59 protein-coding genes and 1 tRNA gene (2 of these 60 only partly in view) are annotated in these 55093 nt (G+C 67.6%); 31 read left to right on the top strand and 29 right to left on the bottom strand.

From position 1 onward, the window contains the following. Positions 1 to 887 carry the 3' portion of an aminoacyl--tRNA ligase-related protein gene (locus tag D1409_RS19500; RefSeq protein ID WP_123538666.1) on the top strand. It extends 415 nt beyond the left edge of the window, so only the last 887 of its 1302 coding nucleotides appear in the window; its start codon lies beyond the left edge, outside the window; it ends in the stop codon at positions 885 to 887. Positions 888 to 931: 44 nt separating this feature from the next. Here D1409_RS19500 and D1409_RS19505 read toward each other — a convergent pair whose 3' ends face one another. Genes D1409_RS19505 through D1409_RS19515 form a run of 3 tightly spaced genes read right to left on the bottom strand, consistent with a single transcriptional unit; the run spans position 932 to position 2545 of the window. Continuing rightward, on the bottom strand, positions 932 to 1111 hold the full coding sequence (locus D1409_RS19505; RefSeq protein ID WP_123538667.1) for a hypothetical protein: 180 nt from the start codon (positions 1109 to 1111) through the stop codon (positions 932 to 934). Then, positions 1108 to 2082, bottom strand: a complete 975-nt coding sequence (locus D1409_RS19510; RefSeq protein ID WP_123538668.1) for a glutathione S-transferase family protein — start codon at positions 2080 to 2082, stop codon at positions 1108 to 1110. Before D1409_RS19510 ends, D1409_RS19505 begins: the two co-directional genes overlap by 4 nt. Before the next feature lie 43 nt (positions 2083 to 2125). Then, the gene (locus tag D1409_RS19515; protein WP_123538669.1) at positions 2126 to 2545 is read right to left on the bottom strand and encodes a DoxX family protein; all 420 of its coding nucleotides are present in this window, start codon (positions 2543 to 2545) and stop codon (positions 2126 to 2128) included. A 247-nt stretch (positions 2546 to 2792) separates the two neighbouring features. Here D1409_RS19515 and D1409_RS19520 point away from each other — a divergent pair, with 247 nt between their 5' ends. From D1409_RS19520 to D1409_RS19525, 3 genes are all read left to right on the top strand, one after another. Continuing rightward, positions 2793 to 3152 carry a winged helix-turn-helix transcriptional regulator gene (locus D1409_RS19520; protein WP_123538670.1) on the top strand — a complete coding sequence of 120 codons (360 nt, stop codon included), beginning with the start codon at positions 2793 to 2795 and terminating at the stop codon, positions 3150 to 3152. A gap of 42 nt (positions 3153 to 3194) precedes the next feature. Next, positions 3195 to 3368 carry a hypothetical protein gene (locus D1409_RS24785; protein ID WP_164471796.1) on the top strand — a complete coding sequence of 58 codons (174 nt, stop codon included), beginning with the start codon at positions 3195 to 3197 and terminating at the stop codon, positions 3366 to 3368. A gap of 76 nt (positions 3369 to 3444) precedes the next feature. Next, on the top strand, positions 3445 to 4452 hold the full coding sequence (locus tag D1409_RS19525; protein WP_123538671.1) for a WD40/YVTN/BNR-like repeat-containing protein: 1008 nt from the start codon (positions 3445 to 3447) through the stop codon (positions 4450 to 4452). 26 nt (positions 4453 to 4478) lie between these two features. Here D1409_RS19525 and D1409_RS19530 read toward each other — a convergent pair whose 3' ends face one another. Further along, positions 4479 to 4865 (bottom strand): hypothetical protein, encoded by a 387-nt coding sequence (locus tag D1409_RS19530; RefSeq protein WP_123538672.1) that lies wholly within the window; start codon positions 4863 to 4865, stop codon positions 4479 to 4481. Between the two features lie 137 nt (positions 4866 to 5002). Between D1409_RS19530 and D1409_RS19535 the strand changes: the two genes are divergently transcribed. The 6 genes from D1409_RS19535 to D1409_RS19560 all read left to right on the top strand — a co-directional run bounded on the left by D1409_RS19535 (position 5003) and on the right by D1409_RS19560 (position 9840). Continuing rightward, positions 5003 to 6232, top strand: coding sequence for an FAD-dependent monooxygenase (locus D1409_RS19535; RefSeq protein ID WP_123538673.1), 1230 nt, complete (start codon positions 5003 to 5005; stop codon positions 6230 to 6232). 135 nt (positions 6233 to 6367) lie between these two features. Next, complete coding sequence (locus tag D1409_RS19540; protein WP_206425139.1) at positions 6368 to 7039, top strand: helix-turn-helix domain-containing protein; 672 nt, start codon at positions 6368 to 6370, stop codon at positions 7037 to 7039. A 69-nt stretch (positions 7040 to 7108) separates the two neighbouring features. Continuing rightward, the gene (locus D1409_RS19545) at positions 7109 to 7381 is read left to right on the top strand and encodes a HalOD1 output domain-containing protein (RefSeq protein WP_123538674.1); all 273 of its coding nucleotides are present in this window, start codon (positions 7109 to 7111) and stop codon (positions 7379 to 7381) included. Between the two features lie 50 nt (positions 7382 to 7431). Next, the gene (locus D1409_RS19550; RefSeq protein WP_123538675.1) at positions 7432 to 7629 is read left to right on the top strand and encodes a DUF7333 family protein; all 198 of its coding nucleotides are present in this window, start codon (positions 7432 to 7434) and stop codon (positions 7627 to 7629) included. Between the two features lie 93 nt (positions 7630 to 7722). Next, positions 7723 to 8859, top strand: coding sequence for a CAF17-like 4Fe-4S cluster assembly/insertion protein YgfZ (gene ygfZ / locus D1409_RS19555; protein WP_123538676.1), 1137 nt, complete (start codon positions 7723 to 7725; stop codon positions 8857 to 8859). 111 nt (positions 8860 to 8970) lie between these two features. Further along, positions 8971 to 9840: a CheF family chemotaxis protein gene (locus D1409_RS19560; protein ID WP_123538677.1), complete on the top strand. Its 870-nt coding sequence runs from the start codon at positions 8971 to 8973 to the stop codon at positions 9838 to 9840. A 22-nt stretch (positions 9841 to 9862) separates the two neighbouring features. Here the strand turns inward: D1409_RS19560 and nth are convergent, their stop codons facing one another. Continuing rightward, positions 9863 to 10552: an endonuclease III gene (gene nth / locus D1409_RS19565; RefSeq protein WP_123538678.1), complete on the bottom strand. Its 690-nt coding sequence runs from the start codon at positions 10550 to 10552 to the stop codon at positions 9863 to 9865. 156 nt (positions 10553 to 10708) lie between these two features. Between nth and D1409_RS19570 the strand changes: the two genes are divergently transcribed. Then, on the top strand, positions 10709 to 11119 hold the full coding sequence (locus D1409_RS19570; RefSeq protein ID WP_123538679.1) for a hypothetical protein: 411 nt from the start codon (positions 10709 to 10711) through the stop codon (positions 11117 to 11119). Between the two features lie 579 nt (positions 11120 to 11698). On the opposite strand, the gene D1409_RS19575 is transcribed toward D1409_RS19570, so the two are convergent. The 6 genes from D1409_RS19575 to D1409_RS19600 form a co-directional block, all read right to left on the bottom strand. Then, complete coding sequence (locus D1409_RS19575; protein ID WP_206425140.1) at positions 11699 to 12466, bottom strand: DUF7504 family protein; 768 nt, start codon at positions 12464 to 12466, stop codon at positions 11699 to 11701. Between the two features lie 340 nt (positions 12467 to 12806). Beyond that, positions 12807 to 14153: a hydroxymethylglutaryl-CoA synthase gene (gene hmgB, locus D1409_RS19580; protein ID WP_123538680.1), complete on the bottom strand. Its 1347-nt coding sequence runs from the start codon at positions 14151 to 14153 to the stop codon at positions 12807 to 12809. 109 nt (positions 14154 to 14262) lie between these two features. Next, the gene (locus D1409_RS19585) at positions 14263 to 16311 is read right to left on the bottom strand and encodes an Ig-like domain-containing protein (protein ID WP_123538681.1); all 2049 of its coding nucleotides are present in this window, start codon (positions 16309 to 16311) and stop codon (positions 14263 to 14265) included. A 126-nt stretch (positions 16312 to 16437) separates the two neighbouring features. Beyond that, entirely contained in the window at positions 16438 to 17019 is a 582-nt protein-coding gene (locus D1409_RS19590; protein WP_123538682.1) for a DUF2150 family protein, read from the bottom strand. Positions 17020 to 17395: 376 nt separating this feature from the next. Beyond that, on the bottom strand, positions 17396 to 17611 hold the full coding sequence (locus tag D1409_RS19595) for a hypothetical protein (RefSeq protein ID WP_123538683.1): 216 nt from the start codon (positions 17609 to 17611) through the stop codon (positions 17396 to 17398). A 68-nt stretch (positions 17612 to 17679) separates the two neighbouring features. Next, positions 17680 to 17913 (bottom strand): hypothetical protein, encoded by a 234-nt coding sequence (locus tag D1409_RS19600; protein WP_123538684.1) that lies wholly within the window; start codon positions 17911 to 17913, stop codon positions 17680 to 17682. Between the two features lie 144 nt (positions 17914 to 18057). Here D1409_RS19600 and D1409_RS19605 point away from each other — a divergent pair, with 144 nt between their 5' ends. Then, positions 18058 to 18417, top strand: a complete 360-nt coding sequence (locus D1409_RS19605; RefSeq protein ID WP_123538685.1) for a winged helix-turn-helix transcriptional regulator — start codon at positions 18058 to 18060, stop codon at positions 18415 to 18417. Positions 18418 to 18458: 41 nt separating this feature from the next. Here D1409_RS19605 and D1409_RS19610 read toward each other — a convergent pair whose 3' ends face one another. The 3 genes from D1409_RS19610 to D1409_RS19620 all read right to left on the bottom strand — a co-directional run bounded on the left by D1409_RS19610 (position 18459) and on the right by D1409_RS19620 (position 21040). Further along, a complete protein-coding gene (locus D1409_RS19610) occupies positions 18459 to 19307 on the bottom strand; it encodes a TatD family hydrolase (RefSeq protein ID WP_123538686.1) in 849 nt (282 codons plus the stop codon). Between the two features lie 82 nt (positions 19308 to 19389). Further along, a complete protein-coding gene (locus D1409_RS19615) occupies positions 19390 to 20280 on the bottom strand; it encodes an RAD23 family protein (protein WP_123538687.1) in 891 nt (296 codons plus the stop codon). Between the two features lie 268 nt (positions 20281 to 20548). Continuing rightward, complete coding sequence (locus D1409_RS19620) at positions 20549 to 21040, bottom strand: NYN domain-containing protein (protein ID WP_235853632.1); 492 nt, start codon at positions 21038 to 21040, stop codon at positions 20549 to 20551. A gap of 147 nt (positions 21041 to 21187) precedes the next feature. Between D1409_RS19620 and D1409_RS19625 the strand changes: the two genes are divergently transcribed. Together D1409_RS19625 and D1409_RS19630 are read left to right on the top strand one after the other, a co-directional pair. Further along, a complete protein-coding gene (locus tag D1409_RS19625) occupies positions 21188 to 21985 on the top strand; it encodes an ATP-binding cassette domain-containing protein (protein ID WP_123538688.1) in 798 nt (265 codons plus the stop codon). 85 nt (positions 21986 to 22070) lie between these two features. After that, a complete protein-coding gene (locus D1409_RS19630; RefSeq protein WP_123538689.1) occupies positions 22071 to 23528 on the top strand; it encodes an aryl-sulfate sulfotransferase in 1458 nt (485 codons plus the stop codon). 32 nt (positions 23529 to 23560) lie between these two features. Here the strand turns inward: D1409_RS19630 and D1409_RS19635 are convergent, their stop codons facing one another. From D1409_RS19635 to D1409_RS19650, 4 genes are all read right to left on the bottom strand, one after another. Then, on the bottom strand, positions 23561 to 26071 hold the full coding sequence (locus D1409_RS19635; protein WP_123538730.1) for an efflux RND transporter permease subunit: 2511 nt from the start codon (positions 26069 to 26071) through the stop codon (positions 23561 to 23563). 176 nt (positions 26072 to 26247) lie between these two features. Then, complete coding sequence (locus D1409_RS19640; RefSeq protein WP_123538690.1) at positions 26248 to 27354, bottom strand: metal ABC transporter permease; 1107 nt, start codon at positions 27352 to 27354, stop codon at positions 26248 to 26250. Then, the gene (locus D1409_RS19645; protein ID WP_123538691.1) at positions 27351 to 28166 is read right to left on the bottom strand and encodes a metal ABC transporter ATP-binding protein; all 816 of its coding nucleotides are present in this window, start codon (positions 28164 to 28166) and stop codon (positions 27351 to 27353) included. Before D1409_RS19645 ends, D1409_RS19640 begins: the two co-directional genes overlap by 4 nt. Further along, positions 28163 to 29239 (bottom strand): metal ABC transporter substrate-binding protein, encoded by a 1077-nt coding sequence (locus D1409_RS19650; RefSeq protein ID WP_123538692.1) that lies wholly within the window; start codon positions 29237 to 29239, stop codon positions 28163 to 28165. Before D1409_RS19650 ends, D1409_RS19645 begins: the two co-directional genes overlap by 4 nt. Before the next feature lie 287 nt (positions 29240 to 29526). Here D1409_RS19650 and gcvT point away from each other — a divergent pair, with 287 nt between their 5' ends. From gcvT to D1409_RS19670, 5 genes are all read left to right on the top strand, one after another. After that, on the top strand, positions 29527 to 30624 hold the full coding sequence (gene gcvT, locus D1409_RS19655) for a glycine cleavage system aminomethyltransferase GcvT (RefSeq protein WP_123538693.1): 1098 nt from the start codon (positions 29527 to 29529) through the stop codon (positions 30622 to 30624). Next, positions 30621 to 31004, top strand: coding sequence for a glycine cleavage system protein GcvH (gene gcvH, locus D1409_RS19660; protein WP_123538694.1), 384 nt, complete (start codon positions 30621 to 30623; stop codon positions 31002 to 31004). The genes gcvT and gcvH overlap by 4 nt, the downstream gene beginning before the upstream one ends. A 276-nt stretch (positions 31005 to 31280) precedes the next feature. Then, complete coding sequence (locus D1409_RS19665; RefSeq protein WP_123538695.1) at positions 31281 to 33794, top strand: DUF5059 domain-containing protein; 2514 nt, start codon at positions 31281 to 31283, stop codon at positions 33792 to 33794. 773 nt (positions 33795 to 34567) lie between these two features. Then, positions 34568 to 35089, top strand: coding sequence for a hypothetical protein (locus D1409_RS24790; protein ID WP_164471797.1), 522 nt, complete (start codon positions 34568 to 34570; stop codon positions 35087 to 35089). Between the two features lie 231 nt (positions 35090 to 35320). Beyond that, a complete protein-coding gene (locus D1409_RS19670) occupies positions 35321 to 36568 on the top strand; it encodes a serine hydrolase domain-containing protein (RefSeq protein ID WP_123538696.1) in 1248 nt (415 codons plus the stop codon). A gap of 301 nt (positions 36569 to 36869) precedes the next feature. Here the strand turns inward: D1409_RS19670 and D1409_RS24795 are convergent, their stop codons facing one another. Beyond that, on the bottom strand, positions 36870 to 37127 hold the full coding sequence (locus D1409_RS24795) for a hypothetical protein (protein WP_164471798.1): 258 nt from the start codon (positions 37125 to 37127) through the stop codon (positions 36870 to 36872). Between the two features lie 178 nt (positions 37128 to 37305). Further along, on the bottom strand, positions 37306 to 37680 hold the full coding sequence (locus D1409_RS24800; RefSeq protein ID WP_164471799.1) for a hypothetical protein: 375 nt from the start codon (positions 37678 to 37680) through the stop codon (positions 37306 to 37308). 212 nt (positions 37681 to 37892) lie between these two features. Here D1409_RS24800 and D1409_RS24805 point away from each other — a divergent pair, with 212 nt between their 5' ends. After that, on the top strand, positions 37893 to 38723 hold the full coding sequence (locus D1409_RS24805) for a hypothetical protein (RefSeq protein ID WP_164471800.1): 831 nt from the start codon (positions 37893 to 37895) through the stop codon (positions 38721 to 38723). A gap of 130 nt (positions 38724 to 38853) precedes the next feature. Here the strand turns inward: D1409_RS24805 and D1409_RS19675 are convergent, their stop codons facing one another. Together D1409_RS19675 and D1409_RS19680 are read right to left on the bottom strand one after the other, a co-directional pair. Beyond that, positions 38854 to 39174, bottom strand: a complete 321-nt coding sequence (locus tag D1409_RS19675) for a hypothetical protein (RefSeq protein WP_123538697.1) — start codon at positions 39172 to 39174, stop codon at positions 38854 to 38856. 361 nt (positions 39175 to 39535) lie between these two features. Further along, a tRNA-Ile gene (locus D1409_RS19680) sits at positions 39536 to 39610 on the bottom strand. Between the two features lie 102 nt (positions 39611 to 39712). Between D1409_RS19680 and D1409_RS19685 the strand changes: the two genes are divergently transcribed. Then, positions 39713 to 40219, top strand: a complete 507-nt coding sequence (locus D1409_RS19685) for a macro domain-containing protein (RefSeq protein WP_123538698.1) — start codon at positions 39713 to 39715, stop codon at positions 40217 to 40219. A gap of 14 nt (positions 40220 to 40233) precedes the next feature. Here D1409_RS19685 and D1409_RS19690 read toward each other — a convergent pair whose 3' ends face one another. From D1409_RS19690 to D1409_RS19700, 3 genes are all read right to left on the bottom strand, one after another. Next, positions 40234 to 41097 carry an ATP-grasp domain-containing protein gene (locus D1409_RS19690; RefSeq protein ID WP_123538699.1) on the bottom strand — a complete coding sequence of 288 codons (864 nt, stop codon included), beginning with the start codon at positions 41095 to 41097 and terminating at the stop codon, positions 40234 to 40236. Positions 41098 to 41189: 92 nt separating this feature from the next. Further along, positions 41190 to 41720, bottom strand: coding sequence for a 50S ribosomal protein L16 (locus D1409_RS19695; RefSeq protein WP_123538700.1), 531 nt, complete (start codon positions 41718 to 41720; stop codon positions 41190 to 41192). Positions 41721 to 41847: 127 nt separating this feature from the next. After that, positions 41848 to 43950: a restriction endonuclease gene (locus D1409_RS19700; RefSeq protein WP_123538701.1), complete on the bottom strand. Its 2103-nt coding sequence runs from the start codon at positions 43948 to 43950 to the stop codon at positions 41848 to 41850. Between the two features lie 139 nt (positions 43951 to 44089). Between D1409_RS19700 and D1409_RS19705 the strand changes: the two genes are divergently transcribed. Then, positions 44090 to 45088, top strand: a complete 999-nt coding sequence (locus D1409_RS19705; RefSeq protein WP_123538702.1) for a glutathione S-transferase family protein — start codon at positions 44090 to 44092, stop codon at positions 45086 to 45088. 18 nt (positions 45089 to 45106) lie between these two features. Here the strand turns inward: D1409_RS19705 and D1409_RS19710 are convergent, their stop codons facing one another. Then, positions 45107 to 46222 (bottom strand): hypothetical protein, encoded by a 1116-nt coding sequence (locus D1409_RS19710; protein WP_123538703.1) that lies wholly within the window; start codon positions 46220 to 46222, stop codon positions 45107 to 45109. A gap of 173 nt (positions 46223 to 46395) precedes the next feature. Here D1409_RS19710 and D1409_RS19715 point away from each other — a divergent pair, with 173 nt between their 5' ends. The 7 genes from D1409_RS19715 to D1409_RS19745 all read left to right on the top strand — a co-directional run bounded on the left by D1409_RS19715 (position 46396) and on the right by D1409_RS19745 (position 51127). Next, positions 46396 to 47406 carry a beta-ribofuranosylaminobenzene 5'-phosphate synthase family protein gene (locus D1409_RS19715; RefSeq protein ID WP_123538704.1) on the top strand — a complete coding sequence of 337 codons (1011 nt, stop codon included), beginning with the start codon at positions 46396 to 46398 and terminating at the stop codon, positions 47404 to 47406. Between the two features lie 60 nt (positions 47407 to 47466). Beyond that, the gene (locus D1409_RS19720) at positions 47467 to 48309 is read left to right on the top strand and encodes an RAD55 family ATPase (protein ID WP_123538705.1); all 843 of its coding nucleotides are present in this window, start codon (positions 47467 to 47469) and stop codon (positions 48307 to 48309) included. A gap of 124 nt (positions 48310 to 48433) precedes the next feature. Next, entirely contained in the window at positions 48434 to 49360 is a 927-nt protein-coding gene (locus D1409_RS19725) for a hypothetical protein (RefSeq protein WP_123538706.1), read from the top strand. Positions 49361 to 49365: 5 nt separating this feature from the next. After that, positions 49366 to 50007, top strand: coding sequence for a hypothetical protein (locus D1409_RS19730; protein ID WP_164471787.1), 642 nt, complete (start codon positions 49366 to 49368; stop codon positions 50005 to 50007). Between the two features lie 80 nt (positions 50008 to 50087). After that, positions 50088 to 50411 (top strand): transcription factor S, encoded by a 324-nt coding sequence (locus D1409_RS19735; RefSeq protein ID WP_123538708.1) that lies wholly within the window; start codon positions 50088 to 50090, stop codon positions 50409 to 50411. A gap of 150 nt (positions 50412 to 50561) precedes the next feature. Beyond that, positions 50562 to 50786, top strand: a complete 225-nt coding sequence (locus D1409_RS19740) for a hypothetical protein (protein ID WP_123538709.1) — start codon at positions 50562 to 50564, stop codon at positions 50784 to 50786. Further along, positions 50783 to 51127 (top strand): hypothetical protein, encoded by a 345-nt coding sequence (locus tag D1409_RS19745; protein WP_123538710.1) that lies wholly within the window; start codon positions 50783 to 50785, stop codon positions 51125 to 51127. The genes D1409_RS19740 and D1409_RS19745 overlap by 4 nt, the downstream gene beginning before the upstream one ends. Before the next feature lie 119 nt (positions 51128 to 51246). Here D1409_RS19745 and D1409_RS19750 read toward each other — a convergent pair whose 3' ends face one another. Continuing rightward, positions 51247 to 51519 (bottom strand): helix-turn-helix transcriptional regulator, encoded by a 273-nt coding sequence (locus D1409_RS19750; protein ID WP_123538711.1) that lies wholly within the window; start codon positions 51517 to 51519, stop codon positions 51247 to 51249. 104 nt (positions 51520 to 51623) lie between these two features. Between D1409_RS19750 and D1409_RS19755 the strand changes: the two genes are divergently transcribed. After that, positions 51624 to 52052 carry an SHOCT domain-containing protein gene (locus D1409_RS19755; RefSeq protein WP_164471801.1) on the top strand — a complete coding sequence of 143 codons (429 nt, stop codon included), beginning with the start codon at positions 51624 to 51626 and terminating at the stop codon, positions 52050 to 52052. A gap of 162 nt (positions 52053 to 52214) precedes the next feature. On the opposite strand, the gene D1409_RS19760 is transcribed toward D1409_RS19755, so the two are convergent. Both D1409_RS19760 and D1409_RS19765 read right to left on the bottom strand, forming a co-directional pair. After that, positions 52215 to 53090 carry a ZIP family metal transporter gene (locus D1409_RS19760; RefSeq protein WP_123538713.1) on the bottom strand — a complete coding sequence of 292 codons (876 nt, stop codon included), beginning with the start codon at positions 53088 to 53090 and terminating at the stop codon, positions 52215 to 52217. Between the two features lie 113 nt (positions 53091 to 53203). Then, positions 53204 to 53890: an SDR family NAD(P)-dependent oxidoreductase gene (locus D1409_RS19765; RefSeq protein WP_123538714.1), complete on the bottom strand. Its 687-nt coding sequence runs from the start codon at positions 53888 to 53890 to the stop codon at positions 53204 to 53206. A gap of 116 nt (positions 53891 to 54006) precedes the next feature. On the opposite strand from D1409_RS19765, the gene D1409_RS19770 reads away from it, so the two are divergent. Further along, positions 54007 to 55093, top strand: partial view of a phytoene desaturase family protein gene (locus tag D1409_RS19770; protein WP_123538715.1) — the 5' portion only. Its footprint extends 518 nt past the window's final position; the window shows 1087 of its 1605 coding nt (coding positions 1–1087); its start codon is at positions 54007 to 54009; the stop codon falls past the right edge of the window.

Below are 55093 nucleotides of genomic sequence, written 5' to 3' on the forward strand. Positions count from 1 at the left end.
GCGACGACCACGCGCGTAACGGCCTCGTCCGGTGCAAGGCGTTCACGATGAAAGACGCCTACAGCCTGCACGCGAGCGAGGAAAGCCTCCGCGAGACCTACGAGACGGTCCGGGCGGCGTACCTGCGGGTCTTCGAGGACATCGGCCTCGACGTGGCGGTCGTCGACGCGGAGAACAGCGTCATGGGCGGCCCCGACTCCGAGGAGTTCGTCGCGCCCGTCGAGCGCGGGAGCGACGCGCTGGTCCACTGCTCGGTCGCGAACTGCCGATTCGGCGTGACGGACGAAGGCGAGCGGTTCGGCGAGTTCGCCGGGGGCGACACCTGCCCCGACTGCGGTGGTCGACTCGTCGCGGACGAGGGCATCGAAGTCGGTCACGTGTTCGAACTCGGGACGCGTTACGCCGAGGCGATGGACCTGACCGTCGACGGACCCGTCGGTGAGACGCCCGTCGTGATGGGCAGTTACGGGCTGGGCGTGACCAGAGTCGTCCAGACGCTCGTCCAGCAGGCGGGCGGCACCGTCGAGGACGGGTGTCGCTGGCCCGTCACCGACTGGGGGACGGTCGCGCCCTACCGCGCTGCCGTCGTCCCCCTGGACTACGAGAGCGGACACGGCGCCGTCGCCGACGACCTCCACGAGGCGCTCGGTCCCGACGGCGCGCTCCTGTTCGACGACCCCGGCCAGTCCATCGGCGAGCGCTTCGCCGAGGCGGGACTGCTGGGCGTCCCCGCGACGGTCGTCGTCGGGAACCACTACGACGAGACCGGCGAGGTCGAGGTGGAGGACGCCGACGGGCGGACGGAGTCGGTCGCGCCCGGAGACGTCCCCGCGCTCGTCGACGCGTCCGTCGGGAGCCGCTCGGTCCGGGACGGGAGCGGGACGTGATCCGAACCCACTTATCGACCTCCGGCTAGGCGTAGTCAATGGTCTCACGACACGCGAGCGAAACCGCGCTGCTCGTCGCCGTCGGCGTCGTCGGATTCGTCACCGCTCAGTCGCTCCAGTTGCCCGAAGTACTCGCTGGTCTCGTCCTGGTCGCGTTCGCCGTGGTCGGGCCGACGGTCCGTCGCGAGCAGCGTCGTCGCGGCGAGGCCTGACCGACACCTCATCGACCCGCGACGAGGTCCGGCGGGCTTCCGGGCAGTTCGTTCCGGTCGTGGGGCGCCTCGAAGTCGATTTCGGGACCCACCGGGACGAACCCGGTCGGGTTGATATGGTCGTGGCTGCGGTAGTAGTGTTCCTCGATGTGGTCCAGATTCACCGTCTCGGCGACGGAACCGGTCTGGTAGACGTCCCGCGTGAACCCCCAGAGATTGTCGTAGTCGGTCAGGCGGCGGACGTTGCACTTGAAGTGCGTGTGGTAGACGGCGTCGAACCGGACCAGCGTCGGGAACAGCCGCAGGTCCGCCAGCGTCAGGCGGTCGCCGAGCAGGTACCGCCGGTCGGAGAGGTGGGCCTCCCAGCGGTCGAGCGCGTCGAAGACCGTCTCGACGGCGTCCTCGTACTCGCGCTGGGACTCCGCGAACCCGGCGTGGTAGACGCCGCGGTTGAGCGGACGGTAGAGTTCGCCGATGTAGTGGTCGATCTCGTCGCGGTGGGCCTCGGGGTAGAGGTCCACGCCACGGTAGTCGGCGAAGGCGTCGGCGAGCGTCCGCATGATCTCGTCGGACTCCTCGTTGACGATGGTCCCCGCCTGCTCGTCCCAGAGGACCGGCACGGACACCCGCCCAGTGTAGTCGGGGTCGGCCTCGGTGTACACCTCGCGGAGGTAGTCGCTGCCGTGGAGGCGGTCGGGCGTACAGCCGTCTTTCCCGGGCGTGAACTCCCAGCCGTCGTCGCGCCGGTGCGGGTCGACGACGCTGACGCCGATGGCGTCGTCGAGTCCGAGGAGCGCTCGGGTCAGGAGCGTCCCGTGGGCCCACGGACAGGCCCAGGAGACGTAGAGGTGATACCGCTCCGGGTCGGCGGGGTGTCGGTCGGTTCCGATCTCGCCCCGGAACGCGGTCTCCTCGTAGTCGAAGTCCGCGCGGTCGTCGTTCGTCACGTCGCTCAGCCAGTCGCCGTCGATGAGTCGTCCCATTGGTGTGGTCTGTGTGGTAGCTGTAGTTCGTACTGTGAGCGATTCAGGCGACCGAGGCGCCGACCGCGTACGGCCACGGCGTCGTCGAGAGCGCGAGGAAGACCAGCGCCGCGCCGGCCAGTCCCGCGTTCTTCAGGAAGTGTATCTGCTCGTTCTGCCGGTCCGTCCCCTTCTCGGTCCAGAAGTCGTGCATCACCGGCGTGACGCCGACGAGGAAGCCGACCACGAGAAGTGCCCCCACGAGCGGGAACGCGCCCAGCAGGATCGACGCTGCGCCGGCGACCAGCGCGACGCTCGACAGCGGCACGAGAATCCGCGGCGCCGGCGCGCCCTTCTGTTCGGCGTAGGCGACGGTGTTCTCCAGATCGAGCAGGTTACCGAGCGCCAGGAAGCCCAGCACGGCCGCGAACAGCCCGCGACCGGCCAACAGCGCGACCCCGGCGGCCGTCGACTCGAACACCATCAGGCCGACACCTCACCGGATTCGCCGCTCACCGCGATGTCCATCGCGTCCGATTCCGCCAGTTCCGCGTCGATGCGTCCGAATGCGTGCGTTTCGTTCATCGCAATACGGACTTTCGCCGACACCGACATAAGTATCAGGTATATTATAGTATATCGGGTTGGGTGGAGTAAACCGGGTATACCGCGGTGTACCGGGACGTGTCGGAGCGGAGGACTTTTCGCGGGACCGGTCGAACCGTGAGACGATGCAGACGAACGACCCGGACGACCCGTTCGCGGACGTGGACCCGCAGGCGTGTCCGACGGCGGAGTCGCTGGAAGTGATCGGGACGCAGTGGCGGCTCAACGTCCTCCACGACCTGCAGGACGGGGAGTTGCGGTTCAACGAACTCAAGGAGGCGACGGGGGCCAGCTCGCGGACGCTCTCGCAGTCGCTGGACGCGCTGACCGATGCGGGCCTCGTCGACAAGCGCATGGAGGAGGCCGCGCCCGTCGCGACGTACTACTCGCTGACGGAGAAGGGCGAAGCGCTCGGCCCCGTCTTCGACGAACTCGACGCGTGGGCCCGCGAGTACGTCGACCCGACCGACTACACCGAGGAGTAGCCGGCCAGTCGATTTTTCACGCCGCCGGTTCCAGCCTGCGCCATGGTCTCCCGCGATACGAGAGAGACGGCACTGCTCGTGGTCCTGGCGGTCGTCGGATTCGTCGTCGCCTCCGCTCTCGGGGCCCCTGAACCCGTCGCCTGGGGGTTCCTCATCGCAGTCGGCGGGGTCGGCCCCACCGTCCGCGACGAGTGGCGCCGTCGTCAGGAAGCGTGACCGTCCCCCGAGCGCGTTCTCCTCCTGAAATCGATTTCAGCGATCGGTTAAGCGTCTCGCGCCCCACCGATCGGGTATGACCACTACCGCGTACGCCGCGCTCGACGACCGCCTGCTGGTCGTCCACGACGGCGCGGACGAGTGGACCGCCAGCGAACGCCTCGTCGGCCGCGATTTCGAGTCGGTCGCCGCCAGCGCGGAGCGCCCAGAGCGGGCCTTCGCCGGAACGGTCGAGTCGGGAATCCAGCGCACCACCGACGGCGGCGACACCTGGGAGCGCGTCGCGCCCGATATCGACGACCGGGTCACCGCGCTGCTCGTGAGTCCACACGACCCCGACACGGTGTGGGCTGGAACCGAACCCTCCGCTGTCTACCGCTCGACGGACGGCGGCGACTCGTGGGCGTCGCTCCCGCCGCTCTCGGACCTCCCCTCGGAGTCCCAGTGGGCGTTCCCGCCGCGGCCCCACACACACCACGTCCGCTGGCTCGAATCGGACCCGACCGACTCACAGCGCCTCTACGTCGCCATCGAGGCCGGGGCGCTGGTCCGCACGGACGACGGCGGCGAGACGTGGCAGGACAGGCCAGACGGCGCTCGCAGGGACAATCACACGCTCGCTACCCACCCCGACGCGGAGGGGCGCGTCTACACCGCCGCCGGCGACGGCTACGCCCAGTCCGAAGACGGCGGCGACACGTGGGACTACCCGCAGGACGGCCTCGGCCACCGCTACGTCTGGGGGCTGGCCGTCCCTCGCTCCGACCCCGACACCGTCGTCGTGAGCGCCGCGAACGGCCCGCGGAGCGCCCACAGCGTCTCGACCGCCGAAGCCTACGTCTACCGGACCACGAACGTCGGCCGCGACGAGGCCACGGAGTGGGACCTCGCCATGGACGGCCTCCCCGAAGCGCGGGGCACCGTCCGTTCCGTTCTGGCGGCCGCGGGCGGGCCGACGCTGTTCGCCCTCAACAACCGCGGCCTCTACCGCTCGACCGACGCCGGCGCGTCGTGGGGACGGATCGATATCGAGTGGTCCGACGACTACGAGTCACAGACCCCGCGTTCGCTCGCGGTGGTCTGAGCGGTAATCTCGGTTGGTTGACGCGCTCAGAGCGCCGCGCCCACGCCGTACACGACCATCGTCGTCACGATAGACGCCGCCATCGCCACCGCGAACACCTGGAACGCCCGGATCCGGTCCTGTTTGACCGCATCCGCGTCGTCGATGCTCCCCGCGTCGCCGCCCGACCCGGACAGATCGTAGCGCGCCAGCGCACCGAAGGCCACGCAGAAGCCCATCCGGTCCTGCACGACGCCGACGAACCCGCCGAACAGGAACGGGAACGCGCCCAGCAGGAGCCCCGCAGGTCGCCCCGTCGCGAGGACGAAGCCGACGTAGGCCGCCGCGGCGAGGAAGGAGAGCGCCCCCGCTGTACGGCGCTTGCGCCGCTCGTCGCGTCCGATGTTGCAGACGCCCGGCCGATACTCGCTCATACCCGGACGTCGAACCGTATCGGCATAAGCGCACCAACAATCAGCGTCGGTGTCCGCAGCGTTCCGGCGGGGACGGAGCCGAGGCGGTGGCACCTCGGACTGAAAGATATTTGATGACGACACGCCACGTGGCGTGTATGCACGATTTCGTCGTCGTCGGCTGTGGCCCGGCGGGGTCGCGGTTCGCTCGCCGCGCCGCCGAGGCGGGCCGCGACGTGCTCGCCTTCGAGCAGGGCGAGGTGGGCGAGCCGCTCGCCTGCTCGGGCCACGTCTCCACCGACGTCTGGGAGTACACCCCCGAGGGCGTCCCCGAGAGCGGAGCGAACGGGGGCTCGTCGGGAAGCGACCGCCGGGAGCGGACCGACGGTGCACGCGACCGCCTCCTCCAGAACGTCGTCTACGGGGCTCGCTTCCACCTCGGCGGCCCCCGCGGCGACCCGCAGGGCGACCCGCGGACGAACGGGCACGCCCCTGCCTCCGCCGACGGCGCAGCGACCGACAGCCGAGGCGACGCCACCGACAGCCACCCCTTCTACAAGGACGAGCAGATATCGAACGTCGTCGATCGCGTCGGCCTCGACAGGGAACTCGCCGACGCGGCGCGCGAGGCCGGCGCCGACCTCCGGGAGCACCACACGGTCGTCGGCGTCTCCGAGTTCCGCGACCGGGTCGAGGTCGAGGTGAAAGGACCGGACGGCGTCGAGACCCACGAAGCGAGGATGGTCGTCGGCTGCGACGGGCCGAAGTCCCGCGTCCGCCGGGAACTCGACATGCCCGAACCCGACGAACTGCTCCACGGCGTGCTGGGCTTCAGCGACGAGGACGACGACACGGACTTCGTCGACGTCCACCTCACGGTCCCGGACTTCTTCGCCTGGCGGATCCCCCGCGGCGACGCGGGCGTCGAGTACGGGCTCGCGACGCCGCCCAGCGCCGACGTGCGCGAGCGCTTCGACCGGTTCACCGCCGACTACGGCGTCGAGACCGACCACCGGTGTTCGGGCCTCATCCCCGTCGGCCCGCCGGAGTCGGTGACCAGCGACCGGGCGCTCCTGATCGGCGACGCGGCCGCGCAGGTCAAGCCGTTCACCGGCGGCGGCATCCTCTACGGGATGACCGCGGCCGACCACGCCGCCCGCACGGTCGACCCGCGCCGCCCGGGAACGCTGAACGACTACGAACGCGCCTGGCGCGACGACCTCGAACGCGAGATCGAACTCGGTCACTGGCTCCGCCGGGCGTACTCGCTCCCCGAACCCGTCCAGCGGCTGGGACTCCGGGCGTTCTCCGGCGAGATCGGTGTCCACATGGACCGGCCGACCACGCTGTTCTCCGTCGACCAGCTGAAGTCGCTCCTGCGCGGGTGACGGTCCGAGCAGCGGGCCGTCGACCGGGCTCGCCTACCTGTCAGCGCCTGATGTTCAGGTGTCAGGTCGAACGCGAGACAGTTCATTCACCGAAATAAACACTTACGATGGTAGGACGTGGCATGATCGGTGTGGGTGGCAGTGACAGAGAGCTTCATCGCCGAGGTGGTCATCGACCACCCGGATCTCGCGTTAACGCCGACTCTCAGACGCGTATCTGACATCTCCGTCCGCGTCGAATCCCAGCCGATAACGGGGCTGGAGTCGCCGACCGTGTTCTACGTCGTCTCGAGCGCCGACTTCGAGGAGTTCGAGGACGCGCTCGACGCGGATCCGACGGTCGACGAGTGGGGCGGGACGATGGAGTACACCGACAGTCGTCTCTATCAGGTCACGCCCAGTTCGTCGGCGAAGTTCACGACGCCGACGATCGCAGACCTCGGCGTTCACGTCGAGTCGATCGAGAACGCCGGCCGCCGCTGGCGGTTCCGGTTGCTGGCACCCGACAGGGACGCTCTGGGAGCGTACTGGCAGTACTGTCGCGACGAAGGCGTCCAGTTTCGCCTCGAGAAACTCTACCGATCCGGACCGCAGACAGCTATCGCGACGGGACGCGGGGTCGAATCGGCGCTCACGGACCGCCAGCTGGAGGTCGCCCGGACCGTGGCGCGGATGGGATACTACGACAGCGACGGCGCGAGCGCCGCGGAGGTCGCCGCCGAACTCGACATCTCCCAGTCGACCCTCTCGACTCACCTCCGCAGGATCATCGGAAAGTTGTTCGACGCGCTGTTCGGCCCGGAGTGAGCGACCCCACTTAAACGACCGCAACATACGACGCCAGACTGGTGGGGCCGAACGCGGTACAGTCGTTCGATGAACGCTTCGAGTACGTCATTCCGTCGCGGGTCGTTCGACGAGAGTCCGAGTCGGGTCGTCGTCGACCTCGTCGCGGACTGCGAAGATACCAGCCCCACAGAACTGTCGCCGCCGCTCTATTCCGCGATCGACCCGGACGCACTGGACGAACTGTTCCGGTCACGGTCGACAGAGACGTCTGACTCACCGGGTCACGTCCGGTTCAGCTACCTCGGGTACGAGGTCCGCGTTCGGAGCGACGGGGACGTGGAGATCTCTCCCCGTCGCTGACCGGCGGTCCCGTCACAACCCTCATAGGAGATCACTCCGAAACGGCCGCTATGGAACTCGACCTGACGAAGACGGCCGCCGCGTTCGTCGTGCTCATCGCGGCCGGCGTCGGCGGACTGATCGCGATGGATGTCATGCCACAGGACACCGTGTTGATGATGGTCGCGCCGTCGATGGTCGCGTTCGGGCTGATCTGCCTGGCGATCGGCGTCGCTCACGGCCAGTACAGGGCGGGCGCGACGCGGTAACTTCGCCGCTCCCGGTCAGTACCGGGCCGGGGTGACGCGGTAGCCTCGCCGCTCCCGGAAGACGTAACCCGTCACCGGCCCCACTCCGGGGTAATGACGGTCATCGAGTCGGTCCACGCGGACCACGGCGCGACGTTCGAAGAACGGGGCGACCGCCGAGTCGTCGCCCACTACGGACGACCCGACCGCACCCACGTCGCCGTCCGCAACGTCGTCGGCGTCACAGAACGCGGCTACGGCGTCCTCACCGTCGAAGGCGAGGACCGGGTCGACTTCGTCGACAACGCCGTCTCGAACCGCGTCCCCGCGGACGACGGAGAGGGCTGTTACGCCCTCCTCCTCGACCCGCAGGGGAGCGTCGAGACGGACATGTACATCTACAACGCGGCCGAGGGCGACCGGTTGCTCCTCTTTCTCCCCCCGGGCGAACACGAGCGCGTCGCCGAGGACTGGCGCGGCAAGACGTTCATCCAGGACGTGACGATCACCGACGCCACCGACGACTTCGGCGTCTTCGGCGTCTACGGCCCACAAGCGACCGAGAAGATCGCCAGCGTCCTCAACAAGTCCGGCACGCCCGACCGGCCGCTCTCGTTCGTCCGCGGGACGATGGGCGACGCCGGCGTCACCGTGATCCGCGACGACGGCCTCGCCGGCGAGGAGGGGTTCGAAGTGGTGTGTGCCGCGAGCGAGGCCGCCGACGTGTTCGACACCCTCGAAAATCGCGGGAACGCGGCCGCCCCCTTCGGCTACCGCACCTGGGAGACGCTGACGCTGGAGGCGGGGACGCCCCTGTTCGAGTCGGAACTGTCCGGTCGGCGCCCCAACGACTGCGGCGTCCGCAACGCGCTCGACTTCGAGAAGGGGTGTTACGTCGGTCAGGAGGTCGTCTCCCGGATCGAGAACCGCGGTCGCCCGAGCAACCGCATCGTCGGCCTCGCCGTCGAGGCCGTCCCCGAGCCCGGCGCCGCGGTGTTCGCCGACGACGCCGCAGTCGGCGAGGTGACGCGCGCCGCCGAGAGTCCCAGCCGCGACGAACCGCTGGCCCTCGCCTTCGTCGACGACGACGTGGCGACCGGAGAGAGCACCGAATCGGACGCCGACGCGGACGAGGGGACGGAACTGACCGTCCGCGTCGACGGCGAGGAACGATCGGCGACACGCCACCCGCTCCCGTTCGTCGAGGGGAGCGACGACTCGGCGCGCCGCCCGCGATACGCCGACGAATGAGCGCGAGCCTCCTTCGGACGGGGATCCCGCGAGCGGACGACCGTTCTCGCCAGTGATACTCGCACGAAACGCTCAATATTTGTGGTATGCAAGGTGGTCGTAGTCTCGCCCATGTCGGAATCAGTCATCGCGGACTTCGTCGCCACCTTCAACTCCGAGGCGTCGGCTCGCGCCGAGCCGGTGAAAGGGCGAATCCTCCTGAGCGAGAAACGGCTCGTCCTCGCCGGCGACGAGGGGAAGGTGACGATCCCGCTGACCGCGATCTTCGACATCGCCGTCGGGCACGTCCCCGACGGGCTGGGCGAGTTCTTCAACTCGACGGTCACCGTCGCCTTCGAGAAGACCGGCAACCGGATGGTCGCCGCCATCGAGGCCGACGACGACAAGATCGAGAAGTTCACGACCGTCCTCTTCAAGGCCGTCCTCAACGGCACCGACGTGACCGTCAAACACCCCGCGCGCGTCGGCGGTCGCGTCACCGGCGAGTCGTTCGTCCCCGCGAAGCTCTACCTCAAGCCCGGCACCGTCAGGTTCCGCCGGGCCGACGACACCATCGACGTCGACCTCTCGACGGTCAGCGACTTCAGCCGCCTCTCCCGCGAGATAAGCGGCGCCGAACAGTCCGTGCTGGCGGTCCAGCACCTCGACGGCGGACAGGCCATCCTCTCGCTGGCGGCCATGGACTCCCCGCGCAAGATGTCGATCCTCGGGCGCTACCTCCGCCTGGAGTACAGCGACCTCATGTCCGAACTGGAGGACGTGAGTCTCTCGGAGGAACAGGTCGAACTCCTCGTCGCCGTCTACTCGACCGGTCCCTCGGTCTCGCTCGCCAGCGTCCTCGACATGGACGGCAGCCAGCTCACGATGGTTCTCAACGACCTCAGAACGGACGAACTCGTCGTCGACACCGACGACGGCCCCAAACTCACTCCCAAGGGCCGCGTCGTCGTCAGCAAACACCTCGAAGACGTCAACGAGTGACCGGCCTCGCGGGAGAGTACCGTCAGGCGTCCCAGGGCTCGCCGCTCGCCAGGTCCACGTCCGAGTCGCCCTTCGCCGACGGGCAGACGTCCGCGAGCACGCACGCCTCGCAGTCGGGGTTGCGCGCCGTACACACCGCGCGGCCGTGGCTGATCAGCAGGTGCGTGTACCACTTCCACTCGTCCTCGGGGACGATGTCGAGCAGGTCCTGTTCGATGGCCTCCGGGCGCTCCTCCTCGGTGATCCCGAGTCGCCGTGAGAGCCGCTGGACGTGCGTGTCCACGACGATTCCCTCGACCAGGTCGTACCCGTGCTGGAGGATGACGTTCGCCGTCTTCCGCCCCACGCCTTTCAGTTCCGTCAACTCGTCCATCGTGTCCGGCACCTCGCCGTCGTGCTCCTCGATGATGGTCTGCGCCGAGGACTTCAGATAGTCCGCCTTGCTGTTGTGGTAGGTGATGGAGTTGATGTCCTCCGACAGTTCGTCCACGTCCGCGTTCGCGTAGTCCTCCGGCGTCCGGTACTTCTCGAACAGCTCCGCGGTCTCCGTGTTCACGCGCTCGTCCGTGCACTGCGCCGAGAGGACGACGGCGACGAGCAGTTCGAGCCGGTTCTCGAAGTTCAGGGAGATGGTGGCGTCGGGATACTCCTCCCAGAGCCGTTCGATGACTTCCTCGGCCTGCTCCTCGCGCGACGGCAGTGGGGCGCCCATTGTGAGGGGACCATGGGACGAATCTCGCTTCAGTGGTTCGGTTGTCGCCGCCGGCCGGTCCGTCGTCGGTGGTCGCCCCGCGCGCGTACCGATCCGGCTATCGGCCGTGGAATTCGGCGCCCAGACTTTATCATCGTCGCCACCGTCCCGGACCACATGACCGACACCCCCGCGGAGGAACTCGAGGACATCGACGACGACCTCGAGGACGTGAGCGAGGAGGTCGAGGCGATCGTCGACCACATCCAGGAGGGGGACGAGGGACGCCTCCGGATGGCGATCAAGTACGGCGCCGACGACCACGAGACGGTGTACGTCCGCGACGACGTCGCCGACCAGTTCAGCGAGGCCGAACTCGAAGAGCGCGTCGAGACGCTCGTCATGAAGGGCCTCGGCGACCCCGCTCACGAGGGCGCGCTGTTCGACTTCGGGAACCTCGACGCGACCGTCCGCTGGTACGACGCCGTCGTCGTCGCCCACTTCCCCGTCGGCGAGTGGTCCGGCCTCGTCTTCACCTTCGACCGCGAGACCGAGTCGCTGGACGCGCTCGTGGACCAGTTTTTCTAAACCATGTTTTTCCCGCTCGGGTGTCCTCGCTCGCTTCGCTCACGGCGCTCCGCGCCGTTCGCATCGAGGTGCTCCCTGCGGTCGCACCTCGCGCCGCTCGCTGCGGGCACCTCTCGCGGCAAAAACATGGGTGAAAAAGGCCGAATCCTCGCTCCGCTCGGATTCGGTGAACCGCGCTCGCTTCGCTCGCGCGGATGCTCAATACAGCCCGCAGAGTGAACAATTGCGGTGGCGCGCGCTGACGAGCGTGCAGAGCGATAGCGAGGCCGCGACTCGAAGTCGTGCGAGGGATGACCGAGGGAGCGGAGCGACTGAGGGAATCGGCTGGGGTGGTGTGAGGCGCGGTGCTGTACAGTTGCTGTCCCTGGTGGACTGAAAGGGCGAGGCGGGCTCGCGCCGTAGGGGAGTCGTCTGAGCCGGCCCTATCCGAGCGGAGCGAGGATATCCGGCTCAGCGACCGCGAGCGGGCCGAGGGATTTCGGGGTTTGCTGTCGACTGCGGTCCCATTCACTCGATTTCTTTCCACACCAACTCAAACAGAACCAACTACTCAGCAAGCACGAAACGATCCACACACTCTCAAAAAGTCGTCCACGAGCGCGGGCCGAAGTCGTCGCCGCGCACACGGAACTCCGACCCCTCCTCGCCGGGTCGGACCTCGACTCTCGCGTCGAACAGCTGTTCGAGCACGTCGTAGGTCCCGCGGTCGGCGCTCACGTCGAGGGTGAACGCGCCGACGCCGTCGACGCCCGCGATCCGCGTCGTGACGACGTGGAGGAACTGGTAGACTCGCTTCAGATCCGTGTACATCAGGAGCGTCGACAGCGAGTGGAGGCCGACGCGCGGGTCGGCGACCGAATCGCGGTGCCAGTTCCGGAGGATGCCGCTCAACTCGATGCCGACGCCCGTCAGGTCGCCGGGGCTCGACACGACCCGCAGGTCCTCGATATCGCGCGTCCGGGACCGGCGCTCCCGCCCACTGGACCCCGTGCAGTCGACGAACGAGAGGCGCCACGCCTCCGGGTCGGGACGGGTGGCCGCGAACCACGTGGCCATCTTCCGGGCCGGCTTCTTCGTCGTGACGAACGCGCCCGTCTGCGATGCCGACCCGCCCACGAGGTCGAAGAGCAACCGTCGCTTGCCCGTCATCGGCGGCCCGACGACGAGGACGCTCGTCCCCGAGTCGACCGCCTCCGCCCGGAGCGGGTCGACGTCGACCGCGTCCGGGTCCAGGTCCGTCTCAGCCGGATCGACGTCCGGGTCCGCCGGGTCGATGGCGTCCGCGGCGTCCGAATCGTCGGGACCGTCGGCGGTTTCCTCCCGGTCCGGGAACAGCCAGTTGCTCACACCACTTCTCTTGCGGCCTATACACCATGAACGTAGGGGAGTCGAAGTGGTATCTCGGCGAAAACAGATCCGAGCGACGACCGCTCTCAGCCCCCTACTCGACGCGCTCGCTCCCGGTCGACCTACTGCATGTACATGTACTTGCGCTCGCCCATTCGGCCCTAGCCGTCGAACACAAACTGCAGCCACCTTTTTTCGCCTCGGGTCGCTCACGGCTCGCGGCTTCGCCGCTCGCCGTCGAGACGCTCCCGTCCGGTCGCGTCTCGCAGTTCGCGACCGCTCGGCCAAAAAATCTGGACCAAAAAAGCGACCTTGAGCGCCTGCGGCGCTCCCGGTCGACCTACTGCATGTACATGTACTTGCGCTCGCCCATCCGGCCCCAGCCGTCGAAGACGAACTCGGCCTTCGGGGTGGTGAACTGGTCGATGTCGGCGGCGCCGGCGTCCTCGTCGTGGTTGTGCACGTCGTGGACGTCCTCGTACTCCTCGAAGCTCAGGTCGTAGCGGGCGTCGAGTTGCTCGTCGACGTCGAGGGCCGCGATCTCCGACTCCCACTCGGGCTGGACGGTCTCGGCGTGGATCTCGGCCTGCGCGCCTGACCCGTAGGAGCCGACGAGCAGTTTCTGGCCGGCGAGGTCGGTGCCCGCCTCGTGCGCGGCCTTCAGACAGGAGAGGCGCGCGACGTGGACCGAGCCGGTGTACCAGTTACCGACCTCCCGCGAGATGGTCAGCGTCGGGTCGACGACCTCGGCGTACCACTCGCGGTACGCGTCGGTGTCGGTCAGGTCGTCGGTGTAGTCGGCGGCGGCCTCGCGGAACGCCTCCTCGCTGTCGAACGCCTCGCGACGGGGCTGGCGCCCGATCTCGTCGGCGAGACGCTCTTCGATCTCCGTGTCGCGACTCGCGTGGCGGAAGCCCAGCGCGGCGGCCTTGCGGACCATCCCCGGGAACGGCGTGTGGAAGGGGATGAACGCGTAGTCGTCGGGGTGGATCGGGCTCGTCACGGACTCGAAGTCCTCGATGGCCTCGCGCATCCGCGCGAGGTACACCTGCACCGAGCGCTTGCCGTCGACGCTCGGGAACTGCTGCTGGGGCTTGAGGAAGTCCGTCTCGTCGGCGCTCCCGTACCCCTGCTCGGTCGAGAGCTCGACCACGTCGGGGTCCTCCGTGACCAGCAGCGCGACCGCACCGGCGCCCTGCGTGGCCTCGCCGGGGTCGTCGCGAGCGTACAGCGCGGTGTCGGTCGCGATGACCAGCGCCGCGCGGCCGCGGTTGCGGCCGGCGCGGATCCAGTTGTACGCGTCGTCGAGACTCTGCGTCCCGGAGATACAGGCGAACTTCCGCTCGCCCTTGTTGGCGTGGTGGAAGTCGCCGTCGTACACCTGTTCGAGACAGCCCGCGATGTACGTCGAGACCGGCTTGGAGTTGTCGAACGCGCTCTCGGTCGCCACGTCGATCCGGCCGATGTCCTCGGGTTCGAGCCCCTTGCGCTCCATCAGATCGTGGGCCGCGTTGGCCCCCATCGTCACGATGTCCTCGTACACGTCCGGGAAGGAACTCGCCGTCAGTCCGAGCCCCTTCGTGTACTTCCCGGGGTCGTCGCCCTGCGCCGGCGCGAACGTCTCCGGCAAGTCGAGTCTGAGCTTCCCCGTCCGCACCTCGATGCCGTCGATGCCGACCGATGTCATGCACACAACTGCGGGAGACTCGTACAAGTGCCTGTCGACTAGCGATACGTCGTCCGTCGAACACAGGTACGTCCGCACGACACGTCTCCCTCGGCGGATCTCCGGCCAGTCACGGGTTCAGCGTGTAGGTTTCCGACGACCCGTCCGCGAACGTAACTGTGACCGTCACGGTCTCCCCGCCGATAGGCTCCCGGTTGCCGTTCGATTTGCGGAAGTAGGACAGGGCGACGGTGCCGTCGGACCCGCCGTCGATGCCCGCGGCGTCGTCGAGCGTGACCGGCGTTGCCAGCGCGTAGCCGCCGTTGGGACCGTCACCGGACTCGTAGTAGCCCTCGTCGTCCATGTCGAAGTACATCTCGTTGCACGGCGTGCAGAAGGTCCCACCGTTCTGCTCGTAAATCTCCTTGACGTCGCCCCTCGTCGGCACGTCGACGGAGACCCGTTCGATCGTGACGCCGCTGGTCCCGGTGTTCCGGAGGTCGAACGCGAGACTGCCGGTCCCGGTCTGTCCGGCCCGGGTGCTCCCGCCGACGAGTTCGACGGTGTCCGCCGCCGTCCCGCCGCCGGCGTCGTAGTTCTCGACAGTGAGGTTGATCACGTCCCCGCTCCCGCCGCTCCAGACGTACAGTTTCACGTCTCCGTTCGCGGTCGCCGTGAACGTCGTCGACACCCGACCGTCACCGTCGGTCGGCGCCCGCCACGGCGACGGCGTCGCGACCGCCGAATCGTCGATAGAGAAGTACGCCGTCGCGTTCTCGGCGGTCGGAACCGTCCCCGCGGTCGCCTGGAGCGTCGTCGACTGACCCGCGTCGAGCGTGCAGTCGTCCCCCTCGGCGTCGCAGGAGACCGCCGGCTGGCCGCTCGGGTCCTCCCACAGCGTCGCGTACGCGTCGTTCCCGCCCCCGCCGCCGCCAGTGCCGGCGCCCGTCCCGCTCCCGTCCGTGTTCAGCACGGTCACGCTCATGCTGACGTTCTCCGGCGTCTCGCCCGCGAACGACCCGCTCCCGGGGACGATACTGTAACTCGCGTTCACCCGTGCCTCGACCGGGTCGCCCTCGATGTTCGGGGGCGCTCGATACGTCAGCCGCACCCGCCCCGACTCGTCGGTCCGCGCCGTCGCCGGCCCGACCGTCCCGGTCCCGTCGGACGCCGCGCGCACCGTCGCCCCGCTCACCGGATTGTTGTACCGGTCGCGCACCTCGACGACGAACTGCCGCGTCGCGCCCTCGGGCACGCTCGTCCCGTTGCCTCTCACCTCGGTCAGATACGCCGCGTCCGTCCCCGTCACGCGCGTCCCGACACCGGCCTTCGCCATCCGCAGGTCGTACGTCCCCGGCACCATGTCGACCACGAGCATCCGATACTCCGGCGCCGCCGGGAGCGGGTTCGTCCGCACGTCCGTCACGTTCCCGCCCTCGCCGACGAACTCGTCGGCCAGCAGTTCCGCCCAGCGCGACTCGGACAACCGCGTCGGCACCCGAACCGTCACGTTCGAGTCCGGGTCCGCGTTCCGCACCGCGACCGTCCGCGTCGACGCGCTCACCGGCCGCACGTCCACGGACAGCGACCCCGACGACGACCGCCGGAGCGACCCGTTCAGCGCGACCAGCGTGATCGTGTTCCCGTCGACCAGCGCCTGCTCGCTCCGCGCGATGGTCGTCCCCTCGAAGGAGAAGTCGTCGTACAGCACCGAGTTCTCGTACACCGTCGACGGCGGCTGACCGTACTCGCTGTAGCTCGGCCGATACACGATACCACCGGTGCCGTAGTCGCGCCGGTCACCGTCCCAGAAGTCGCCCGTCTCCGCGTCCAGCGCGGTGGCGTTCGTCACCCCGAACGCCACGTCGCTATCGCCGGTCCCGACCGTCCGCAACTGCCCCGACGCCGGCGGCGGGTTCACCGCCAGAAACCGCGGCGGGTACGTCGTCCCCAGCGTCACCGACACCGACCGCCGCGCGGCGTCCCCGACCGCCGATGTCACCGCGTTGCGCAGGTCCAGCAGTTCCCCCTGTACCTGCTGGCTGTGGTCGAACTCGATCTGCTCGTTCTGCTGTGGGACGATCGTCGCCTGGTACAGCGACACCAGGAGGATCAGCGCCGCGAAGATCAGGACCGCCCCGATCTGGATCGACTGGCCCCTGTCGTCCCACGACTCCATGTCACCTGCGTACCGACTCACCGTGCAAAAGCATGTGTCCCCGATTTTCCGCCGTGATAACGACCGCGCGCCCACCAACGCCGCGCGGTCGGTCCCGGCTCGGGGACAGAAATCGAGATCGGGTGCCTACTCGTCGTCTTCTTCGACGACTTCCGGGTCTTTCATCGCCGTCTGGAGGCTGTCGAGTCCGTTGACCCACTGGACCACCAGACCGGGTTCGAGTTCCTCGGCCATCGCCGGGTCGAACTCCGCGCCGTCGAGGATCAGCGTCCCCGCCTGCACGCAGTACGACAGCGCCGCGTCGAGGTCGTCCTCGGACTCGGCGTCGGCCGCCGCGGTGACGTAGTCGCCGATCCCCGCCTCCTCGGCGGTGCCGCCGACGACGAACTCCTCGGCCGCGTAGAAGACACAGACCAGCGAGGTCTGGACGCTGTCGACGAGCATCAGCGCTTCCTCGTCGTCGAACTCCGGCTCGGCGAGGACGACCTCGCGCATGTCCTCGATCTCCGAGAGCGCGTCCTCCTCGTCGAGGACGTCCTCCTCGAAGTCGGAGACGACCTTGACCACCGCGATGGCGGTGTCGTCCTGCATGTTCCAGAGCAGTTGGGCCGTGTCGTCGTCTTCCGGGTCGAGCTCCTCCTCGTCGATCCTGTCCAGCCAGTTCTGCCACCGTTCGGGCGTGTAGTACTCCCCCGGCTGATTGCTCATACAACTCCGTTCGTCGCTCTGGTGATATGGCTTTCGACCCACCTTTTTCCCGCTCGGGTGTCCTCGCTCGCTACGCTCGCTGCGGGCACCCTCGCGGCAAAAACGTGGTCTCGTCGAGCGAAGCGAGACGAGGCTCGAAAGACGAGCGTCGCGAGTCTTTCGGTGGCGAAAAAGGCGAGCGCTCACTCCGTTCGCGCTCGATGAACCGGCGCCTCCGGCGCCGGACGTTTTTCGGCGGACCTGCCCTTCCCCGGGTCGGCCGACGAGACGGCCTCCCGGCCACCGCGACCGCATCACCTCTCGACCAACGCACCCGCACCGCTTCGGCCACCGCCACCGCACCGCTTCGACGACCGCACCACGACGCTCTCCCTCCTCAGTATTCGTCGTCGTCCTCGATATCGGCGTAGAATCGCAACAGCCCGCACTCGGGGCACGCGACCGTCTCCACGTCCTTGCGCTCGTTCATGCCGAGTTTGCCGAGCAGTCCCTCGCGCTTCTCCTCGGTCTTGACGTGGGGCTCCCACGCGTCGTTCATCCCGAACTCGACCGATTCCATCGACACGCCGCAGTCCGGGCAGCGCCGTTGCATACCGACGAATTCACACAGGGACTCCGAAAATGCTCCGGCCTGCCCGAGCACTCGAACGCGACCGGCAGTCAGCAACCGCAGTCGTCGCCGCAGCCACCGGGAGCCAACCGTTTCGTCGCCGTGTACAGTCCGCCGCCGAGGACGACGCCGGCAGCACCGACGAGGAGTTCGGAGGTCTTACCGAGGACCGGAACAGCCACCGCGTCGCCGGAGAGGAGCGTGCCGATACCGAGTCCGACGACGAGCGCGGCCGCGAACAGTCCGATCTTGTCGGGACCGACGGACGGGAGCGAGGCGTTCATACGAACGTCTGCGGACGGTCTCCCCTTAGTTCCGAGGTGAGCGACCGCTGACCGGGTGAGCGCGTGCTGCCCCGGCCACACCGGGTCGTCGGGCGACGAGTCGACTGGCCAACCTATTCGTACCCGGGGGTCTATCGCTCGGCCATGACCGAGTCCGACGACTGCGTGGCAGGGTGGTGTGCCGACGAGGAGTGGTGTGCGATCACGTGCGCGGCAGGGGTCCTGAGCGGCAAGTGGCATCCCGTCGTCGTCCACCGGCTTCTGGAAGAAGGGGCGCTCGGGTTCAACCGCTTACAGGAGTCGGTCGGCGACGTGTCGAGTACCGTCCTCTCGGACACGCTGGACGGCCTCGAATCCGACGGCGTCGTCGACCGGACGGTCGTCAGCGAGAAACCGTTTCGCGTCGAGTACTCGCTGACCGACCGCGGCGAGGACCTGCGACCCGTCGTCGCCGCGCTCCACGAGTGGGGTGAGGCCCACGCCAGAGCGACCGGGTGTGACTGACACCAGGTCCGACCCGAAATTCGACAGCGCCACCTCATTGCCTACTCCAGCGTTCCCTCGGTGTCGATCCCGTACACCGATGCGGGCGTGTCGACGTGGGCCTGCTCGACCGCTTCCTCGTGGCCCTCCTCAAGCAACCACCGCACCCGACGCGGGACGGTCTTGACCCCCAGCACCGCGCCCGGCCGGTCCGGGTCGTCGATGTAGTCCGTCTCCATCATGAACGGCTCGTCCTCCTCGATAGCGACCGTCAGGTCCTCCTTGTTCGAGATGACGCTCTTGGTGATGCCCCGCAGGCGCCCGCCGGAGTAGTGTTTGACGACGCGCTCCGGCGCGAGCCCGCGGGATTCGGCCCACTCCGCGACCTCACTGAAGTCCTCGCCGCCCTCGGCGTGTAGCTGGATGGCACACCCGTTCTCCGCGGCGAGGTCGAACCCGTGCCGCATCACGTCGTTCGACGCATCCCAGACGGCGTCGCTCACATCGTAGTGGGGGCGCCCGGACTTGAGCGCGAGCGCCGGGCCGTCGGCGACGTACTCGGCGGCGGCGTCGAGTCCGGTCTGCATCAGATCCCGCGCTTCCTCGGGGTCGCGGCCGTCGTCGACCAGCTGTGAGACCAGCGCGGGATGGACGCCCAGCACCGGCCAGGCACGACCCGGGAGTTCCGCGGTCGCCCGCTCGACGGCCCCGACGGTGAGGTCGAACACCTCGCGGAACTCGTCGGCGTCGCTCGGGAGCGAGTCGAGGAGGTGCCAGGAGGGTTTGTTCACGACGAGGAGGTGCGTGCCGCCGTTGTCGGCGAACTCCGCGGCGGCCTCGACGCCCCGCCCGTGGACGGGGTCCAGGTGCATGTGGTCGTCGAGGACCGGCGTGTCGAGGTCGGCGTTCATGTCCCGGTCTGGGGCGCGCCGTCGCAAAAACCGATCGCTGTCCGCCTCCCGACCGATCGCCTCCACCGCAGACCCGACGCGGTCAGTCGTTCCCGTAGACGCCACAGAGGGTGCCGGTCACGTACACCTCGTTGTCCTCGGTCGTCTCGACGCCGATGCCGATCCGGGAGGCGTTGGCGTACGAGAGGCGCTCGCGGAACGGCCGCGCGTCCGTCCACGACTCGAAGATGGCGTCGGCCACCGCGGCCTCGTCGCCGTTGTAGCGGGTGCCGTTCGACGTCTCGTAGGCCTGCCCGGCGTACGTCTTCCCGAGCACTTCCAGGCGATTCCGCGTCGGCGTGACGATGTACTGCGCGCCGTCTTTCTTGAACTTGCAAGTCTCGAACAGTTCGGCGTCGCGGTAGCGCTGCGCGCTGGAGCGGTTGTCGATCCGGTGGATCGTCTCGCCGAGGTCCGCCATGTCCACACTATGGGAGGTCGCCATCCTGTCGAGTTTCCCGACGACGCTCCCGTCGGGATGGCCGAACGGTCGCAGTCCCTGCTCCGCGCGCCACTCGTCGACGTTCCGCCGGAGATGGCGCTCTATCTCCTCGGTGTCGAACCGCCGGATCAGCATCGGCGTCCGCGTCGGCGTCGAGGTGGGACCCGGTGTCACCGTCGGTGCTGGTGTCCCCGTCGGCGTCGGCGCCCTCGGTGTCGCCGTGGGCGTCTGCGCGGGAGTCGGCGTCGCAGTGGGCACGGCCGTGTCTGTCCCGGCCGCAGTCCCCGCCCCGGTCCTGGTGGGCACCGCTGTCTGAGCAGGTGTCGGCGCTGGCGTCGACACCGGGGTCGCCGTCGGTCCGGGGTCGGCCCCGTCACCGCTTCCGGGAAGGAGCTGGCCGCTCCCGCCGCTGACGGCGAACCCGAGGACCGCGCCGACGAGGAAGACGCCGAGTACGGACGCGGCGAGCAGGCGTCCGTCGACTCGAAGCATATCCGACGATACCCACAGTTCCGGTTAAAGACTCGCCCCCAATTATCACGCCTTGAACGCGAGCGGCCGAGAACGGCCGACGCGCGCGGTTCAGATACACGCCCGCCGCTCACAGCACGCCCGCCGCGACGAACCCGACGAGCACTCCGAGGACGAGCGCCCCCGCCAGCAGTCCGACGAGGACTCGACGGTCGATCCGGTACATACCCCGTGGATCGAGAGCCGCCGAGTTACCTCTTGCGTCCGGCCTGTGAATCCACACGGACCGCTACTCCAGCGTGATGGACTCGTGAGCGGTGTTCCGCAGCGCGTCGGAGCGGCCGTGCTCGCCCGGCGCGATGGCGATGGTCGCCAGCCCGCGCCGCCCGGCGGCCTCCAGGACCGGTTTGAAGTCCGTGTCCCGGGAGGCAACGACCAGCACGTCGATGGCTTCCTCGACGGTCGCGGCTGTCGCGTCGACGCCGAGGCGGACGTCCACGTCACCACTGGTCGACACGACTTCGAACCCGCGGGCCTCGGCCGCCTGGATCAGCCCCGCGGGCGCGTTCTCGTTGAGGTAGAGTCGAGCGATCGAGAGGTGTCCGTACCGCTCCGCGCCCGCTCGCACGTCGTCGAGGTCCACGTCGAACTCGTCTCGAAGCACGTTCGGACCGTCCACGAACAGGCCGACCCGCGGCTGGTCGTGCCCGCGCTCCCGACCCTCGGAACCCGACGGACCCGCGTCCGAGTCGTCGCCGAACAGCCGCCCCAGCAGACTCATTGGCCGCGATTGGCCGCCGCTCGGTATAGACGTGACGTTTCGGGGGACCGGGGCGGACCCGCGCCGGTCGACACGCGAACCAGCGTCGGCGCCCGCGACACTGCCGGGCAAACGCATAGATGGCCGAGTCCCGAACGGAGAGACACGATGCCCGACAGCGCCGACGACCCCGTCCTCGAGGTCGAACAGCTCTCCGTGGCCTACGGGAGCGTCGACGTGCTCGACCGACTCGACCTGCCCGTTCGGCGCGGCGAGCGACTCGCGGTCGTCGGCGAGAGCGCGAGCGGGAAGACGACCCTCGCGACGGCGCTCGTCGACGGCGTCCCCGGCCCCGCCCGCGTCTCCGGGTCGGTCACGTACCGCCCGGTAGACGGCGACCCCGTCGCGGTGTTCGACCTCGACGACGACGCGCGCCAGCAGTTCCGACGCGAGACCGTCGCCGTCGTCAGCGGCGACGCCGGCGGGTTCGAGCCCACGAGGACGGTCCGCTCGCAGTTCCGCCCGGTCCTTCGGACGACGGGCGACGGGGAGGAGCGGGCAGCGACGCTCCTCTCGGCCGTCGGCCTCGACGCCGAGCGCGTCCTCGGCGCGCGACCGGGCGACCTGAACCGCGGCGCCGAACAGCTAACACAGGTGGTCCGCGGCGTCCTCGCGGACCCCGCGGTGCTCGTCCTCGACGCGCTCCCGGTCGCTGTCGACCACCTCGCGCGCGGCGACCGACTCGCCACGCTCGAAGCGGCGGCGCGGACGGGCACCGACTCCGGCGGCGAGCCGACCGTCGTCGCGCTCGGGAGCGAACTGCCCGCGCTCGCGACGCTGGCCGACCGACTCGCCGTCCTCCACGACGGGCACGTCGTCGAGGTCGGGCCGGTCGATCGGGTGCTCGACGACCCGACACACCCGCACACGCGGACGCTCGTCGAGTTCTATCGCGGGTCGCGCTGACCCGCTCTCGGACTGGCGGCCCTCGTCAGCGGACCGGGCGCGGAGTCGTAACGGTGTTAACCCGGACCGACGCATGTGCGGGCAGATGCGCCGAACTCTCCTCCCGACCGCGATGGTCGCGCTGTTGCTGGTAGTGCCCGTCAGCGCCGCCGTCGGTGGGGCCGTAGCGGTCCCGGGGGCCGAACCCGGATTCGCCGACGGCATCGCCGCGACGGACGCCGCGCTACAGGAGCGGCCCAACCCCTGCGTCGGAACGATGGAGCGAACGCCGAACCAGTCCACCCTGTTCTCGATACAGGGCGCCCGCGGCGGCGACAAGACATCGGCCATGGTCGTCAGCGCCCGTCCGAACGGGTCGATCGTCGGCGTCCACAACGACACCGCCGCCGGCCGCTGGTGGAGCTACGACATCGACGTGCTCCCCAACGGCAACATCCTCCAGCCGACGACCCAGTCCCGCCACACCGTCATCGAGGAGATCGACCCCGAGACCGGCGAACACGTCTCCGAACGGGACTTCCCCGAGGCGTTCGACACCCACGACGTCGACCTGATCAACGGCGACGAACTCCTCGTCAACGACATGAGCCAGGACGGCGAGGACCGGGTGTTCGTCTACGACCTCTCGCGCGAGGAGGTCGTCTGGGAGTACTACTTCGCGAACTACAGCGAGCACTACCCCGAGTCCGGCGGCGGGGAGTTCGGCGGCGACTGGACCCACAACAACGACGTCGAGCAGATTTCGGACGGCACGTTCATGGTCTCCGTCCGCAACTTCGACAAGGTCGTCGCGATCGACCGCGAGACCAAGGACGTCGAGTGGACCCTCGGCGAGGACGACAACACCACGATCCTCCACGAACAGCACAACCCCGATTACTTCGAGGGCGAGGACGGCACGCCGACGGTCATCGTCGCCGACAGTCTCAACGACCGCGTCGTCGAGTACGAGCGCGAGGACGGCCAGTGGAACCGGACGTGGGTCGTGCGGGGCGGCGGGCTGAACGAACCGCGTGACGCCGACCGCCTCCCGAACGGGAACACGCTGATCGCCGACCGCCGCGCCCACCGCATCGTCGAAGTGACCCCCGAGGGCGACGTGGTCTGGGAGATGTACTCGCCGTTCCAGCCCTACGACGTCGAGCGCGTGGGCACCGGCGACGAGTCGAGCGGTCCGACGATGGCCGACGCCGGCGCCACCGGCGTCGTCGAAGCGACCGGGAGCGCCGACTTCGACACCGCCGACGTCGAGGCCTGTTACGACTACCTCACCTCCTTCGAGGGCAGTCGCCTGATCCCCGACGACGAACTGGCGGCCATCACCGACCCGTCGTCGACGGACACCATCGACACCGAGTCCGAGAGCGACACGGCCGGTGGTAGCGACGGCGGCGACGACTCGGAGACCGAACCGAACGAGAGCGAGAGCGTCCTCGGGACGCCGACGGACGCCTCGGGCCCGACACCGCTCGGGACCGTCCTCGCGCTCGCGGCGGTCGCGGCGCTGTTCGTCGGCGCGCTCGTTCGCCTGCGACGGCGATAGAGAGAAGAGCGGGGCGGTTCCCGTTTTCCCGTTCAATCCTGTGCCATCGGCGTGTCGCGCGTCGGCGACTCGCGTCGGATAGCGTCGAGGCTCCCGTAGTTCGCCCACGTCAACAGCAGACTCGGGAGGACGAACACGGCGACGACGAACGACAGCGACAGCGCGAGGACGACGAGCGTCCCGAAGCTCTGGATCTGCGGGTGCGGGTGCAGGAGGAGCGCGCTGAACGCGCCGACGGAGGTGAGCGTGCTCCCCAGCAGCGCGCCGCCGGTGCCGGTCACCGCCGTTCGGAGCGCGCCGGTGACCGTCTGGCCGCGCTCTACCTCCTGGGCGAACCGGTCGCTGACGTGGATGTTGTAGTCGATCCCGATGCCGACGACCAGACTCAACAGGAGGGCGGTCAACAGCGTCAGCGGGATCTCGAAGATCCACATGCCACCGATGACCAGCGCGATGACGAGCGTGATCGGGACGGCGGTGAGCGTCCCCAGCGTCGCGCTCCCCGTGACCAGCCTGTAGACGAGGGTCAGCAGGACGCCGACCGCCGTCAGCGCGATGACGAGCGTCGTCAGGATGCTATCGGCGGTCTGGGCGGACTCGGCCGCGTTTATGGTCCCGGAACCGACGGCGATGGCGGTGACGCCGTCACCGTCGGCCGCCGCGGCGACGTCCCGCATGCCCTCGGCCTGACCGGGGTAGGTCGCGTCCGGCCGGATCGGGACAACCATCCGAAGCGAGCGGTACTCGCCGTCCTCGCGGTCGACGACCTGACTCGCGGCGTCGGGCGCGGCGGCGTAGAGGTCGTCGTACAGCTCGGCGACGTTCCGGTCGGGGACGCCGTCGCTGTCGGTGTCGGCGTCGCGATAGGCCGCGGCGAACGCCTCGTCCTCGGCGGCGACCGACTGCATGACCGTCAGCGGCGAGGTCAGCGGGACGGAGCCGTCGCGCTGGTAGACGACGTCGCTGTCGGCCGCGGCGTCTTCGGCGGCACGGACGCTCTCGAGCGCCATCGGGTCCGTCACGTCGCCTTCGAAGAGGACGTTCGCACGTCTGCGGGTGTCCTCGTCGGCGGCCCGGTAGTTCTCGTCGACGAACTGGCCGTTTCGCTCGGCGTCGGTGACCTCCCAGGCCAGCGGGCCGGGGAGCTCCTGCTTCCACTCGGCGACGTCGCCGTCGCCCTGCTGGAACGCCTGCCGGTCGAGGTCCGTCCACGCGACGGCGCCGGCCGACCCGGCGACCAGCGCGAGGACGATGACGGCGGGGGCCGCACGCTTCGCGAGCGTCGCCCCGCTGCGCAGGAACGGTTCGAGCAGTCGCGTCTCGCCCAGCGGCTCCTTGCGCCGGTCGAGACCGACCCGCTCCAGCAGGCCGTCGATCGTGATCTTCAGCGCCGGGACCAGCGTCAGCGAAATGACGAACGTCGACAGCACGCCCAGCGTGATGCCGAACGACAGCTCCTTGATGATCGTGAACTCGTTGGTCGCGTTGGACATGAACCCGACCATCGCGGTCATCGTCACCAGCGCGAGTGCCACCGCGACAGACGAGATGCCGCGGAACATCGGGTCGCGGATATCCTCGGTCTCACCTCGTTCCTCGCGGTACCGCATGAACACGTGGAGCCCGTAGTCGACGCTGAGCGCGATGATCAGGACGGGCCCGATGATGATCGTCATACCGGCGGGGATCTCGAGCCAGCCGAGGATGCCGAACATCCACAGCACCGAGAGGACGACCCCGGTGAAGCCGACGACGACGTCGACGAGGTCGCGATAGGAGAAGGCGAGCACGACGAGGATCATCAGGAGCGCGACCGGCAGGATCAGCGTCATCATGTTCTGCTGGGCCTGGCGGTTTATCTCCGCGCTCGCGTGCTCACCGTTCGTGAACACCTCGGGGTCCTCGTGCTCCTGAGCGGCCTCGTAGAGCGCGGCCGTCGCAGCCGACCGACGCTCGTCGTCGGCGGCGAACTGGAACACCATCCGGTGGCTGTCGGCGGTCGCCGTGCCGGGTTCGTACTCGCTCGGCAGCAGCGACAGCGCGGGCGACTCCGCCGAGAGCGTCGCCGCGACCAGCTGTTCCACCTCGGAGTCGCTGGCGCTCTCGAGTGCGGTGATCTGTTCCTCGAGGGTCGCGTCCTGGGAACCGGCCGCACGCTTCCCGACCAGGTTTGCGACGCCGACGACGTCGCGGTCGCCGAGACTGGTCGCGACCGACTCGTTGTCGCGGACGGTCTGCTGGTATCTGAGCGACGCCAGCAGCGTCTCCTTCGAGAGCGCGTCGCCCTCGTCGCGGACGTAGACGGCGACCGGTTCGGTCGCGGTCCCGTTTCCGTCGCTGTGGTTGCCGTAGCTTTGCTGGATGTACTCCATCTTCTGGGCGACCTCGGTGTCGCCGACGGCGCTACTCCCGTTGGCTTCGCTCTCCAGCTGGAGTTGCGTCGTCCCCGCGGCGACGCCGGCCGAGGCCAGCACCAGCAGCAGGATGACGATCAGGTTGTGGTCGGTGACGAACCGGAACACGCCGGCGAGCGGATCGTTCATCGACATCCCTCCCTGGCGCGTCGTTCACCTCTCACCGGCCGGAAGCGGTCGGTGGAGGGGGGACCAATCTTCGTTCGAGCGGGCGGTCGCAGACACATTGCGACCGAAGCGTCGACCGGACGTTCCGTATAAATGGGATCACAGTTTCTGGGTCAGAAACTGTGCGAAACGGGCGGTCAGTCCGAGGGCGTTTCGGCGTCGTCGACGTCGATACTGCCCATCTCCGGCGTGCCCTCCTCGCCGAGGACGGTCTGGAGCTTCCCGACCGCGACGGCGACGACGTAGATAGCGACGGCGACGAGGACGACCACCCCGCCGGCGGTCGCGCCGGCGTAGTAGGAGACGCCGATGCCGACCAGGACGGCGAGTTCCGCGAGCACGACCGAGACGAGCAGCGCCTCGTCGAAGCTCCGGGCGACCTGCGAGGCGCCGGCGACCGGCACGACCAGCATCGCGGCGACGAGGATGACGCCCATGATCTGCATCGCGCCGACGACGACCATCGCCGTCAGCATCACGACGATCCGGTTGTACCAGTCGACGGGGATGCCCGACACCTCGGCGGCGGTCTCGTCGAAGGTGACGTACAGCAGTTGATTCCGCGTGACGGCGACGACGGTGACGATGATCGCGAACAGGACGAGCAACACCGCCGCGCTCTGGGAGGTGACCGTCGAGAGGTTGCCGAACAGGTACTGGTCGACGCTGACGGTCAGCCCGCCCGCGTTGACGCTGATCAGCGTCGTCCCGAGCGCGAAGCCCGTCGAGAGGACGATGGCCATCGACACGTCGTTGTACGCGTCGGTCACCTCCGAGATGAGTTCGATACACAGCGCGGCGATCATCGCCACCACGACCGCAGTCAGGTACGGGGTGACGCCGAGGTCGATGACCGCGTTGAGGAACAGGCCGACGGCGACGCCGGCGAAGGCGGTGTGGGCCAGCGCGTCGCCGATGAGCGCGAGCTGGCGGTGGACGAGGAAGGTCCCGATGAGCGGCGCCATCACGCCGATACACAGCCCAACCAGGATCGCCCGGTGCATGAAGCCGTACTCGAGCACCTGCAGGCCGGTCTGTTCCGCCACCCAGCCCACGGCGCCCGACCAGACGTCCAGAATCCAGTACAGGGGCGCGAGAACCGTATCGAGCGGGCTCGACTGGAGCACCGCGTCGAACGGGGTCGACTGGAGCGCGGTGACGGCGGCGAGGGCGGAGTCGGTCGTCAGCGCGAGCAGGGTCGCGAAGAGGCGCGCGACGTCCAGTGCGACGAGCGCCCCGGTCATCGCGACTCACCCACGGCGGTCGCCGCGGTGCCGAACGTCCGAACGAGGGCGTCGCTGTCGACGAACTCGTCGGTCGGACCGTCGAAGTACACCTCGCCGTCGAGGCAGACGACGCGGTCGGCGTGCTGGGTCACGGCGCTCAGGTCGTGCTCGATGAGCAGGACGGTGATCCCCTCGTCGTTCAGCGACTCGAGGAGGTCGTAGAACGCCTCGACGGACTCGGCGTCGACGCCGACGGTCGGCTCGTCGAGGACGAGCAGGTCGGCCTCGCCGGCGAGCGCGCGAGCGATGAACGCCCGCTGGCGCTGGCCGCCGGAGAGTTGCGTGACTCGGCGGTCGGCGAACGCGCTCATCCCGACCGTCTCGAGCGCGCGGTCGACGATCTCCCAGTCGTCGGCGACGAGGCGACCGAACCCCACGTGCGGGAATCGACCCATCTTCACGACTTCGCGGACGGTGATCGGCATCTCTTTCGAGGAACTGGCGTGCTGTGCGACGTAGCCGATCCGCTCGCCGTCGTCGAAGCGGTCCGCGGGCTCGCCGAACAGTCGGACCGACCCCGTGTCGGGTTCGAGCAGGCCCAGCATCAGCTTCATCAGCGTCGACTTGCCCGACCCGTTGGGACCGACCACCGCGACGTACTCGCCGCGATCGATCGACACCGAGATGTCCTCGACGACCGGCGTCGCCGTGTAGCCGAAGTCCACGTTCGAGACCTCGATCACGGATTCGGTCGCGCCGTCGACGTTCGCGTCCGTGGTCGTGCCAGTCGCGCGCGACCCAGCCACGGACGCGGCGTCGTCGGGACTCATTCGAAGTTCCTCCACTCCTCGCCCCAGCCGTCGGGGCCCGCCTCCTCGGGGGATTTGTTCCCGAGGACGACCTCGAAGGTGGGCATGTTGATGTTGTAGGCGATCTCCTCGTAGCCCCAGTCCTCGGCGACCCAGTCCTCGCGGACGCCCGCGTAGGGAGTCACCGGGAAGTACGCCTCCACCCGGGTCTCCTCCAGCAACTGCTTGGCCGGCCGCCGCGACTCGAAGACGCCGTTGGCGACGTACTCGATGTCGTTCTCGTCGATGACCTGCTTGGCCTGCGCGATGTCGTCGGGCGCCACGTCGCCGCTGGCGGCGAGGTTGGTGACGAGCGGGCGCATCCGCACGCCGTAGCGCACGCCGATGTACTGGAAGGCGTTGTGCGCGGCCAGTTGCACCACGTCGCGCTCGGCCGCGTCGAAGATGGCCTGGTAGTCCGCGTCGATCCGGTCGACCGTCTCGGACTTGTACGTCTCCGCGTTGTCGCGGAGAGCGTCCTCGTGGTCCGGCGCGAGGTCGACGAGACCCTCGGCGATGTTGTCCACGGACGTCTTCGCGCGCTGGGGGTCGAGCCAGAAGTGCGGGTCTTTGCCCTGTTGCCGGCCGACGCCCTCCTCGTCCGGGTCGAGCGAGGCGGCCAGGTCGACGAGTTCGACGCCCTCGCGCGCGTTGATGAGTTGCGTGTCGACCTCGTCGTCTCTCAGCGTCTGGATCGCGCGGTCGGCCCACGGCTGGAACCCGTCGCCGACGTGGAGGAACGCGTCCGCCTCGATGATGTCCTGCGTGACGCTCGCGTTGGGCTGCCAGCCGTGACCGTGCAGGCCCGTCGGGACGAGGTTCTCGATCGTGATCGGCGTCCCCTCGGCGACGTTGCGCGCGAAGTCGTAGAAGCTGAAGAAGGAGGCCACAACGACTGGGCCGCCGTCCGCTCCGCTCCCGCCCGGGCCGCCCGCTCCCGCGGTCGACCCACCGATACACCCTGCGAGTCCGCCGAGGACGGCGCTCGACCCCGCGGCGAGTACCTGCCGCCGGGTCGGACGCGCCCCACTCGGCGCTCCGTTCGAGTCAGTCATTACCACGAGATAGGAGCCACCAAGGCAATAGTGTTTGCGGTCGAACTCTAGGATTAGACGGTTCTAAACCTCTCGCGATCACCGCCGACGTGGGCTCGAAACGTCCGTTCAGTGGATCCGGATCCTTCGTCGGAGTCTGCTCGGCGGGCGCAGCGCTCGCCGGCAGGGCCCGAGTTCGATATAGTCGCATAGGGTTGAGAGCGTCAGACGCCGGGTGGACGGGGGGTCGTCTCTCACACGCGCGTGCGACGACAACAGTTACGTCGCTGGCGGGCGGAAATCGGGGTATGACGCTCAGACAGCCGCCGCTCGCGGCGGTTCACGAGGCGAGCGGTGCGACGCTCACCGAGTTCGGGGGGTGGGAGATGCCCGTCGAGTTCGACTCGATCCGGACCGAACACGAGGCGGTCCGGGAGTCGGTCGGCCGGTTCGACGTCTCCCACATGGGCCAGATCACCGTCACCGGCCCCGACGCGCTCCGGCTCACCAACCGACTGGTCACCAACGACGTGTCGGACCTCGACCCGGGGGAGTCGAACTACGCCGCGCTCACCGACGACCGCGGCGTGATGCTCGACGACACCGTCGTCTACCGGCCGCCCGGCGACTGGTCGGTCGACGCCGACTACCTCGTCGTACCGAACGCCGGCCACGACGCGGAGACGGCCGAGCGCTGGCTCGACCACCGCGAGGCGTGGGGGCTCGACGCGACCGTCGAGAACCAGACCGAGTCGTTCGCGATGGTCGCCCTCCAGGGGAGCGACGCCGAGGACCTCCTGAGCGGGGAGACCGACGCCGACCTCGACGAACTCGGCCGGTTCGAGTCCGCGGTGGCGACGGTCGCGGGCGTCGAGACGCTCGTCTCCCGCACCGGTTACACCGGCGAACCGGGGTACGAGCTGATCTCTGCGTGGGACGAGGCCGAGACGGTCTGGTCCGCGCTCGAGTGTCAGCCCTGCGGGCTCGGCGCCCGCGACACGCTCCGCCTGGAGATGGGGTTTCTCCTCTCCGGGCAGGACTTCGACCCCGAGGACGACCCGCGGAACCCCTACGAGGCGAACATCGACTTCGCCGTCGACCTCGATTCGGAGTTCGTCGGCCGCGACGCGCTCGAAGGGGTCGACGTGGAGGGGCCCGACGAGGAGCTCCGCGGCGTCGAACTGGTCGACCGCGGCGTCCCCCGTGAGGGCTACGCGGTCACGACCCCCGACGGCGACCACCTCGGGACCATCACGAGCGGAACGATGAGTCCGACGCTGGGGACTGGTATCGGCCTCGCATACCTCCCCGTCGACCGGGTCGACCCCGGTGACACCGCTCGAGTCGAGGTCAGGGGCGAACCGAAGAAGGCACGTATCACCACCACGCCATTCCTCGACAGATGAGCTTCGACGTTCCAGACGACCTGCGCTTTCTCGACTCCCACGAGTGGGCGCGGGTCGACGACGACACCGCACGCATCGGCATCTCGGACTTCGCACAGGACGAACTCGGCGACGTGGTCTTCGTCGACCTCCCCGACGAGGGCGAGGCGGTCGCCGCCGGCGAGGACTTCGGCGTCGTCGAGTCGATCAAGGCGGTCTCCGACGTCTACGCCCCCGTATCGGGGACGGTGACGGCCGTCAACGACGACCTCGTCGACGCGCCCGAACTGATCAACGAAGACCCCTACGGCGACGGCTGGCTGATCGAAGTCGAGGTGAGCGACGACGCCGAACTCGACGACCTGCTCTCGCCCGACGAGTACGGCGAACAGATCGCCTGAAGCGGGCCGGTCACTGGTCCGATCCGAACGAGCGCGCGAGTTCTCGCGAGTAGCCGATCCCGGCCGATATTTCCCACTTCGCTCCACTCCCAACCGCTGAACCACCGATGTGGCCCGTTCGATCCCGCACTCGTAAACCGTTAGCCGCGATATCAAATGACGTTCGAGGCGCCCACGGGGGGCACAGTTCAGTCGAGTCTGACGCTCGCGACCGAACATGTTTAGGTCGGCCTAAAGATCGGTGTGCTTATGTCGGTTTAGGTCGGCCTAAACGGCATGGAACGGAGCAGACGCGACGTACTGGCCGCAGGGGCGTCGATCTTCGCGACAGCGGGTATCGCCGGGTGCAACGGGCTGTCGGGGTCCGATGGGACCGACACGAGGGACGCGACGGGCTCCGGTGGCACCGGCGACGGCGCGTCGTCCGAGAGTGGGACCCAGGGCTCCGACGGGTCTTCGGCGGCCGTGACGGCCGATGTCGCCGTCGCCGCCGAGTGGAACGCCATGCGTGCCCGGGTATGGGACGCCCTCTCGCTGGGGCTCGCCGGTGAAGCGGACGCCGGCGCGTCGGTCGCCCAGTCCACGTTCGCGCGCTTCGAGGAAGCGAGCGGCGAGTACGGCGCTCACGAGACGCTCGAACACACCAGCGAGGCGAACTACGAGGAGTTCGAGGAAGCGCTGGGCGAACTACGGAGCGAAGGGCTCGAAGCGGACGATACCGAGCGCACCCGCGAGGAAGCGTCGCTCGCGAGTACCCAGCTCGCCGAGGCACAGCGGACCGTCACCGGCGACTCGACCGCGAACGCCCTCGACCTGCAGTTGCTCGGGGCGAACGCGCTGAACGCCGCCGCGCTCGCCGCAATCGACCGCTTCGACGGTGCCGAGGCCACGGTGGACGCCGTCCTGACCCGCTTCGAGGAGGTACCCGCCCACGACGCCCTCGAATCCGCGGACGCCGAGTCCTACGAGGCCTTCGAGACCGCACTCGAAGCGGCGGCCGCCGCCGCCGAGAGTGGCGACGTCGCCGCCGTCAGGTCGGAAACCTCGACGGCCTACCAGGCGGCGATCGACGGGAGTTACGCGCTCGCCGACAGCGAGTCGGCCGCTGGCGCCGGGCACGTCGCGACGCTCCAGGCCCGCGGCTGGGACGCCGCCGCGCTCGCCGCGGCGGGCGGCCCCTCGACGGACGTCGCTCACGCCGCCGGACTGACGCTGTACCGCGCTCGCACCGCCGACGCCCGCTGGCTCGCGGCCCGCGGCGAGACCGACCGCGCGGCGACGATGGCGAGCGACGTCTTCGCTCACTTCGAGGGCGCCCGCGCCCACGAGGCGCTGGAGGACGCCGACCACGACGCCTACGAGGGGTTCGAATCGGGACTTTCGGCCCTCCGGTCCGCAGTGGAGGAAGCGGACTCGGCCGGCATCGACGACGCGCTCGCCGCGGTCGACGAGCACCTCGTCACCGGGTCCGAGGCCCTGGCCGGGGCGGCCGCCCCGCTGCTCGAAGCGGCGTTCTTCCGCGCCCGACTCGCCGACGCCCGCGAACGGTACCGACTGGGGGACACCGAGGGTGCCGCCGCTATCGCTCGGGACCTCTTCGAGCGCTTCGAATCGAACGAACTCGACCTCCACGAATCGATCGAGTCGACGAGCGAGGCGCTCTACCACGAGTTCGAGGAAGAGCACCTCTCTGGACTGGTCGACGCCTTCGAGAACGGGGACGACGAGGCCGTCGCGACCCACGACGAGGGCGCCCGGTCCGCGCTCCTGGAGTTCGAGACGAGCGCCGGCACGGCTGCCACCGTCAGCGGCGCCGAGGCCGCGTTCGTCGGTGCCCGGGGGTTCGACGCCGCCGCCCTCGCCGCGCTCGGAGAGACCGACCGCGCCGAGGTGATCGCGCAGGACACCTTCGAGCACTTCGAGGCCGGCGCCGGCGGCTACCACGAGGCGCTGGAGGACGCCGACCACGACACCTACGAAGCGTTCGAGGAGCGGCTCGGTTCAGTCGCGACCGCCGCGGCCGAGGGCGAGGACGTGTACTCGGCCAGTCAGTCCTTCGGCGCTTCGGCGCTGGAGTCGGCGTACGCCATCGTCGAGCACGCGGGCGGGTCGACCGGCGGCGCGGCGGCGACGCTCGTCGGAGACGCCTTCGCCCACTTCGAGGAAGCGCGCGTCCACGAACTGCTGGAGGAGGCCGACCGCTCCGCCTACGAGAGCTTCGAGCGCCGGCTGGACGCGTACGCGACCGCTCTGGAGGACGGTGACGACGTGGCGGGCGCGGCCGAGTCGTTCGCTCGCGCCGCCCAGTACGCCCAGTTCGCGCTCGTCGACAGCGTCGAGGAACTCCCGCTGGACCTGCGTGTAGCCGGATCGAGTGGTGACGGTGGGGGACACGACGAGGACGGTCACGGCGAGTCCGAACTGCAGGGCGGCCCGAACGTCGTCGACGGCGTGCCCGACAGCGCCGACCACGTCGTCGACATGGCGGCCGTCGCGTTCGGACCCGCGGAGCTGACAGTCGAACGGGGCGACACCGTCGCCTGGAAGCACGTGGCCGGCGAACCTCACAGCGTCACCGCCGTCGAGAGCGAGGTCCCGGCCGACGCCGACTACTGGGCCTCCGGCGACTTCGACTCCGAGGAGGACGCGCGAAGCGGATGGGAGGAGGGGACCGGGGCGGTTCAGTCGGGCCAGTCGTTCGTCCACACCTTCGAGACGGCGGGGACCCACGAGTACCTCTGTATCCCGCACGAGGCCGCCGGGATGGTCGGATCGGTTACCGTGGAGTGAGCCCGGAGCTTGGGGTGGCCGGATCCGTGTCGTGAGTCCGCTCTGGCAGTGAATGGGGCAGTCCGGGTTCGGACCGGCGGCTTCGGGACGGTCGTGTCTCTCCCGGACTCGGCGCTGGTCGTTCGCTCCGATAAAATGCGTTGCAGAGGTTCGGAGTTGCTTCGTGTACCCCTACCCGAAGCCCCTCCGAGTGCCTACCCGTGATTTTTCGGTTTCTGGCATAAGTTTTCTGAATGTACTGTCACCTGAACTGGTCACTGTCTTTCGTCGTCTGAAGGGGTAGTACTGCTTCTCGACTGGTTACTGGTTGTTTGGGTCCAAGGTTCGGAGCCGTTCTTTCATCTCGTCGGATTCGATGATTTGAGCAGTCTCCGCGAATACCTCGATGAGCGATAGCAGAGCATTTCGTACACACGGTAGCGAATTCTCGGACTGAGTCAATGCCCGGAAGTACAGTCTTTTTAAAAGTCCTATGCTTGCCTACAGCCTATAGAAATCAATACCCACCTCAAAGGATCGTACCTGCTCAGATATGCACACAGGCCGATTTATATTGTATGCATCTTGTTGCGAGTAATATTCTTGACGCGGGACTGTGTGGATGAACATCGAGGGGGATCCGTTTAGCGAGGTACTCGGACACCGCACAGCGCCATCGGGGTGGTCGCGTCCAGCTGGGCGCGGTCGAACCGGGTAGAATATCCGAGATTACGGTGAGAACCGGACACCATTGCAGGGATAGTATTATAAAATATTAGAAGGTATGCGGGGTCATGTGGGAGCCTATTCTTCGGATTATAGCTATTCTTCTTACTGTTTCAATTGCTTTGGCCCCATGGTTATATCCAAACTATTCGGTTTTCTCACGCCGTTTTGTCACTGGAATTGAAAAGCTACAGACACCTCGAGTTACGGACGAGGATGTTGAAGCAGGGTACATAGAACGCGGAGAAACGGGGTTTTCAGAAATTAAGTTGGCATCAGAGCTAGCTTATGGTCTATACGAAGATGTTGAACGTATCTGGTTAGTCTGGGGGGCACCGCCTGCTATCGTGGATTTTGCTCGTCAAGATGCAGATCTTGGTGGATTTGGAGACAATGGTTTAGTTTATGCTGAGAAGTCTGATAGTGAAACGATTAGATTAAGATATCGGCCTGGAAGTCCACAACAAACGCGTCGTTTGGAAGATCTTCGGGCAGGCGGAATGCTTGTTGCTCAGCAACGTGGGCAGAGGCTCACAGGAAGTCTAGCCATCCTATGGGCTTCAATCATGATCGTAGTCGTTGCATTTTGAAGCACCAGACGGCTTCGTTGATTCCGACTTTAGGGGAAGAACCGGACACTAATTTCAGCCAGCTACGTGGCGAATTCTCTGTTCACTACAACCTGCAAATTGACTATCGAGAGTTATTTCAGGTATCGATGATGTTCGCAACCTCCTGCTGAATACATAGCGTATATCGTTCGATCGCCCACACTACTATTGACTGTCACAGTTATCGTTTCAGGGGACGTAGCAGATGGTATGTCAAATATTAGCGCGCCGTCCGCAGACGCCGTGACAATCCACGGCACTGTCGCGCCCGGGTTCGATCCGGTCCGTGAAGTGTTCGCGGAGAATTTTCGCGACCGCAACGAATTGGGGGCGGCCGTCGCCGTCTACTCTCATGGCGAGCCAGTCGTCGACCTCTGGGGTGGCTACCGGGACACCGACCGCGAACACCCCTGGGAGGCCGACACGATGGTCCTCGTGGCCTCGGGGACGAAGGGGATGACGGCGGCGGCCATTGCTGTCGCGCTCTCGCGGGGGTTGTTCGCGCTCGACGACCGCATCGCCGACTACTGGCCGGCGTTCGCCCAGCACGGGAAGGGGAAGGTCACGGTCCGACAGTTGCTGAGTCATAAGGCCGGTCTCGCGACGCTCGACGGGCGCCTGTCGCCCGAGCAGATCGCCGACACCGAATTCCTCTCGGACCTGCTCGCGAGCGAGGAACTCGACTGGGAGCCCGGCACCCGCCAGGGCTACCACGCGTTCACTTTGGGCTGGTACGCGAGTGAACTGCTCCGCCACACCGATGGACGGACTCTGGGCCAGTTCTTCGCCGAGGAGGTGGCCGAGCCGCTCGACCTGGAATTCTACATCGGGCTCCCCGAGAAGATTCCAACCGAGCGCGTGGCGGAACTCGATGCATTTGGGTATCTGGATATGCTTTTGAACCTCCGGACGCTGTCGCCCCGGTTCGTCCTGTCGTTCTTCAACCCGTGGTCGGTGACGAGTCGGGCGCTGAACGTGCTCGATACCCGGCGGCCGGCCGACCTGAACAGTCCAGAATTCCGTGCGGTCGAGATTCCCTCGGGCAACGGCATCGGGACGGCCCGCGCGATGGCACGACTGTATGGTGAACTCGCGACGGGCGGCGAAGTGCTGGGTCTCGACGAGGACGTGTTCGCGGAATTGATCGCACCCCCGGTGCCGCCGTCAGGTGCCCGGCGGGACGTGGTCATCGGCATGGAGACGGCGTACGCGATGGGGTACTCGAAGCCGTCGCCCGACTTCCGGTTCGGTACCTCAGACGCCGCGTTCGGTACACCCGGCGCCGGCGGCTCGTTCGGGTTTGCGGACCCCGACGTGGAACTGGGCTTTGCCTACACACCCAACCGATTGGGCCTCCACCTGAAGGACGACCCCCGGGAGGTGGCACTCAGGGAAGCCGTCTACGAGTGCATCGAACGCCGGAGCTCGGAGACGGATTCACCTCGTACCCGACCCTGATTTTCTAACTGATTCGATAAAGCTGCGAATACAAGTCCCCGGAAGATTGCTGTCGCCTGCATGGCTCTGCTCTGTATTCAGCACGCTATCTCTGACAGAGATCATCTATATCGCTAACCGGTGTGTTACTTCGTCCCCCTGTACTGACCAGATCCGACTTTGGTACCAGAATCGGACACTATAATCAACCTCAGAATGTTCGAGTCTACACAATAGAATCGAACGTTTCTGATGACCGGCTTCTACAGTTTGCGGATTACTGGATACTGCCCAAAAGTTGAATGAGCTGAATCAGTCATTTCTATTCATCGTCAACGTAATTGACCGTCACCTCGACATCATCTCCAACCCCGACTTCCTCTGTGATTTCAACCGTCTCCAATTTCACCAGACGAGCCGCTAAGAACAGTACAATACCAAATTCCAATAGACCAACTACTGACCCGATTAGCCCTGTAAATCGAGCTAATATCCCTACAAACGCAAGTATTACACCAATTGATTCGATGATGTCGCGTATCGTCTTCATTTCTCCATAGTTTTCTGACTCAACGACCAATATCGGACGAATCCCCTCACGTCTCAAGTGCATGTCTGGAAATGGTGTTTCAACATTATCGGCTAGTCAATTATTAGATTTAGCCATGAGAGCCATCCAAAACTCCTGGTAAAGCGTTCTATTTGTGCTAGTTAGACCCGACTCCTTACCAAGAACAGGATACAAATTCTCGTAATCTTCACTTGAGGGCTTCCTTGAGGGGCTCATGGGCCATACTTTCGGGAGTATCTTCAGCACGGCCAACAATGGCTAGCATTTTCAGAGGGCCTCGACCAACGTAGACTTCGCCGCGTTGTTCTTGATGGCCGGATTCACGATGGGTCTCTTTACTGTCTTCTGGCGGATGCCAGTGCGTATTTGGATGTTTATCTTCAGGAAAATCGAGTGTATACTGACCACCTCCTGGGCCTGAAACCCGTATTTCGATCCCATCTTTCGATTCGATCACCGCATCAACAGTAGAAATATTTGTATCTCGTTCTTCTGCTGTCGCTGTCCAGAAGATAGTATCACCAACTTCCAACCGTTCTAACACGGAGTACAGATCCGTCATGACAATTATGTGTGGGGAGGGCGTAATCAATCTATCCCTGCACGGAATATATCCGGTTTTGTGGGGAGAACCGGACATCCCAGAGTTGCAAAAATGAGGTCGTTCAGTATCATCAGACACTCTGAGAACTTATCTCCGTGATTTACGGTCCCCTCTTTTATTGGTTACCAATAATAAGAGGTAAGTATCGAGACAAAATATTGGGCTCTGGTATGTCACTCCTCGAACTCGATTTTCTCAATGAGTTTAGGGAGAAATCCCGAATTTGGTGGTTGAAGTGGCTCTTTGCAGCCATATTTGTATTTTCCACTAGCTTCTCATTTTTTGGGTTCTTCGACCTTGCACCAACCTTCATATTTGCTGGAGAAACAACTGAGATTCATACAAATCTAACCAGTGGAAGCATTGAAAGTGGGGAGTTTGTGGTTGAGGTTACCGAACAGTCCACTTTGCAGTCAGGCGATGCGGGAATTGAAATTGGAGGGATAGGATTCTCAATCAGAGAGACTGCTGTTCTTAGTCTGATACAAACATTAGTGGCTCTTCTTGGATTCTCTTTCTGCTCGTATTTGCTACGAGATAGGGGCTCTACGGTCCAAATTCGATTGTTAAATTCGGCAGTCAGTTCCGTAGGATCGTATGTTTTCATCTTCTGGTTACTAAAGAGCCAAAATGTCCTGATAAGAGGAGAGACAGGCGTTGAAAACGGGGTATTCTGGTTTGGGTTGCTTATCCACTACGTCTCAATAGCATCCCTACTGTATGTATACAGCGGAGAACTTGTAATTAGCCTCTATAGCCTTGATTCAGAGGCTGTAGGAATATATCTTCAACACCAAGGGCGTATAGCACAAGGTGTTCTGTCTATTGGTCTTGCAGTTGGAATCGGTGGAGCGCTATCGTTTGCTAGTAGTTCAACCTCAAATATCGTCTCTATCGCCTCACTTGTCGGGGTGTTTCTAATTCCACTGGCTGGGATAGCAACTCATCAATATTATCGAATGTGTCAAGTTGAAATTCAGAATAGGTGTCCATATCGCTAAAATTACGACTACAAAAGTACGGGACTATACTGTATTCAGCCCTTTCAAAAGTTAAACCGGGCAGATATGTACAGTCTAAATGGAAGTGATGTTTAGTGGCTAGGGCCGACTCCCGGGAGGAATAGAACCATCAGACCACCCCCAACACGTCGAGAGGCGCGATGTCGTCCGGCCGGGTGGTCCTATCGACCCGCGGCGGCGTCCACCCGTCATAACTGTCGCCTCCGGTAGCCCGTCTCTCCCGGTGGAACAGCTGGGCGATCATCCCGAAGTGGTGACAGACCTGCTGATGGCGCTCCACGGTTGACCCGTAGCCGACCTGTGACTCCGCCAGATCGTGCTTGACCATCCGCACGCCGGCCTCTCCAACGTCGTCGAGGATGCGGAGAAACAGGTCGTAGTCCTCGCAGAGCGTGAACTTCTCCCGATACCGATAGCGGTTCTCGAACATCACAGAGGAAAAAACAGCGCACAGCCGTCCTAGAGCTCCTCGACCGGCCACTCGGTGGGCTCGATATACTCACCGTCCGGGCCGATTTCGTTGGCGTACTTCTTCAGCTGACCGATGAGCGCGGCATCCGCTCCGTCGAGAATGTGGCGCTGGTAGTCGAGACGGCCGGCACAAATGGGTCTGCATTCCGGACTCGCTCGACTATTATCGAGAATTCAATCCTACACGCTCTCTTCGGCAAAGGGCCCGCTCGGATTGTGAACTACGCCCTGACGTGCTCGCTTCGCTGCGCGCGTCAGGTCTCGTTCAAATCCTCGGGGTTGATACAGCGGCCGCTCACTGGCGTTCGCGGCACGCTGTATGGGCCCGCTCGGATTTGAACCAAGGACGAAGCGGTTATGAGCCGCTCTCTCTAACCAGACTGAGATACGGGCCCGTTACGTCCACCGGTTTCGGAGCGGAGCCCTTTAGCCTACCGGGTTCGCACGCCCCACGGCCCGGGGACGCCTTTTAGCCCCTCACACGCCAACCCACGGATATGCAGTTTGACACCGTCCAGGGAGACATCGCCCAGCAGTCCGCCGACGCGCTGGTCAACGCCGCCGGCACGAGCCTCCGAATGGGCAGCGGCGTCGCGGGCGCGCTCCGTCGGGCCGCCGGCGGGCCGATAAACGACGAGGCCACGTCGAAGGGGCCGGTCGGCCTCGGCGCGGTCGCCGTCACCGACGCCTACGACCTCGACGCGGAGTACGTGATCCACGCCGCCGCGATGCCACACTACGGCGACGGCCAGGCGACCCGCGAGTCCATCGCCGACGCGACGCGCAACGCGCTCGCCCGCGCCGACGAACTCGACTGCGAGTCGGTCGTCCTCCCCGTTCTCGGCACCGGCGCCGCAGGCTTCGCGTTCGCGGAGGGCGCGCGTATCGTCTGCGAGAGCGTCGACGAGTACGAGCCAGACGGACTGTCCGACGTGCGGGTGATCGCCTACTCCGACGACGAGTTCGAGGGACTGGAGCGACTCGCCGGAGAGATTCGGGGATAGGTCGGCCCTCCCGTTCACGCCTCGGCAGTGCGCCGGATCAGGTCGGCAAGGTCGTCCCAGAACCCGTCGGCGTACTTCGCGGCGTCGTCGATGGTGGGACGGGCGTTGGTCTCGTTCACGACGGCCCGGTCGTCGGTCACCAGTAGATCCACTCCCAGGAACGGAATGTCCAGCACCTCGGCAGTCCGCTCGGCGAGGTCGCGCAGTTCGGGGTCGAGATCGACGCGATTCGCCTCCGCGCCGCGGTGGACGTTGTGCTTCCACTGGCCGGCGGCGAGCGCGTCCCCGGGCAGTCGCCGTTCGACGGCCCCGACGTACTCGCCGTCGAGGACCATCACGCGGTAGTCGGTCGCGCCGGGGAGGTACTCCTGGAGGAGGAAGGACTTGTCACCGGTCGCCTGGAAGTCGTGGACCAGGTCGAGGTAGTCGACGACGCCGAGCAGCGAGTCCAGATCATGGGCCTTCGCGACGCCGACGCCGCGGGTCGTGGAGTTGGGCTTGACGACCACGGGCGGGTCGAGGCGGTCGAATGCCGCCGCGACCTCGGACTCGTCGACGGGGTTCGACACCATCACCGTCTCGGGGACGGGCACGTCGGCGCGGGCCAGGCGGGTGAGCACGCCGGCCTTGTTGCGCGAGCGGAGGATCGCTTCGCGGTCGTTGACCCACGGGACGGCGAGCGCGGCGTCGGCGACGCCGCCCTCCATCAGTCGCGGCGGGTAGACGAAGCCGACGTCGAAGTCGTCCCACGGCGGGTCGGTGAGCGAGACGGTCCGCTCGCGGGAACGGACGTGGTCGACCGCGATGTCGCGGTCGCCGAGCGGCCCCCGCATCCGCTCGTACGTTTCGGCGTTCGTGGCGACCGCCAGTCGGAGCATGCCCGCCCGTAGTGATCAGTCCCACTTAGCACCTCCGCCCGAGAGTCGCGGAGACTCGTCAGTAGCGACGGGAAAACCGGAAGAAGGTCGCCTCAGGCGATCAGCAGTTCTTCGCCGCGTTCGACCTTGATGCGGCACGGCGGGGTGATCTTGTTGTAGGCGCGGCGGAAGGCCTCTTTGACCTCTTCGGCCTGGTCGACGTCGCAGTAGGCCGTGAACAGCTGTTCGCCGGCCTGGACGCGCGAGGCGGTGCCGACGATCTTCCCGAAGGCCTGACGCATGCCGTCGGAGACACGGTCCGCACCGGCGCCGGTCGCCTGTTTGTTCTCCCGGATGACCTGGTGGGGGAACTTCCGGAGGACCATCTTGTAGTTGCCCTCGCCGAGTTCCTTGATCAGGTGACGGTTGGCCGAGAGGCGGGAGGCCTCCATCGAGCCGTGGCGCAGCTGGACGGACTCCTCGACGATGAGGGATATCTGGACCGGGTAGTCCGAACCGTCCGCTTGCTTGTCGCCCATCTGGTGCTGTGCGATCTTCGAACCGGGAATACCCGTGATGTACTCCCGTCGGGTGTACGCGGGCTTGTCGATGTCCCGGTACATCGAGGCTGGTTTGTCGGCCATAGTCTTGCATTAGAACAATCTCAGCGCGTGGATAAAGGCTTCGAACCCGGCCGGAACCGCGTGACTGTCCCCCAGACACGACTCACGGCCGGTCGACCCGGGCGAACCGCCCGAGACCCGGACCGCCTCATCCCCCGTCCGGGTGCGAGACGCCGTGATAGTCGAGTTCTGCCGCGAGCGAGTCGGGACCGACGACTCGAACGCCGCGTTCGTCGGCCCGCTCCCGCGCCGGAGGAGACAGCCGCGCCCTCGCGACGATGACTGCCGCGTCGAGTCCGGCCGCATCCTCGACGGCCGCCGCGACCCGCTCGACCGCGTCGCCGTCGAGGGCCGCGGTCCCGTCGGCGTGGACGGCCCGGACGCCCACACCGACTGCGACCGGCCCCGGCGTCGTCGCGTGCAGGTCCACCTCGTCCGCAGCCTCCCCCTCTGGTGCGTCGACTGCCCAGCCGGTCTCCCGGAAGAGCGTCGCGACGAGGTCGCGATAGGCGCCGGCCGAGACGGACGCCAGGTCCGCAGGAGCCCAGTCAGCGGACCCGCCGCCGCTCGCACCCGACATCTGCGAATCGACGGTCGACTCCGTCTCAGTGACGGCTCGCTCCGGGTCGTCCGCGGTCGACGTCGACTCGTCGGCCGCCGATCGAATCCGCGTCGCCGACACCCACCCGTCGCCCGCCTCCCCGGAGTCTATGCCCTCGCCGTCCGTCCCCGCTTCGTCCGTGTCGTCGTCCACGGACGCCCAATCTTCGCGGACCGCGTCGGACGTAGTCTCGCTCTCCGTCGTCGACCCGCCGTCGGCCGGCGTCGGGGTGCCGGCCGCCCCGGGACCGGACTCGGCAGTCGCCTCCGGGTCGGGTTCGTCGGACGGAACCACAACGGTCTCCGCCGGCGTCGCGTCTCCGCCGTCCTCGGACCGGTCTGCCGACAGGTCGGGGCGGTGGTCGTCCACCGTCGCCTCGAGTTCGTCGACCGTGTCCAGTTCCTCGGGGACTCGCTCGCGCGCCACCTCGCGAGCGGCGTCGAGCGCCGACTGGGCGCGCTCGCAGGCCGCGGCGGCCGCTTCGGGCGGCGCTCCGTCGGCCACGTCGACAGCGCGGCGCGCGCGCTCACAGCGGGCCGCGACGAGACCTTCGGCGACCACGGCGAGTCGTTCGCGGATCGCCTCGCGGTCGCCGGCGAAGCGGCGCTCGTCGCGCCCCCAGTCCAGCGACCGAAGCGTCTCGTAGCGGTCGAGCGCGCGCTCCCACCACTCGACCGCCGTCTCCGGGTCGTCCTCGGCGGACGCCACTTCGACGGCCTGCTCGGCCCGCTCCAGCGGCGCGGCGGCCAGTCGCTCGCGGTCCTCGGCCAGCGTCTCCAGCCGCCGCTCGATCAGGTCGTCGGTCGGTCGGTCGGCGTCGACCGACAGCGCCGCCGCGTAGCTCTCGGCCGCCCGCTCGAAGTTGTCGAACGCCGACTCGTACTCCCGGTCGTCCCACCGAGTGTGCGCACGCTCGCGCACCTGCTCGGCCCGTTCGGCGTAGGCCCGCCGCTCGTACCACGCCAGTCGCGCCCGGTAGTCCGCGACCCGGTCGGCGACCGACGCCGACGCGCCGTCCAGCGACGCCGCCGCCTCCTCGGCGTCGGCGAGCGTCTCGCGCACGTCGCCGACGGCAGCGAGGACGATATCGACGTCCCCTGCTTCGAAGGCCGTCTCGACCTGGTCGAGCGTCTCCGCGGCCGCCTCCAGGTGGCGCTCGGCGCGCGTCCAGACTCCGGCCGCCGCGTCGAGGAACTCCTGGACCGGGCCGAGGTCGCCACGGGACTGGAACCGGTACTGCCGCCCGTGAACCGTCTCGAGGACGAGCGCGCCACCGAGGAACCCGTCGACCGTCCGGGCCTCCACGACGTCGCCCAGCGGGACCGAGTGCGTCCGGTCCCCGTCCGCGTGCCCGACCGCGAACAGGACCCGGACGTCCGTCACGAGCGCCGTCGCGCTGTGGTCGCTGTCCGGCGTGACGCGCTCGGACTCGTCGACGCTCCCCCCACCGCTCCCGCCGACCGCGTCCCCGGATCGGTCGATCCGGACGCCCCGTTTCTTGTTGCGGACGACGTACCGCGGCGTCTCTCCAGCGTCGACGTACTCCGCGAGCGGCCGGTCGTGCAGGATCCCCCGACCGATGAGACCGCCGCTCCCCGTCTCCGTGAGTACCGATTCCTCGCCGTCTTCCACCTCGATGACGTGTTTCATCTCCCCCTGCCCCCCAGTACTGTCGATACCATCTCCACGATGACACTAAACTGTTGCGCCCGCCCCGTCGGACTGGGCGAACGTCGGGTTACTCGGGTGCCACTGGTGCTCTTTTACCGCTCGCGGCCCAACGGCGGGTATGAACAAACTCGTCGACGGCGAGTGGCGGACGGACATCGACGACTACACGAACGACGACGGCGAGTTCGAGCGCCAGGAGACGAACTTCCGGGACCGGGTCGAGGACGACCCCGACGCGCGCTTCCAGCCCGAAGCCGGTCGCTACCACCTCTACGTCTCCTACGCGTGCCCGTGGGCCCACCGCACGCTGGTGATCCGCGCGCTGAAAGGCCTCGAGGACGCCATCTCCGTCGACGTCGTCGACCCCTACCGCGACGACGGCGGCTGGCAGTTCACCCCCGAAAAGGACGGATGTACGCCGGACACCGTCAACGGGAGCGACTACCTCCGCGAGGTGTACCAGGCCGCCGACCCGGACGCGACCTGCCGCGTGACCGTTCCGGTGCTCTGGGACAAGCAAGAGGAGACCATCGTCAACAACGAGTCCAGGGAGGTCCTGCGGATGCTCGACACGGAGTTCGATTCCGTGGCCGAACACGACGTCGACCTCTACCCCGAGGGCTACCGTGAGGAAGTCGACCGGATCATCGACGACATCTACGACCCGATCAACAACGGCGTGTACCGCGCCGGCTTCGCCGGATCGCAGGAGGCCTACGACCGCGCAGTCGACGACCTGTTCGACGCGCTCGACCACTGGGACGAGGTGCTCGACGACCAGCGCTACCTCGCCGACGACCGCCTGACCGAAGCGGACGTCTGCATGTTCACGACGCTGATCCGCTTCGACCACGTCTACCACACCCACTTCAAGTGTAACGTGCAGGCGATCCACGAGTACGAGAACCTCTGGCCGTACCTGCGCGACCTCTACCAGACGCCGGGCGTCGCCGGGACGGTGGATATGGACCACATCAAAGAGCACTACTACACGACGCATCCCGACGTGAACCCGAAGCGGCTGGTCGCTCGCGGGCCGGACCTGCAGTTCGGGGCGCCCCACGACCGCGACGAACTGCCGGGCGCGCTCCCGACGGACCTGCTCCCGCTGGCCTGAGCGGCGACGGGCCGTCCGTCAGCGGTCTTCGGGGCGCGAGGGACCGGCGGACGCCCGCCCGAGCCGAGCCGCGAGTTCGCTGTCCAGCTGCGAGTCGGGGTGAGTCCGGAGGGCCACGACACTGCCGTCGTCGACGGTCGCAGTGACCGTCCGCTGGCGCCGGCGGACCACTTCGATCCCGTCGAACTCCTCGCTGTGGCGGACGGCGTGGACGACGGCGGCGAAACTCGCGACCGTCCCCAGCGTGAGCAGTGGTGCGAGGAGGCCCCCCTCGAGCACGACGAGCGCGGCGAACGGCGAGAGCCCGAGCACGCCGACTCCCCAGTGAGCGAGCGGGTCGTCGCCCGCACCGCCGGTGACACGGCGCTCGACCGCGGTGAGCCGGTCCGCGAGCCTGTCGAGGCCGTCGAACCGGGCGAGTCGATCGGTCAGCGTCCGCCCGTTCAGGTCGAGGCCGTTGCGACGGACGTGAGCGGTGGCGAGCGCGCCGCCGACGGTGGCGAGCGCGAGCGCCGGCGTCAGCGGGTTCGCCGCGACACCGAGGACGGCGAGGAAGCCGACGACCGAGAGCAGGTACCCGACGCCCCCGAGGAGTCGGGCGTCGTTCCCGCGGATCTGGAGGACCGTCCCGAGGGCGCTTCGGACCGCACAGAGCCGGTCGATACCGACGCCGACGAGCCCGTCGTCGGCGACGACGAGCAGGCGCTCGTCGGTCAGCGCGACCGTCGCCGGACCGTCGCGGTCGCCCCGGAGTCGCGCGTTGTCGACGATCTGAAGCGACTCGTCCGGCCGGAGGTGGCCCCGGACGAGTCCGCTCTCGCGCTCCCGAAGCGGGGGAGGCGTCCACGGCTCGACCGTCGTGACGCGGTCGACGGTCGTCTCGATCACGCCGCGATCGGGCTCCGTGTCGCGGTCGTCCGCACTACGAGCAGTCGTCACGGCCGAGCGCGCGTCGCCGGGTGATCGGCGGACAGGATCTCTCTCGCTCACGGGCGTCGACTGCCCGGTATCTGTGTCGGTCGTGGCGCTCACCGGTCGAGACGCCCCAGCGCCCGGTTGTGGGTCGTCGGTGCCGTCCGGCCCGTCGCCGATATCGTCCTCGCGACGGTCGTCGGTCGTTCGTCTCTCACCCATGGAACGTCTTCCCCCCGCCGCCCGGATTGTAAATGACGGCTTATCGACCGTCTCGCCCGGTTCCAGACCGAGACAGTCGGCAGTCAAGGAGCGGGAGACACGCGGTCGTCACGGACTCCGGCGACGAACGCCGGTGTCGAAAGGCCGTAGGTCCGGGAATACGTCGGTGACCTATGACGCGCGTCACGGTCGGCGGTCGCCTGCACGCCGGCTTCCAGAACCTCTCCCTGGCTCACAACCGCCTCTACGGCGGCGTCGGCGTCGCGCTCGCCGAACCGCGCCTGGACCTGCGCGCCGAGCGCGCCGACGTGGTCGACTGCGACGACGAGGCGGCCACGCCGTACGTCGAGCGGGTCGTGGACCACCTCGACGTGCCCGGCGCGACCGTCCGCGTCGACGACGAACTCCCGCGCCACGCCGGCCTCGGGAGCGGGACGCAACTCGCGCTCGCCGCCCTCGTCGCCGTCGCCGGCGCGTACGACGTCGAGGTGGACCCGCGCGCCCGCGCGCCCGCGCTGGGTCGGGGCGGCCGCAGCGGCATCGGCGTCGCCACCTTCGAGCGCGGCGGGTTCGTCGTCGACGGCGGTCACCCGACCGAACGGTTCACCACCGCGCCGCCCGCGGAGGGCGAGTGGACGGTCCCGCCGGTCGTCGCCCGTCACGACCTCCCCGAGGAGTGGCGGTTCGTCCTCGCCGTCCCCGACGCCGGCCCGGGCCGCAGCGGTGACGAGGAAGACGAGAGCATGCGCTCGGTCGTCGAGCGAGCCGATCCCGGCATCGCCGAGGAGATCGCCGGGCTGGTCACGCAACACCTCCTCCCCGCGGCGGCGACCGGCGACCGCGCGGCGTTCGGGAGTGCAGTCGCCAGACTCGGCCGACTCAACGGCGCCTGGTACGCCGACGAGCAGGGGGGCGTCTACCGCCCGCCCGCGGGCGCCCTCATCGACCGCCTCTCCGACGAACCCGCGGTCGCCGGCGCCGGCCAGTCGTCGTGGGGGCCGACCGTCTACGCCCTGACGAACGCCAACTACGCCGACGACGTGGCCGACGCGGCCCGCGACGCGCTCTCCGACGTGGCCGACGGCGGGCTCGCGGGAGAGCCCTCGTCGGACCGCCGGTCCGACGGCGGTCGCGTGATAGTCGCTCGCCCCCGGAACGAGGGCGCGAGGGTCGCCGACGAGTGAGTTTCAGCGACCGATAATCGCGGCGTAACAGGTAAGCGGGGGGCCCCGAGAGGTAGGGGCATGCATCGAATACCCTTCGGGGTCCGCCAGCTCGACACGACGCTCGGTGGCGGCGCGCCGGCGGGGAGCGTCGTCCTCACGGCGGGCGAGGGCGGCGCGGGGTCCCGGGAGTTCATGTACACCAGTACGCTGTTGAACGCGCTGGCGAACACCGACGAGGACCTGCACAACCTCTACTACGGCGACCTCGCGGCGAACGCCGACCCGCCGGACGAAGTCCACTTTATCTCATTTACCGCCGGCGAGGACCGCTTCGTCGACGAGATCGACACCACGATGGAGTCGGAGATCGTGGACGCCGGGATCGACGCCGTCCACTACCACGACCTCTCTGAGCAGTATTTCCACCAGAGTCCAGTCCCACGGGACTGGTACGCCGAGGCGACCGCCGACATCAAGGACCTCCGGGCGCGCCAGGAGCGCGACGACATCCTCGGCGAACTCGGGAGCCGCCTGAGCGAACACGCCCCGGGCAACCTCGTCGTCATCGACTCCCTCTCGGACCTCATCAGCACCGCCGGCCGCGACCAGAACCTCGACTGGTCGGACGTGGCGTTCCTCGTCAAGGGGCTCCAGAAGGGCGCAGACCAGTGGGACGGCGTCATCCTCGTCCACCTCAACCAGGAGACGGTCTCCCCGACCGAGTACGGCCAGCTGGTCGACGGCGTCGACGGCACCCTGGAGTTCGAGTGGGCCAGCGGCGGGTCCACCCGCGCCCGAACGCTCGTCGTCAAACAGTTCCGGGGCGTCCTCTCGGGGATCGACGACGAGAACATCGTCCAGTTCGAGACCGAGATCGGCGAGGGCGGCTTCGACATCAGCGACGTCCGCAAGATCCGATAGCGCGAATCGAATCGAGGATCGCGTCGGATCCGGTTCGAGAACGACGATCGCGGCGAGTCTCCAGATTCGATTTTCGAGAACCGGTGGCAAACGCTTAACTACCTACTCGCGTCAACACGAGGTAATGGCGAGCGAGTCGTCGGACGACGCCGGCGTGTCCGTGTCGCTCCCCGCGGATCTAGAGGCCTGGCTCGACCGCAAGGCGGCCGACCTCGACGTGGACCGCGAGGCCGTCGTCGTCCAGTTGCTCTCCTCGTATCGCGCCGCCGAGGAGTTCGGTGACGACGAGGTGAGCGCCGTGCTCGGCGACCGCGACGTGGAGTCGGAGGTCAGGGACGTGATCGCCGAACGGTTGCCCGACATCGCCGAGGCGGTCGCCGAACGCGTCGATACGGGCGACGTGGGCGAAGTGGAAGAGAGCCTCGCCGCGGAGATCGACCGCGTCGAGGCGGAGTTCACGGACAAGGTGCAGGACGTGCGCGAGCGCGTCGTCCAGGTGAAACGGGAGGCAGACGACAAGGCCGACGTCGACCACACCCACCCGGAGTTCGGGGAGCTCGCGACGCTCTCGACCGCTGTCGACGACCTGGAGTCGTCGCTGGCGGATATCGAGTCCCGCGTCTACGAGACCGCAGAGCGCGTCGAGGACCACGAAGACCGCCTCGACGACTTCGGCGACCGCGTCGACGAGGTGGAGGGGGCGACGGACAGACTCGAAGAGGTCGAGGAGCGCCTGCGGACGGTGGCCTGGGTGGTCAGCGACCTCAGAGAGGCAGAGCGGGCGCGGTCCAGCGGGACCGAGGCCATCGACCGGCTCAAGGCGACCGCGGCGGAACTCGACGTCGACCGCGCGGTCTGCGGGAACTGCTCGCGGGCGGTCGACATCGCGCTCCTGCACGAGCCGACCTGCCCCCACTGCGACGCCACCGTCAGCGACGTCCAGCTGCCCGGCGGGCTGTTCGGCAAGCCCCGGCTCACCGTCGCTCGACAGCTCGAGGCCGGCGACGAGACGGACCGCTCGAACGTCCCCGACGCGGCCGACCGGGAGTGACCAGCGTGAGCGACGATTCCGACGGCGACCCGTTCGACTCCTTCGAGACCGACGGCGACCGCGAGGGCGACCCGTTCGACTCACTGCGTGACGGAGCGGACGGGCGCGGCGAAGGGCGGGACGGGACCGACGACCGCCCGGCTGACCCCGGCACCGCCGACGCCGACCCGTTCGAGTACATGGACGACCGAGACAGCGACCGCGACCCCGCCGGGTCCGAAGGCTCGCCGGGGTCCGAGGGCGCGTCGGGGTCCGCGGGCGACCCGCTCGCGGACGTCGAGGTGTCCGACGCGGACCCCTTCGAGTCGAACGCGAGCGCCTTCGAGCGCCCGGACGTCGACGATATCGACCCCGACGAGGTGTGGGCGCGACTGACCGCCGACCCCGACACCGACCCCGCCACGGACGCAGAGGTCGAGGTTGGGGCCGAGGCCGGGCCCGCAGTCGACCCGGACGACGGCGAAGACGACGTCGTCGACGTGTCGAAACACAGCTACTGCGAGGGGTGCGAGTACTTCTCGGCGCCGCCGGACGTGACCTGTTCCCACGAGGGCACCGACATCCTGGAGTTCGTCGATATCGACACCGTCCGTGTCGCGAACTGCCCGGTGGTCGAGGAGCGACGCGAACTGGAAGAGGACGCCTGATCGTCGGCGCGTGGATCGCGGGTTGTCCGTGACGCGAGACGATTTCTACTTGTGTCCGGGGCGTGAACGGGCGGAGTATCATGCAGTTTTGCGACGACTGCGGTTCGATGATGCACTCGGACGGGGACGAGATGGTCTGCAAGAACTGCGGTGCGACCGAGGGGAGAGACCAGGACCTCGCCGACCAGTTCGTCAGCACCGACGAACAGTCCGGCGACGAACTCGTCGAGACCGAGGAGGGAGACAACTTCGAGGGGAAACCCACGGACGACAGCGTCACCTGCGAGGAGTGCGGCCACGGCGAAGCCTGGTACAACATCAAGCAGACCGGCGCCGCCGACGAGCCGCCGACCCGATTCTTCCGATGCAAAGAGTGTGACCACCGCTGGCGGGAGTACAACTGAGCGGGACGCCCCACCAGCGGTCGGGATATCGCGGGTCGCTCCGTGCTCGCGGGTCACTTCGTTCCCCGCTCACTATCGAGGCGCTCGCTTCGCTCGCGCCTCGCTCTCCGTACGAGGGTATTTGACAGACCGGTACAAAGATCCGACAAGATGAGTTCAGACGACACCACAGCGATCGATCCCGACATCGAGGAGACGACCACCTGGCCGGATCTCGCGATCGGGCTCTACGAGCGGCTGACCGGTCGCGGCGCGACGATCACCTACGAGTTCGAGGACATGGAGGTCGACGTGCCCAGCAAGGCGGGCGAGGACCCCGAACACGCCCACTGGCGGGTCGACGGCACGCTCAGCATCACCACCGAAGAGGAGTGAGCGACCGCGCTCTCAGCGTCGACGCCGAACTGGTCGTCGAGGGCGGCAGCCGGACGTTCCGCGTCTGGAGCGAGGACAACCGGATCGTCGTCGACGCGCCGTCTGTGAGCGCGCTCCGCGCGATAGAGAGTATCCGCGCCGCGCTCCCGACCGACGCGCTCGACCCCGGCGAGCGCCTGGCCGACGCGGGGCTGACCGTCGAACTGCAGGTCCGGCGCTCCCCCGTCGCCACCGTCGGGGCCGGCGTTACCGGCGACCCGCTCGTCAGCCGGCTCACCGGGCTCGACGCGGCGGTCGACTGGCGCGGCGTCGCGACCGCCGCGGTGCGCGCGCTCGGATAGCCCGTTCGGCTCTTCGGCCCCGTTTCGCCGCGTAGCCTCCCCGTTTCGCCGCGCATCCTTCCCGTTTCGCCGCGCATCCTTCCCGTTTCGCCGCCCAGCCTCCCGTACCGTGCTCCCGTTCAGGCGCTCGACGGTGTCGTCTCGGAGCGAGCGGCACCCGCCCAGTACGCGCCGCGGTGGCGGACCCGACCCTGGTCTTCGAGACGGGAGAGGACGACGCAGACGCTCCCGCGGGGGACGCCCGTCGCCTCGCGGATCTCCGCGGGCGTGAACGCCCGATCGCGTCGCTCGTCCAGGAACTCGACCACTCGTTCGGCGTTGGCCGCGCCCGCTGTCGCCGGTCGGAGCTCCTGGCTCGGCGTCGCCTCGAACTCCTCGATACTGATCGCCATACCCACCGTACGCTCGCCGAGAGCATAGCGCTATCGCGACTCGCGGGTCGACGAGGGACCGACCGGCCCCGGAAACTATGTCGGCCGGGGCGGTAGCAGTGCGTATGGTCGACTGGACGGGTGACCCACTTGACGCGCTCGTCGAGGTCGTCGCCGTCGCGACCCTCCCGATGGCGGCGTTCGCGGCGGTCTTCCTCGGCGGCGAGGCCGCCGCCGTCGTCGCTATCGTCGGCTGGTTCCTGCTCGTACCCCTCCTGAGCGTGCTCTCCGACCACGTCGAACTCGGAACCGAAGCGTCGACGGAGTCCACAGCGAACGAGAGAGCCGACGCCGGCGACGACGCCCTCCAGCGGTTGCGCGACCGCTACGCCGCCGGCGAACTCGACGACGTGGAGTTCGAGCGCCGCCTCGAACGACTCGTCGAGACAGAGGACCTCGAAATCCGGAGCGACGCGACCCTCGACGGGACCGACGAGCGCTACTCCGACCGACCGGACGGGAGACGGCGCGGGCGCGAGCGCGAACTGGAGTGAGTGCGCCGCGGACCGTGAACTGGAGTGAGTGCGCCGCGGACCGTGAACTGGAGTGAGTGCGCCGCGGACCGTGAACTGGAGTGAGTGCGCCGTGGACCGCGAGCGCGATCGGAGCGATCGACGAGTACCGATACAGCGAGTTCGACAGGGACCGGGGAGCGCTCAGGGCGAGACGGCGACCCAAGTGACGACGACGGCGGTGGCCCCGACGACCGTGCTCCCGACGGCGTGGAAGCGCAGCTGGTCGAGCAGTTCGTGGGACTCCTCGCTGAGCGAGCACACCTCGTCGATCTCCGACCCGGCCTCGCACACCGGCAGGAAGTCCATCGCGACGTGGAGGAAGATACCCGCCGCGAAGCCGAAGACGACGGCGTTCAACACCGGAATATCGGGGACCGGAAACGCGGCTGTGGGGATCGCGGTGATCCCGACGCCGGCCGCGGGGAGCAACAGGGCGGAGACGGGCTTGCCGTTCCGACGCAGCCGGCGCGCCGCGGCGTAGCCCGCGGGGCCCTTGTGCGAGACGATGGCCAGTCCGAGCAGGAGCCCGAGCGTCGGCATCGAGCCGTAGACGAGGCCGATTATCAGACCCGCCGAGAGCGCGTGGGCGGTAATCTGTGCGGTCGTCACGTCCATCGGGAGGTCGAGGTGGGTGAGTCGGTGGCCGACGACGTGGCCGCTGTACCCGACGACGAGGCCGGCGGCGATGCCGATACCGCCGATCTGCGGCGCGCCGGCCGAGCCGCCGATGCCGATGGCCTGCGGGACCAGGAACATCGCGGCGCTGGTCACCATCGCGCCGCTCGCCAGCCCGTACCCCCAGACGAGTCGCTGCGGGTTCGTCGCCGTCGCGCGCCCGCCGAGATACGCCCCGACGGCCATCGCGGCGAACGCCACCCACCCGACGACGAACACCTTCCACGTCTCCGTCATCACCGCGACGACCGACAGCGCGACCAGTGCGACGACGCCCGCACCGCCCACCAGCGAGAGTCCGCCCACTGGATTATTAACCTCGCTCGATTCGTTAATACCCATTGTGTATTAACACCGGTACTGTTATTATTAAATCTGTCGCTCGGCGGAGGCGGGGCGTCGCAGAGAGCGGCCGATACGGGCGGAATAGACTGGCGAGCGTACCGATATGGGGGTCAGGCCTCGCGCATCGCCCGGCGGTCGAGGACCGACCCGTCGAGCCGTTCGGGGGCGGCGTCCCTCGCGGCCCAGAGTAGCAGGTCGGCCGCGCGCTCGGGGTCAGTCCCCCGTCCGCCGGTCAGGTCCGTCGCGACCGCGCCAGGGTCGACGACGCCGACAGGCCACTCCGTGTCGACGGCGAACTGGCGAGCCACCGCCTCCGCCGCGGCCTTGGAGACGGCGTACGCCCCGAAGCCCGCTCGCGCTTCGCGTGCGACTCCGCCCGAGAGGACGAGCAGTCGCGCTTCGTCGGCCAGGTGCGGTCGGGCCTCGCGGGCGGTGGTGAACACGCCGCGGGCGTTCGTCCGCATCGTGTCGTCGAACGCGGCGTAGGACTCCCGGTCGACCGGCGTCTCGCCCGGGTCGCCGTGGTAGACGCCCGCGTTGGCGACGAGCACGTCGATAGCGCCGCCCTCGTGCGCGGCGGTCTCCACCAGTCGCTCCACGTCGAACTCGTCGCGCACGTCCGCCCGCTGGGTGGTGATCGTGCCGCCCGACTCGCGGATCTCTCCGGCCAGTTCGTCGAGCGCTCCCGTATCGCGAGCGCAGGTGACGACGTGTGCGCCCGCGTCGGCGAACGCTCGGACGCTCGCCGCGCCGATCCCCCGCGTCCCGCCGGTGACGACGACTGTCCGTCCGTCCATGGCGACGAGTTGGGACGGAAGCCACATCAGCACCCCGGCCGCGGACGCGACCGCCACCCGCACGGCCCGACGGGTTGGGCACCCCCTTTTTGAGCGCTCCGCCGTAATCGAGAGCAATGGCAGGGATCTCGGACCGAGCGGACGGCGTGTCGGTGACGGTCGTCGGCGGCGGCGTGGGCGGTCTCTCGTCGGCGGCGTACCTCGCGGACGCGGGCGCCGACGTGACGCTCGTGGAGAAAAACGACCAGCTGGGCGGCCGCGCCAGCCGCCTCGAAGCCGAGGGCTTTCGCTTCGACATGGGGCCCTCGTGGTACCTCATGCCCGACGTGTTCGAGCGCTTCTTCGGCCACTTCGGCAAGACCCCGGACGACTACTACGGCCTCGAACGGCTGGACCCGCACTACCGGATCTTCTTCAAAGGCGAGACGCGACGCGTCTCGGGACAGTCGAGCGGGCGGAGCCCGCGAGACGGCGAGGGGCCCGGGGCAGGCAGTGGCGAACGGATCGACATCGCCGCCGACAGCGCGACCAACCGGGAGCTGTTCGAGTCGATCGAACCCGGCGCCGGCGAGGCGTTCGAGGAGTACCTCGCCACGAGCGAACGGCACTACGGCACGGCGATGGACAAGTTCGTCTACGAGGACCGCTCCTCGCTGCGGGACTGGGTCGACCTCGACGTGATGCGCGCCGCGCCCGTCGGCCTCACGCTCCTGCGCTCGATGCAGGGCCACGTCGAGAACTACTTCCAGAACCCCAAGCTCCAGCAGATAATGCAGTACACGCTGGTCTTTCTCGGCGGATCGCCCCGCAACACGCCCGCGCTCTACAACATGATGAGCCACGTCGACTTCAACATGGGCGTCTACTACCCCGTCGCGAACGAACCCGACGAGGACGGCAACCACCCCGGCGGCATCGGTATCGTGATCGACGCCTTCGTCGACCTCTGTCGCGAACTCGGGGTGCGCTTCGAGACCGGCGCCGAGGTCGACGAGATAACCCGCCGCAAGCGGGGGTTCTCCGTCGTCGACGAGACGGGGGTCGAACGCCGCCCCGACCGCGTCGTCGTCAACGCCGACTACGCCCACGCCGAGCAGGAACTCCTCCCCGAGCACGAACGGCAGTACGACGCCGACTACTGGGACGACCGCACCTACGCGCCGTCCGCCTACCTCCTCTACCTCGGCGTCGAGGGCGACGTGC

The organism is Halosimplex salinum, from assembly GCF_003730195.1.
Taxonomy (GTDB): Archaea; Halobacteriota; Halobacteria; order Halobacteriales; family Haloarculaceae; genus Halosimplex; species Halosimplex salinum.

Bases quoted from the DNA above. Each gene is read 5' to 3' on its own strand.
- D1409_RS19505 (WP_123538667.1), bottom strand. From the start codon at position 1,111: ATGAGGTGTCGGTCAGGCCTCGCCGCGACGACGCTGCTCGCGACGGAC.
- D1409_RS19510 (WP_123538668.1), bottom strand. From the start codon at position 2,082: ATGGGACGACTCATCGACGGCGACTGGCTGAGCGACGTGACGAACGAC.
- D1409_RS19515 (WP_123538669.1), bottom strand. From the start codon at position 2,545: ATGGTGTTCGAGTCGACGGCCGCCGGGGTCGCGCTGTTGGCCGGTCGC.
- D1409_RS19520 (WP_123538670.1), top strand. From the start codon at position 2,793: ATGCAGACGAACGACCCGGACGACCCGTTCGCGGACGTGGACCCGCAG.
- D1409_RS24785 (WP_164471796.1), top strand. From the start codon at position 3,195: ATGGTCTCCCGCGATACGAGAGAGACGGCACTGCTCGTGGTCCTGGCG.
- D1409_RS19525 (WP_123538671.1), top strand. From the start codon at position 3,445: ATGACCACTACCGCGTACGCCGCGCTCGACGACCGCCTGCTGGTCGTC.
- D1409_RS19530 (WP_123538672.1), bottom strand. From the start codon at position 4,865: ATGAGCGAGTATCGGCCGGGCGTCTGCAACATCGGACGCGACGAGCGG.
- D1409_RS19535 (WP_123538673.1), top strand. From the start codon at position 5,003: ATGCACGATTTCGTCGTCGTCGGCTGTGGCCCGGCGGGGTCGCGGTTC.
- D1409_RS19545 (WP_123538674.1), top strand. From the start codon at position 7,109: ATGAACGCTTCGAGTACGTCATTCCGTCGCGGGTCGTTCGACGAGAGT.
- D1409_RS19550 (WP_123538675.1), top strand. From the start codon at position 7,432: ATGGAACTCGACCTGACGAAGACGGCCGCCGCGTTCGTCGTGCTCATC.
- ygfZ (WP_123538676.1), top strand. From the start codon at position 7,723: ATGACGGTCATCGAGTCGGTCCACGCGGACCACGGCGCGACGTTCGAA.
- D1409_RS19560 (WP_123538677.1), top strand. From the start codon at position 8,971: ATGTCGGAATCAGTCATCGCGGACTTCGTCGCCACCTTCAACTCCGAG.
- nth (WP_123538678.1), bottom strand. From the start codon at position 10,552: ATGGGCGCCCCACTGCCGTCGCGCGAGGAGCAGGCCGAGGAAGTCATC.
- D1409_RS19570 (WP_123538679.1), top strand. From the start codon at position 10,709: ATGACCGACACCCCCGCGGAGGAACTCGAGGACATCGACGACGACCTC.
- hmgB (WP_123538680.1), bottom strand. From the start codon at position 14,153: ATGACATCGGTCGGCATCGACGGCATCGAGGTGCGGACGGGGAAGCTC.
- D1409_RS19585 (WP_123538681.1), bottom strand. From the start codon at position 16,311: ATGGAGTCGTGGGACGACAGGGGCCAGTCGATCCAGATCGGGGCGGTC.
- D1409_RS19590 (WP_123538682.1), bottom strand. From the start codon at position 17,019: ATGAGCAATCAGCCGGGGGAGTACTACACGCCCGAACGGTGGCAGAAC.
- D1409_RS19595 (WP_123538683.1), bottom strand. From the start codon at position 17,611: ATGCAACGGCGCTGCCCGGACTGCGGCGTGTCGATGGAATCGGTCGAG.
- D1409_RS19600 (WP_123538684.1), bottom strand. From the start codon at position 17,913: ATGAACGCCTCGCTCCCGTCCGTCGGTCCCGACAAGATCGGACTGTTC.
- D1409_RS19605 (WP_123538685.1), top strand. From the start codon at position 18,058: ATGACCGAGTCCGACGACTGCGTGGCAGGGTGGTGTGCCGACGAGGAG.
- D1409_RS19610 (WP_123538686.1), bottom strand. From the start codon at position 19,307: ATGAACGCCGACCTCGACACGCCGGTCCTCGACGACCACATGCACCTG.
- D1409_RS19615 (WP_123538687.1), bottom strand. From the start codon at position 20,280: ATGCTTCGAGTCGACGGACGCCTGCTCGCCGCGTCCGTACTCGGCGTC.
- D1409_RS19620 (WP_235853632.1), bottom strand. From the start codon at position 21,040: ATGAGTCTGCTGGGGCGGCTGTTCGGCGACGACTCGGACGCGGGTCCG.
- D1409_RS19625 (WP_123538688.1), top strand. From the start codon at position 21,188: ATGCCCGACAGCGCCGACGACCCCGTCCTCGAGGTCGAACAGCTCTCC.
- D1409_RS19630 (WP_123538689.1), top strand. From the start codon at position 22,071: ATGCGCCGAACTCTCCTCCCGACCGCGATGGTCGCGCTGTTGCTGGTA.
- D1409_RS19635 (WP_123538730.1), bottom strand. From the start codon at position 26,071: ATGAACGATCCGCTCGCCGGCGTGTTCCGGTTCGTCACCGACCACAAC.
- D1409_RS19640 (WP_123538690.1), bottom strand. From the start codon at position 27,354: ATGACCGGGGCGCTCGTCGCACTGGACGTCGCGCGCCTCTTCGCGACC.
- D1409_RS19645 (WP_123538691.1), bottom strand. From the start codon at position 28,166: ATGAGTCCCGACGACGCCGCGTCCGTGGCTGGGTCGCGCGCGACTGGC.
- D1409_RS19650 (WP_123538692.1), bottom strand. From the start codon at position 29,239: ATGACTGACTCGAACGGAGCGCCGAGTGGGGCGCGTCCGACCCGGCGG.
- gcvT (WP_123538693.1), top strand. From the start codon at position 29,527: ATGACGCTCAGACAGCCGCCGCTCGCGGCGGTTCACGAGGCGAGCGGT.
- gcvH (WP_123538694.1), top strand. From the start codon at position 30,621: ATGAGCTTCGACGTTCCAGACGACCTGCGCTTTCTCGACTCCCACGAG.
- D1409_RS19665 (WP_123538695.1), top strand. From the start codon at position 31,281: ATGGAACGGAGCAGACGCGACGTACTGGCCGCAGGGGCGTCGATCTTC.
- D1409_RS24790 (WP_164471797.1), top strand. From the start codon at position 34,568: ATGTGGGAGCCTATTCTTCGGATTATAGCTATTCTTCTTACTGTTTCA.
- D1409_RS19670 (WP_123538696.1), top strand. From the start codon at position 35,321: ATGTCAAATATTAGCGCGCCGTCCGCAGACGCCGTGACAATCCACGGC.
- D1409_RS24800 (WP_164471799.1), bottom strand. From the start codon at position 37,680: ATGACGGATCTGTACTCCGTGTTAGAACGGTTGGAAGTTGGTGATACT.
- D1409_RS24805 (WP_164471800.1), top strand. From the start codon at position 37,893: ATGTCACTCCTCGAACTCGATTTTCTCAATGAGTTTAGGGAGAAATCC.
- D1409_RS19675 (WP_123538697.1), bottom strand. From the start codon at position 39,174: ATGTTCGAGAACCGCTATCGGTATCGGGAGAAGTTCACGCTCTGCGAG.
- D1409_RS19685 (WP_123538698.1), top strand. From the start codon at position 39,713: ATGCAGTTTGACACCGTCCAGGGAGACATCGCCCAGCAGTCCGCCGAC.
- D1409_RS19690 (WP_123538699.1), bottom strand. From the start codon at position 41,097: ATGCTCCGACTGGCGGTCGCCACGAACGCCGAAACGTACGAGCGGATG.
- D1409_RS19695 (WP_123538700.1), bottom strand. From the start codon at position 41,720: ATGGCCGACAAACCAGCCTCGATGTACCGGGACATCGACAAGCCCGCG.
- D1409_RS19700 (WP_123538701.1), bottom strand. From the start codon at position 43,950: ATGAAACACGTCATCGAGGTGGAAGACGGCGAGGAATCGGTACTCACG.
- D1409_RS19705 (WP_123538702.1), top strand. From the start codon at position 44,090: ATGAACAAACTCGTCGACGGCGAGTGGCGGACGGACATCGACGACTAC.
- D1409_RS19710 (WP_123538703.1), bottom strand. From the start codon at position 46,222: ATGGGTGAGAGACGAACGACCGACGACCGTCGCGAGGACGATATCGGC.
- D1409_RS19715 (WP_123538704.1), top strand. From the start codon at position 46,396: ATGACGCGCGTCACGGTCGGCGGTCGCCTGCACGCCGGCTTCCAGAAC.
- D1409_RS19720 (WP_123538705.1), top strand. From the start codon at position 47,467: ATGCATCGAATACCCTTCGGGGTCCGCCAGCTCGACACGACGCTCGGT.
- D1409_RS19725 (WP_123538706.1), top strand. From the start codon at position 48,434: ATGGCGAGCGAGTCGTCGGACGACGCCGGCGTGTCCGTGTCGCTCCCC.
- D1409_RS19735 (WP_123538708.1), top strand. From the start codon at position 50,088: ATGCAGTTTTGCGACGACTGCGGTTCGATGATGCACTCGGACGGGGAC.
- D1409_RS19740 (WP_123538709.1), top strand. From the start codon at position 50,562: ATGAGTTCAGACGACACCACAGCGATCGATCCCGACATCGAGGAGACG.
- D1409_RS19750 (WP_123538711.1), bottom strand. From the start codon at position 51,519: ATGGCGATCAGTATCGAGGAGTTCGAGGCGACGCCGAGCCAGGAGCTC.
- D1409_RS19755 (WP_164471801.1), top strand. From the start codon at position 51,624: ATGGTCGACTGGACGGGTGACCCACTTGACGCGCTCGTCGAGGTCGTC.
- D1409_RS19760 (WP_123538713.1), bottom strand. From the start codon at position 53,090: ATGGGTATTAACGAATCGAGCGAGGTTAATAATCCAGTGGGCGGACTC.
- D1409_RS19765 (WP_123538714.1), bottom strand. From the start codon at position 53,890: ATGGACGGACGGACAGTCGTCGTCACCGGCGGGACGCGGGGGATCGGC.